The 55,381-nt window shown below is 73.7% G+C and carries 57 protein-coding genes (2 of these 57 only partly in view); 26 read left to right on the top strand and 31 right to left on the bottom strand.

Annotation, left to right across the window (positions count from 1 at the left end):
- The 5 genes in view from ACFV8H_RS03100 to ACFV8H_RS03120 are tightly spaced (at most 47 nt apart) and all read left to right on the top strand, a layout consistent with a single transcriptional unit that may run on beyond the window.
- On the top strand, positions 1-890 hold the 3' portion of the coding sequence (locus ACFV8H_RS03100) for a lipid II flippase MurJ (RefSeq protein WP_380396288.1). Its footprint begins 877 nt before the window's first position; the window shows 890 of its 1,767 coding nt (coding positions 878-1,767); the start codon falls outside the window, past its left edge; its stop codon occupies positions 888-890.
- On the top strand, positions 880-1,731 hold the full coding sequence (locus ACFV8H_RS03105; protein WP_380396289.1) for a polysaccharide deacetylase family protein: 852 nt from the start codon (positions 880-882) through the stop codon (positions 1,729-1,731). The genes ACFV8H_RS03100 and ACFV8H_RS03105 overlap by 11 nt, the downstream gene beginning before the upstream one ends.
- Positions 1,728-2,843 carry a glycosyltransferase gene (locus ACFV8H_RS03110; RefSeq protein ID WP_380396290.1) on the top strand — a complete coding sequence of 372 codons (1,116 nt, stop codon included), beginning with the start codon at positions 1,728-1,730 and terminating at the stop codon, positions 2,841-2,843. Before ACFV8H_RS03105 ends, ACFV8H_RS03110 begins: the two co-directional genes overlap by 4 nt.
- 47 nt (positions 2,844-2,890) lie before the next feature.
- Complete coding sequence (locus ACFV8H_RS03115; protein WP_380396291.1) at positions 2,891-3,751, top strand: Wzz/FepE/Etk N-terminal domain-containing protein; 861 nt, start codon at positions 2,891-2,893, stop codon at positions 3,749-3,751.
- Positions 3,748-4,908: a GNAT family N-acetyltransferase gene (locus ACFV8H_RS03120; RefSeq protein ID WP_380396292.1), complete on the top strand. Its 1,161-nt coding sequence runs from the start codon at positions 3,748-3,750 to the stop codon at positions 4,906-4,908. The genes ACFV8H_RS03115 and ACFV8H_RS03120 overlap by 4 nt, the downstream gene beginning before the upstream one ends.
- A gap of 7 nt (positions 4,909-4,915) precedes the next feature.
- Here ACFV8H_RS03120 and ACFV8H_RS03125 read toward each other — a convergent pair whose 3' ends face one another.
- The gene (locus ACFV8H_RS03125) at positions 4,916-6,187 is read right to left on the bottom strand and encodes a glycoside hydrolase family 26 protein (protein ID WP_380396293.1); all 1,272 of its coding nucleotides are present in this window, start codon (positions 6,185-6,187) and stop codon (positions 4,916-4,918) included.
- Positions 6,188-6,557: 370 nt separating this feature from the next.
- Between ACFV8H_RS03125 and ACFV8H_RS03130 the strand changes: the two genes are divergently transcribed.
- From ACFV8H_RS03130 to ACFV8H_RS03170, 9 genes are all read left to right on the top strand, one after another.
- A complete protein-coding gene (locus tag ACFV8H_RS03130; protein ID WP_380396294.1) occupies positions 6,558-7,538 on the top strand; it encodes a hypothetical protein in 981 nt (326 codons plus the stop codon).
- 206 nt (positions 7,539-7,744) lie between these two features.
- Positions 7,745-9,343 (top strand): ABC-F family ATP-binding cassette domain-containing protein, encoded by a 1,599-nt coding sequence (locus tag ACFV8H_RS03135; RefSeq protein ID WP_375893952.1) that lies wholly within the window; start codon positions 7,745-7,747, stop codon positions 9,341-9,343.
- Positions 9,344-9,670: 327 nt separating this feature from the next.
- Positions 9,671-9,904 (top strand): helix-turn-helix domain-containing protein, encoded by a 234-nt coding sequence (locus ACFV8H_RS03140; RefSeq protein WP_030059940.1) that lies wholly within the window; start codon positions 9,671-9,673, stop codon positions 9,902-9,904.
- A gap of 231 nt (positions 9,905-10,135) precedes the next feature.
- A complete protein-coding gene (locus ACFV8H_RS03145; RefSeq protein WP_375893948.1) occupies positions 10,136-10,942 on the top strand; it encodes an enoyl-CoA hydratase/isomerase family protein in 807 nt (268 codons plus the stop codon).
- Positions 10,943-11,101: 159 nt separating this feature from the next.
- Positions 11,102-11,635 carry an Asp23/Gls24 family envelope stress response protein gene (locus ACFV8H_RS03150; protein WP_380396295.1) on the top strand — a complete coding sequence of 178 codons (534 nt, stop codon included), beginning with the start codon at positions 11,102-11,104 and terminating at the stop codon, positions 11,633-11,635.
- Positions 11,636-11,700: 65 nt separating this feature from the next.
- Positions 11,701-11,892 carry a hypothetical protein gene (locus ACFV8H_RS03155; RefSeq protein ID WP_063349611.1) on the top strand — a complete coding sequence of 64 codons (192 nt, stop codon included), beginning with the start codon at positions 11,701-11,703 and terminating at the stop codon, positions 11,890-11,892.
- Between the two features lie 116 nt (positions 11,893-12,008).
- Positions 12,009-12,305, top strand: coding sequence for an Asp23/Gls24 family envelope stress response protein (locus ACFV8H_RS03160; RefSeq protein ID WP_380396296.1), 297 nt, complete (start codon positions 12,009-12,011; stop codon positions 12,303-12,305).
- Between the two features lie 68 nt (positions 12,306-12,373).
- Positions 12,374-12,994 carry a DUF6286 domain-containing protein gene (locus tag ACFV8H_RS03165; protein WP_380396297.1) on the top strand — a complete coding sequence of 207 codons (621 nt, stop codon included), beginning with the start codon at positions 12,374-12,376 and terminating at the stop codon, positions 12,992-12,994.
- The gene (locus ACFV8H_RS03170) at positions 12,991-13,650 is read left to right on the top strand and encodes an alkaline shock response membrane anchor protein AmaP (RefSeq protein ID WP_380396298.1); all 660 of its coding nucleotides are present in this window, start codon (positions 12,991-12,993) and stop codon (positions 13,648-13,650) included. Before ACFV8H_RS03165 ends, ACFV8H_RS03170 begins: the two co-directional genes overlap by 4 nt.
- 45 nt (positions 13,651-13,695) lie before the next feature.
- On the opposite strand, the gene ACFV8H_RS03175 is transcribed toward ACFV8H_RS03170, so the two are convergent.
- Positions 13,696-14,457 (bottom strand): SDR family oxidoreductase, encoded by a 762-nt coding sequence (locus ACFV8H_RS03175; protein ID WP_380396299.1) that lies wholly within the window; start codon positions 14,455-14,457, stop codon positions 13,696-13,698.
- 434 nt (positions 14,458-14,891) lie between these two features.
- Between ACFV8H_RS03175 and ACFV8H_RS03180 the strand changes: the two genes are divergently transcribed.
- Together ACFV8H_RS03180 and trxA are read left to right on the top strand one after the other, a co-directional pair.
- The gene (locus ACFV8H_RS03180; RefSeq protein ID WP_375894023.1) at positions 14,892-15,308 is read left to right on the top strand and encodes a MerR family transcriptional regulator; all 417 of its coding nucleotides are present in this window, start codon (positions 14,892-14,894) and stop codon (positions 15,306-15,308) included.
- Positions 15,309-15,311: 3 nt separating this feature from the next.
- Entirely contained in the window at positions 15,312-15,644 is a 333-nt protein-coding gene (gene trxA, locus ACFV8H_RS03185) for a thioredoxin (protein WP_380396300.1), read from the top strand.
- Here trxA and ACFV8H_RS03190 read toward each other — a convergent pair.
- Positions 15,641-16,444, bottom strand: coding sequence for an SURF1 family protein (locus ACFV8H_RS03190; RefSeq protein ID WP_380396301.1), 804 nt, complete (start codon positions 16,442-16,444; stop codon positions 15,641-15,643). The two genes, trxA and ACFV8H_RS03190, sit on opposite strands and share 4 nt — an antisense overlap.
- Before the next feature lie 31 nt (positions 16,445-16,475).
- Entirely contained in the window at positions 16,476-17,471 is a 996-nt protein-coding gene (locus ACFV8H_RS03195) for a DEDDh family exonuclease (RefSeq protein WP_380396302.1), read from the bottom strand.
- A gap of 145 nt (positions 17,472-17,616) precedes the next feature.
- Here ACFV8H_RS03195 and ACFV8H_RS03200 point away from each other — a divergent pair, with 145 nt between their 5' ends.
- The 4 genes from ACFV8H_RS03200 to moaA all read left to right on the top strand — a co-directional run bounded on the left by ACFV8H_RS03200 (position 17,617) and on the right by moaA (position 21,965).
- The gene (locus ACFV8H_RS03200; RefSeq protein ID WP_375893927.1) at positions 17,617-18,660 is read left to right on the top strand and encodes a zinc-dependent alcohol dehydrogenase family protein; all 1,044 of its coding nucleotides are present in this window, start codon (positions 17,617-17,619) and stop codon (positions 18,658-18,660) included.
- 266 nt (positions 18,661-18,926) lie between these two features.
- Positions 18,927-19,283 (top strand): DUF485 domain-containing protein, encoded by a 357-nt coding sequence (locus ACFV8H_RS03205; protein ID WP_380396303.1) that lies wholly within the window; start codon positions 18,927-18,929, stop codon positions 19,281-19,283.
- Positions 19,280-20,899 (top strand): cation acetate symporter, encoded by a 1,620-nt coding sequence (locus ACFV8H_RS03210; RefSeq protein WP_380396304.1) that lies wholly within the window; start codon positions 19,280-19,282, stop codon positions 20,897-20,899. The genes ACFV8H_RS03205 and ACFV8H_RS03210 overlap by 4 nt, the downstream gene beginning before the upstream one ends.
- Positions 20,900-20,975: 76 nt before the next feature.
- On the top strand, positions 20,976-21,965 hold the full coding sequence (moaA, locus tag ACFV8H_RS03215) for a GTP 3',8-cyclase MoaA (protein ID WP_380396343.1): 990 nt from the start codon (positions 20,976-20,978) through the stop codon (positions 21,963-21,965).
- A 12-nt stretch (positions 21,966-21,977) separates the two neighbouring features.
- Here the strand turns inward: moaA and ACFV8H_RS03220 are convergent, their stop codons facing one another.
- The 6 genes from ACFV8H_RS03220 to ACFV8H_RS03245 form a co-directional block, all read right to left on the bottom strand.
- Positions 21,978-22,196 carry a hypothetical protein gene (locus ACFV8H_RS03220; protein ID WP_375893920.1) on the bottom strand — a complete coding sequence of 73 codons (219 nt, stop codon included), beginning with the start codon at positions 22,194-22,196 and terminating at the stop codon, positions 21,978-21,980.
- 267 nt (positions 22,197-22,463) lie between these two features.
- Positions 22,464-22,847, bottom strand: a complete 384-nt coding sequence (locus tag ACFV8H_RS03225) for a DUF3099 domain-containing protein (protein ID WP_380396305.1) — start codon at positions 22,845-22,847, stop codon at positions 22,464-22,466.
- Positions 22,848-22,992: 145 nt separating this feature from the next.
- On the bottom strand, positions 22,993-23,541 hold the full coding sequence (locus ACFV8H_RS03230; RefSeq protein ID WP_380396344.1) for an RNA 2'-phosphotransferase: 549 nt from the start codon (positions 23,539-23,541) through the stop codon (positions 22,993-22,995).
- A gap of 32 nt (positions 23,542-23,573) precedes the next feature.
- Positions 23,574-24,971, bottom strand: coding sequence for a metallopeptidase TldD-related protein (locus ACFV8H_RS03235; RefSeq protein ID WP_380396306.1), 1,398 nt, complete (start codon positions 24,969-24,971; stop codon positions 23,574-23,576).
- Positions 24,971-26,524: a TldD/PmbA family protein gene (locus ACFV8H_RS03240; RefSeq protein WP_380396345.1), complete on the bottom strand. Its 1,554-nt coding sequence runs from the start codon at positions 26,522-26,524 to the stop codon at positions 24,971-24,973. The genes ACFV8H_RS03235 and ACFV8H_RS03240 overlap by 1 nt, the downstream gene beginning before the upstream one ends.
- A 156-nt stretch (positions 26,525-26,680) precedes the next feature.
- On the bottom strand, positions 26,681-27,826 hold the full coding sequence (locus ACFV8H_RS03245) for an MBL fold metallo-hydrolase (RefSeq protein ID WP_375893912.1): 1,146 nt from the start codon (positions 27,824-27,826) through the stop codon (positions 26,681-26,683).
- Positions 27,827-28,156: 330 nt separating this feature from the next.
- On the opposite strand from ACFV8H_RS03245, the gene fabG reads away from it, so the two are divergent.
- Positions 28,157-28,876: a 3-oxoacyl-[acyl-carrier-protein] reductase gene (gene fabG / locus ACFV8H_RS03250; RefSeq protein WP_375893910.1), complete on the top strand. Its 720-nt coding sequence runs from the start codon at positions 28,157-28,159 to the stop codon at positions 28,874-28,876.
- A gap of 2 nt (positions 28,877-28,878) precedes the next feature.
- Complete coding sequence (gene fabI, locus ACFV8H_RS03255) at positions 28,879-29,646, top strand: enoyl-ACP reductase FabI (protein ID WP_375893907.1); 768 nt, start codon at positions 28,879-28,881, stop codon at positions 29,644-29,646.
- A gap of 89 nt (positions 29,647-29,735) precedes the next feature.
- Here fabI and ACFV8H_RS03260 read toward each other — a convergent pair whose 3' ends face one another.
- A complete protein-coding gene (locus ACFV8H_RS03260) occupies positions 29,736-30,410 on the bottom strand; it encodes a FadR/GntR family transcriptional regulator (RefSeq protein ID WP_375893905.1) in 675 nt (224 codons plus the stop codon).
- A 126-nt stretch (positions 30,411-30,536) separates the two neighbouring features.
- Here ACFV8H_RS03260 and ACFV8H_RS03265 point away from each other — a divergent pair, with 126 nt between their 5' ends.
- From ACFV8H_RS03265 to ACFV8H_RS03275, 3 genes are all read left to right on the top strand, one after another.
- Entirely contained in the window at positions 30,537-31,826 is a 1,290-nt protein-coding gene (locus tag ACFV8H_RS03265; RefSeq protein ID WP_380396307.1) for a CynX/NimT family MFS transporter, read from the top strand.
- Positions 31,827-31,901: 75 nt separating this feature from the next.
- Positions 31,902-32,024, top strand: a complete 123-nt coding sequence (locus ACFV8H_RS03270; protein ID WP_375893902.1) for an SGM_5486 family transporter-associated protein — start codon at positions 31,902-31,904, stop codon at positions 32,022-32,024.
- 133 nt (positions 32,025-32,157) lie between these two features.
- Positions 32,158-32,685: a histidine phosphatase family protein gene (locus tag ACFV8H_RS03275; protein ID WP_375893899.1), complete on the top strand. Its 528-nt coding sequence runs from the start codon at positions 32,158-32,160 to the stop codon at positions 32,683-32,685.
- A 376-nt stretch (positions 32,686-33,061) separates the two neighbouring features.
- On the opposite strand, the gene dprA is transcribed toward ACFV8H_RS03275, so the two are convergent.
- The 16 genes from dprA to proS form a co-directional block, all read right to left on the bottom strand.
- On the bottom strand, positions 33,062-34,246 hold the full coding sequence (dprA, locus tag ACFV8H_RS03280) for a DNA-processing protein DprA (RefSeq protein WP_380396308.1): 1,185 nt from the start codon (positions 34,244-34,246) through the stop codon (positions 33,062-33,064).
- Complete coding sequence (locus ACFV8H_RS03285) at positions 34,243-35,958, bottom strand: YifB family Mg chelatase-like AAA ATPase (RefSeq protein ID WP_380396309.1); 1,716 nt, start codon at positions 35,956-35,958, stop codon at positions 34,243-34,245. The genes dprA and ACFV8H_RS03285 overlap by 4 nt, the downstream gene beginning before the upstream one ends.
- Before the next feature lies 1 nt (position 35,959).
- On the bottom strand, positions 35,960-36,487 hold the full coding sequence (locus ACFV8H_RS03290) for a YraN family protein (protein WP_380396310.1): 528 nt from the start codon (positions 36,485-36,487) through the stop codon (positions 35,960-35,962).
- Positions 36,488-36,655: 168 nt separating this feature from the next.
- On the bottom strand, positions 36,656-36,982 hold the full coding sequence (locus ACFV8H_RS03295) for a DUF2469 domain-containing protein (RefSeq protein ID WP_030056781.1): 327 nt from the start codon (positions 36,980-36,982) through the stop codon (positions 36,656-36,658).
- Positions 36,983-37,037: 55 nt separating this feature from the next.
- Positions 37,038-37,511: an NUDIX hydrolase gene (locus tag ACFV8H_RS03300; RefSeq protein ID WP_375891786.1), complete on the bottom strand. Its 474-nt coding sequence runs from the start codon at positions 37,509-37,511 to the stop codon at positions 37,038-37,040.
- Positions 37,512-37,623: 112 nt separating this feature from the next.
- The gene (lepB, locus tag ACFV8H_RS03305; protein WP_380396311.1) at positions 37,624-38,379 is read right to left on the bottom strand and encodes a signal peptidase I; all 756 of its coding nucleotides are present in this window, start codon (positions 38,377-38,379) and stop codon (positions 37,624-37,626) included.
- A 145-nt stretch (positions 38,380-38,524) separates the two neighbouring features.
- Positions 38,525-39,529 carry a signal peptidase I gene (gene lepB / locus ACFV8H_RS03310; protein ID WP_380396312.1) on the bottom strand — a complete coding sequence of 335 codons (1,005 nt, stop codon included), beginning with the start codon at positions 39,527-39,529 and terminating at the stop codon, positions 38,525-38,527.
- Positions 39,530-39,771: 242 nt separating this feature from the next.
- On the bottom strand, positions 39,772-40,578 hold the full coding sequence (lepB, locus tag ACFV8H_RS03315) for a signal peptidase I (RefSeq protein WP_380396313.1): 807 nt from the start codon (positions 40,576-40,578) through the stop codon (positions 39,772-39,774).
- 136 nt (positions 40,579-40,714) lie between these two features.
- On the bottom strand, positions 40,715-41,428 hold the full coding sequence (gene lepB, locus ACFV8H_RS03320; RefSeq protein WP_380396314.1) for a signal peptidase I: 714 nt from the start codon (positions 41,426-41,428) through the stop codon (positions 40,715-40,717).
- A 236-nt stretch (positions 41,429-41,664) separates the two neighbouring features.
- The gene (rplS, locus tag ACFV8H_RS03325) at positions 41,665-42,015 is read right to left on the bottom strand and encodes a 50S ribosomal protein L19 (protein WP_030243502.1); all 351 of its coding nucleotides are present in this window, start codon (positions 42,013-42,015) and stop codon (positions 41,665-41,667) included.
- 154 nt (positions 42,016-42,169) lie between these two features.
- Positions 42,170-42,988: a tRNA (guanosine(37)-N1)-methyltransferase TrmD gene (gene trmD, locus ACFV8H_RS03330; protein ID WP_380396346.1), complete on the bottom strand. Its 819-nt coding sequence runs from the start codon at positions 42,986-42,988 to the stop codon at positions 42,170-42,172.
- A 161-nt stretch (positions 42,989-43,149) separates the two neighbouring features.
- The gene (rimM, locus tag ACFV8H_RS03335) at positions 43,150-43,710 is read right to left on the bottom strand and encodes a ribosome maturation factor RimM (RefSeq protein ID WP_380396315.1); all 561 of its coding nucleotides are present in this window, start codon (positions 43,708-43,710) and stop codon (positions 43,150-43,152) included.
- Between the two features lie 188 nt (positions 43,711-43,898).
- Positions 43,899-44,138 (bottom strand): RNA-binding protein, encoded by a 240-nt coding sequence (locus ACFV8H_RS03340; protein ID WP_030056773.1) that lies wholly within the window; start codon positions 44,136-44,138, stop codon positions 43,899-43,901.
- A gap of 2 nt (positions 44,139-44,140) precedes the next feature.
- Complete coding sequence (gene rpsP, locus ACFV8H_RS03345; RefSeq protein ID WP_375891773.1) at positions 44,141-44,569, bottom strand: 30S ribosomal protein S16; 429 nt, start codon at positions 44,567-44,569, stop codon at positions 44,141-44,143.
- 359 nt (positions 44,570-44,928) lie between these two features.
- Positions 44,929-45,507 (bottom strand): hypothetical protein, encoded by a 579-nt coding sequence (locus tag ACFV8H_RS03350; protein WP_375891771.1) that lies wholly within the window; start codon positions 45,505-45,507, stop codon positions 44,929-44,931.
- Positions 45,508-45,951: 444 nt separating this feature from the next.
- Positions 45,952-47,364 carry a proline--tRNA ligase gene (gene proS, locus ACFV8H_RS03355; RefSeq protein WP_375891770.1) on the bottom strand — a complete coding sequence of 471 codons (1,413 nt, stop codon included), beginning with the start codon at positions 47,362-47,364 and terminating at the stop codon, positions 45,952-45,954.
- 392 nt (positions 47,365-47,756) lie between these two features.
- Here proS and ACFV8H_RS03360 point away from each other — a divergent pair, with 392 nt between their 5' ends.
- Positions 47,757-48,461, top strand: a complete 705-nt coding sequence (locus tag ACFV8H_RS03360; RefSeq protein ID WP_375891768.1) for a class I SAM-dependent methyltransferase — start codon at positions 47,757-47,759, stop codon at positions 48,459-48,461.
- A gap of 64 nt (positions 48,462-48,525) precedes the next feature.
- On the opposite strand, the gene ftsH is transcribed toward ACFV8H_RS03360, so the two are convergent.
- From ftsH to ACFV8H_RS03380, 4 genes are all read right to left on the bottom strand, one after another.
- Positions 48,526-50,445 (bottom strand): ATP-dependent zinc metalloprotease FtsH, encoded by a 1,920-nt coding sequence (gene ftsH / locus ACFV8H_RS03365; RefSeq protein ID WP_375891766.1) that lies wholly within the window; start codon positions 50,443-50,445, stop codon positions 48,526-48,528.
- 113 nt (positions 50,446-50,558) lie between these two features.
- On the bottom strand, positions 50,559-51,101 hold the full coding sequence (locus ACFV8H_RS03370; RefSeq protein WP_375891764.1) for a GNAT family N-acetyltransferase: 543 nt from the start codon (positions 51,099-51,101) through the stop codon (positions 50,559-50,561).
- 136 nt (positions 51,102-51,237) lie between these two features.
- Entirely contained in the window at positions 51,238-52,806 is a 1,569-nt protein-coding gene (gene ffh, locus ACFV8H_RS03375) for a signal recognition particle protein (RefSeq protein ID WP_375891826.1), read from the bottom strand.
- Between the two features lie 145 nt (positions 52,807-52,951).
- Positions 52,952-55,381, bottom strand: the 3' portion of a protein-coding gene (locus ACFV8H_RS03380; RefSeq protein WP_380396316.1) for a [protein-PII] uridylyltransferase. The gene runs 6 nt beyond the window's last position; the window shows 2,430 of its 2,436 coding nt (coding positions 7-2,436); its start codon lies off the right edge, out of view — the gene reads right to left on this strand; its stop codon occupies positions 52,952-52,954.

The following is a 55,381-nucleotide window of genomic DNA, read 5'->3' on the forward strand; positions in this document are numbered from 1 at the left end:
TCGGCTCGGCGCTGCCGCCCGGCACCATCTCGCACCTCAACTACGCCGCCAAGGTCTCCCAACTCGCCATGACGGCGGGCATCCTGATCTGCACCGTCACCTTCCCCCTGGTCGCCCGGGCACTCGCGGCGGGGGACCTCACCGCGGCCCGCGACCGGGTCGAGAAGGACCTCGGGCAGGCCGCCGCGGTCGTGCTGCTCGGCACCGCCTTCCTGATGGCCTGCGCCCCCTCGGCGGTCTCGCTGCTGTTCGAGCGCGGCGCCTTCGGCCCGGGGGACACCGCCGCCACCGCCGCCGTCATCCGGGTGTACAGCTTCGGCCTGCCCGCCCAGGCGCTGATCGGCGTGATGATCCGCCCGTACTTCTCGCTCCGCCCGGTGGTCCGCCGGGCCGACGACCCGCGCAGCGAGGACGGCGGGCGCCGGCTGCTGGACTGGTACCCGGTCGCCGCGATGCTGCTCGGCCTCGGGGTGACCGTCACCGTCGGCCTGCTCGCCACACCCCGGTTCGGGGCGCTCGGCCTGGCCGCCGGCAACGCGAGCGGGATCACCGCCACCGCCGCGCTGCTGCTGCGCGGGCTGGTGCTGCGCGGCATCCCGCTGCGGCTGCGCCGGGTGCTCGGCGACCACGGTCGGCTGGTGCTGGCCGCCGCCGGGGGCGCCGTCGCGGGCGCCGCCGCCGCGAGCCTGTCGGCCGACCCGCTGCTCTCGACCCTCTCCGGTGGCCTGACCGTGGTGCTGGCCTTCGCCGCCCTCGGCACCGGGCTCCGGGCCCGCGAGGTGCGCGGCCCGGTGCTGGCCGCCGCCCGGGCCGTGGGGCTCGGGCCCGACCGGCGGGCCCTGAACCTGCCGACCGTCCCCGACGAAGGGAAGTCTCCCCATGGACGATGAGCGGGGATCCGTCCGTTCGGCCCGGGCGGGCGTCACCGACGCCCCGCCCGACCGGGCGCGACTGCCCAGAAGCCGCCGCCAGGCCGGCGGACCCGCCCTGCCCGGCTCCTCCTCGCCGTGGATCCTGATGTACCACTCGGTGGCGGTCGAGGAGGAGGACCCGTACCAACTCACCGTCAGCCCCGAGCGGTTCGCCGAGCAGATCGCCTGGCTGCACCGGCGCGGCCGGCGCGGCGTCTCGGTCCGCGAGCTGATGCGGGCCCGCGCCCAGGGGCAGGACGACAAGCTGGTCGGCCTGACCTTCGACGACGGCTACGCGGACTTCGCCCGGTACGCCGTCCCGATCCTCCAGGCGTACGGCTTCACCGCCACCGCGTACGTGGTCGCCGACCTGCTCGGCCAGGACAACGGCTGGGACACCGAGGGCCCGCGCAAGAAGCTGCTCACCGTCCAGGAGGTCACCGAACTCGCGTCCGCGGGCTGGGAGATCGGCTCGCACGGCCTCGGCCACCAGGCGCTGCCCGGGCTGCCCGCCGAGGTCCTCGGGGTGCAGACCCGGGAGAGCCGGCGCCTGCTGGAGGAGGTCGTCGGCGGCCCGGTCACCGGCTTCTGCTACCCGTACGGCGCCGTCGACCGGCCCGCCGCCGAGGCGGTGCGCGAGGCCGGCTACGACTACGCCTGCGCGATCGCCCACTCCCCGCTCACCGGCCGCTTCGCGCTGCCCCGCTGCTACGTCGGCGACCGGGACGGCGCCTGGCGGCTGCGCGCCAAGAAGGGCCGGCACCGGCTGCGCGACGCCATCACCTCGCTCAAGCGCGGGCGGCGGGAGCGTCGGCCGTGAAGGTGCTGCACATCGTCACCGGGCTCGCCTCCGGCGGTGCCGAGCGCCAACTGCACCTGCTGCTGCGGCACCTGCCGCCGCACCAGCGCTGCGAGGTGCTCGCGCTGACCAACCCGGGCACGGTCGCGGACGCGCTGCGCGCCGACGGCGTGACCGTCCACCACCTCGGCATGCGCGGCAACCGGGACCTCGGGGCGCTGCCCCGGCTGGTGCGGGTGGTCCGGGCCGGCCGCTACGACCTGGTGCACACCCACCTCTACCGCGCCCAGCTGTACGGCCGGCTGGCCGCGCGGCTCGCCGGGGTGCGGGCGGTGGTGTCCACCGAGCACTCGCTGCACGCCGGGGTGATCGAGGGCCGCCCGGTCACCCGGGGCGTCAAGGGCCTCTACCTGGCCGCCGAACGGCTCGGCAGCACCACCGTGGCGGTGTCCCGGCAGGTCGCCCAGACCCTGCGCTCCTGGGGCGTCCCGCCGGCCCGGATCGAGCTGATCCCCAACGGCATCGACACCGCCGGCTACCGCCGGCCGCCCGCCGAGCGGGCCGCTGCCCGCCGCCGGATCCGGGCCGAACTCGGCCTGCCGGAGGGCGGTTGGGTGGTCGGCGGGGTCGGCCGGCTGGTGCCGGGCAAGCGCTTCGAGGTGCTGCTGGCGGCGCTCGCCGAGCTCGACCCGGGGACCAGGCTGCTGCTGGTCGGCGAGGGCCCCGAGCGGGCCGGGCTGGAGCGCCGGGCGGCCGAACTCGGCGTCGGGGAGCGGCTGGTGCTCACCGGCGAGCGGGACGACGTGCCCGACCTGCTGGCCGCGATGGACGTGCTGGCCGCCCCCTCCACCGCGGAGACCTTCGGCCTCGGCGTACTGGAGGGCCTCGCGGCCGGGCTCCCGGTGCGGCACAGCGCCTGCCCGGCGCTGGACGAACTGCCGCCCAGCGCCGCCCCGCAGGCCCGCCGGATCCCCTCCGAGCCCGCCGCGTACGCCGCCGCCCTGCGCGACCTGCGGCAGCTGAGCGGCCACATCGCCGACCCGCTGCCGCACCCCCCGGCCGTCGGCCACTACGACATCGCCCGGGTCGCCACCGACCTGGGCGCCCTCTACGACCGGCTGGCCCGCGCCTGAGCCGCCCGCCGCCGGACCCGCCGTACCAGACCCAAGGAGCCACACCCATGACCACACCGCGCCGAAGCGCCCGCCACCTGGTCCGCCGCTGGTGGCCGGTGGCGCTCGCGGTGCCGCTCGGCGCCGCGGCCGGCGCCGGGTACGCCGTCGTCTCGCCCCCCTCGTACGCCGCCAGCGCCTACGTCCTCGTGGTGCCGCAGAACCCGGGGGAGGCGTCGACCGCCACCAACTTCGCCCAGGCGTACGGCCGGCTCGCGGGCCAGCCGCAGGTGCTCACGGTCGCGGCCGCCGAGACCGGCCACACCCGGTCCGAGCTGGAGTCCCTGGTGTCCGGGACGACCTCCCCGGACGCCCCGATGATCGAGATCACCGGCACCGGGAGGAGGGCCCAGGAGGCCGCCCGGACCGCCGACGCGGTGGCCCGCTCGCTGGTCGCCTTCGCCAACACCAGCAGCAGGGACACCAACGTCCGGCTGGTCACGCTGGCCCCGGCCGCCGAGCCGGACAAGCCGACCACGCCCTCCGGCAAGCTGGACGTCGCGGTCGGCGCCGCGGCCGGGCTGCTGCTCGGGTCTCTGGTGCTGATGACCCGCCGGCGCGGCGGCCCGGACGGCCCCGGGGCTGCGCAGGCCCCGACGGCTCCCGCGCCGACCGGGACCGCCGAGTCGCCCGGGACTCCCGAGGCCACCGCCCCGGCCCCGGACCCGGCCCCCGCCGCGCCCCGCCCGCGGGCCGAGGAGCCGGCCGGCAAGGCCCGCCCGAAGACCGGGCCGACGCCGGAGCCGGCGGGCGAGCCGAAGGACGGTGCGAAGGACGGGGCGAAGGACGGGGCGAAGCCCGAGCCCGAGTCCGCCGCCGCGCCCGAGCGCCCGGCCAAGGAGAAGGCTGCGGCCCGGAGCGGACGATGAGCACCGAGACCCGCGCAGCCGGCCTCCCGGCCCAGTCCGCCGCGCCCGTCTGGACCACCGAGCTGCACCGCGAGGACGACGCGCTGGACACCGTCGCCGAGGAGTGGGACGACCTGGCGGCCCGCTGCCGCACCGCCACCTTCTTCCAGGCCGCCGCTTGGCAGCGCTCCTGGTGGCGCCACTACGGCCGCCCCGGCGCGCTGCTGGTGGTGCTGGTCCGGCGGGACGGCCGACTGGTCGGCGCCGGTGCCTTCCTGCGCCGCGGCGGCCCGTTCGGGGGCCTCACCGGCCTCGGCGCCGGGCTGGTCGACTACGGCGACGTCCTGCTGGACGACGACTGCGCCGACCGGGCCGCCGCCGAGTTCGCCGCCGCCCTTCCGCTCACCCGCCCCTGGCACTGGCTGGAGCTGCGCGAGGTGCACCCCGAGGCCGCGGTGCAGCGGGTCTACGAGCACTGGCGCGGCACCCGCCGCAGCCACCAGGACTCGCTCTGCCAGTACCTGCCGGCCGTCCCGATGGAGCGGCTGCTCAAGCGGGTGCCCGGCAAGACGGCCCAGCGCAGCCGGGTGAAGCTGCGCAAGATCGCCGAGGCCGGGGTGCAGGTCCGGTCCACGCCGGTCGAGGAGGTCCCGGCCGCGCTGGAGGGGCTGCTGCGGCTGCACTTCCTCCAGTGGCAGCAGCGCGGCGTCACCGCCGAGCACCGCACCGAGCGCTTCGCCCGGCACCTGACCGAGTCCACCACCGGCCTGGTCGCCACCGGCCGGGCGGCCGTCCACCAGTTCCACCTGGACGGCGAGCTGGTCGCGGTCAACCTGCTGCTGCTCTGCCCGTCCTTCGGCGGGCTGTACATGTACGGCGCCCACCCGGCGTTGCGCGAGCGGCTGGACATCGCCGGGCTGCTGTTCAGCGCGGCCCTGGACGAGACGGTCGGCGCGGGCATCCCGGTGCTCGGCCTGCTGCGTGGCCAGGAACCGTACAAGCAGCGCTGGCGGCCGGACCGGATGCCCAACCGGCGGCTGCTGCTGGGCCCGGCCGGAGCGGCCCCGGCGGCCGTCGCCCGGTCCGCGGCGGTGCTGGCCCGGCAGGCGGCGGCGCACCAGCTGCGCACCCGCTTCCCCCGGCTCAAGGAGGCGCTGCTGGCCCGCCGCCGGGCCTGACCGCCGCTCAGCGCCGGGACGGCGTCCGGGCCGGGGACGGGCTCGGCGAGGCCCCGGCCGACGGGCTCGCCGTGGCGGCGGGCGCGGTGGCGGCGGGCGCGGTGGCCGGTGCGGTGGCCGGTGCGGTGGTGGCCGGTGCGGTGGCGCCCGGCGTGGCGGCCCCCGACGGGGTGGGCACGCCGGGCGGCCTCGGGACGACCGGCACGATCGGAGCGGGGGGCACCGTCGGCACGACCGGCGGCGACCCCTGCGAACCCGCCATCAGCTGCTTGAACGCCGCCGTCGAGCGCGGATTGCTCCGGCACTGGAAGAAGCCGTGCGGGCAGTAGTCGGTGACGGTCTGGTAGGCGGTGTCGTGGGTGCGCATCCAGTCGACCATCCGCCGGACGAACTCGGGGTTGTCGCCGTTGCGGAACAGCCCCCACTCCGGGTACGAGACCGGCTTGCCGTGCTTGGCCGCGAACTCCACCTGGTCCTGGAGGCCGTACGGCTCGCGCACGTAGTCGTCGAAGGTGCTCCCGGCCGGCTGGTCGTAGCTGTCCGTGCCGACGATGTCGACCACGTCGTCGCCGGGGTAGCACTTGGTCCACGGGATGGCGTCCAGGCCCCGGTTGGGGGTGAAGTCGAAGCGGAACCGCTGCCCGGGCACCGAGCGCATCACCCCGACGATCCGGCGCCAGTAGGCCTTCCAGGCGGCCGGGTCGGGCTTGCAGCGGTGGGTGTAGGTGACGCCGTTCATCTCCCAGCCGAGGGTGAGCACGGTGTCCGCGCCGCCGAGCGCCACCAGCCGGCGGGCGAGCCGCAGGAAGTGGCTGTCGAAGTCCCCGCGGGCGCCCTGGCCCAGCAGCCTGGCGACCTCGCCGTCCGGCACGTGCGCCTCGTTGGGCACCAGCATCGGCACGCCGAGCACCAGCAGCCGGGACGGGTCGGCCAGCCGCCACTGCGACCACAGGCCGAGCACCACCGGCTCGCCCTCGATGTCCGCCCAGCTGTTGCCCGCCAGGTAGGTGTGGCCGACCTGCATGTTCGCGTTGCCCAGCCACTGGGCGTACTTGCCGATCTGCGGGATGTAGTCGTCCCAGGAGCCGACGAAGGCGCCGAACGGCGGCTCGTGCCGGGGCCGCTGGACCGGCGGGCGGGGGGCCGCGCCGCGCGGCTCGAAGGCGTCCGAGGAGAGGCTGTGCCGTTCGGTACGGCTGAGCGGTGTCCCGGCCGGGACACTGGCCGTGGCCATCAGCAGCAGAGCGGCGGCGGCCAGCGTCAGGCGGCCCATGCGCATGGTCTCTCCTCCGGACGTCGCGGGAGCGGGGCGGGCGGGGGACGACACCGACGGACCGTCGCGCCACGCTCGCCGACAGTAGGCCCGACGGAGGACGGAAAAGCCGAATGTCACCCTAAAGTGGGCGATATTCGAACGCCGTCTGCCGCAACACCCGTCCGGCCCGGCCCCGTGTATCAGCTCTGTAACGGTCCGGCGGGGTCCGCGGGGCCCGCCGCGCGGGGCCCCGCCGACCGGCCGGGGAGCCGACGGCGCAGGTGGGCGGGCGGGCGCACCGGGCGGGCGCGCACGGTCCGCCGCGCGGTCGCCGGTGGACCCGGGCGGCGATTCCAGGCTGACTCGCGCACCCGCCGAAAGGTACGCTCCGGCCGTGTCCTGGAAGCCGCCGCGTGTCCTCACCCCCCGCTCGATCCTGCCTGCCCTGGCGGTGATGCTGGTCCTTGCGGCCGGTGCTGCGGCGCACGCGAACAAGCCGGTGCCGTTCGGCGACCGGGTGGCGGGGCCGGGTGACGCGGAGGCGACCCCGGTCAACTCGCAGTCGGTCAGCTCGGCCGACCTGGACCTGCGGGTGGTCGGCCCCGGCCTGGAGGCGTACCACAAGCAGACCGGCGAGCGGGCCTGGACGTACCGCCGCGAGGGCGCCGAGGCGCTCTACCTGGCGATGGCCGGGGACAACGCGATCGTGGTCTGGGACGACGGCCTGGTCACCTCCGTCCGCCCCGGCGACCACGAGGTGCGCTGGCACCGCGCCGTGCCCGGCCTGGCCGACTACCTGCGCGCCGACGGCGAGCCGGGCGCCGACAAGCGCACCGACGCCCAGCGCAAGGACACCGCCAGGCAGCGGGCCGCGGCCGCGCTGCACACCGTGCAGCGGGACGGCTCGCCCTGGCTGGCCGTGGTGACGCCGACCCTGACCATGGGCCTGCGCGACGCCGACGGCGACCTGCGCTACAACGACCGGCCGTCCAACGGCTGCCTCTACGACCCGCTGCGCACCGTGCACACCGACTACGCCGTGCTCATCCCGCGGGCCTGCACCAACAGCAGCGGGGTGGCCGTCTCCGGCGGCATCACCGGCTACCGGCTGGACAGCAACGGCTGGTCGATGATCACCGGCCCGGCCGCGACGGTGAAGGCGCTGGACGCCGGCCGGGTGGAGATCACCGACGGCCCGATCGTGCCGCCCAAGGTCTTCGACACCAAGGCGGCCGCCCCCGAGACCGGCTGCGCCAACCCGGACGCCCCGTTCGCGGCGGTCCGCCCCCAGGGCGGCTGCGCCGACCCCTCGGCGAGCCCGGCCGCCCCCGCCCCGACCACCCCGGCGGACCCGGCGGCCACGCCGCGGCAGTAGCCGCGGGAGGGCCGGCGGGTACCCCGGGGCGGTACGCCCCCGGGGCGTTTCGCGCGGCCCGGTAGACTGGCCGTCATGGCTATCTTCTCCGGGCAATAGCGGGTGGCGGCGCCCGGTCCCGGCGCGCCGACCGCCGATGAAGCCCCCTTCCCGCCTCCCGGGTCCGCACCCGGCCGCCCGCCCACGTCCCAGGAGCAGTCCCAGCCATGATTTCCGCCAACGCCCTCGAGCTGCGCGCCGGTGCCCGGATCCTGATCGAGTCCGCGAACTTCAAGGTCGCCGCCGGCGACCGGATCGGCCTGGTCGGGCGCAACGGCGCCGGCAAGACCACGCTCACCAAGGTGCTGGCCGGTGAGGGCCTGCCCGCCGCCGGTACCGTCACCCGCTCGGGCGAGGTCGGCTACCTCCCGCAGGACCCGCGCACCGGCGACCTGGACGTCCTCGCCAAGGACCGCATCCTCTCCGCCCGCGGCCTCGACACCGTGCTGAAGAAGATGCGCGAGAACGAGGACCGGATGGCCAACGGCCAGGGCGCCACCCGGGACAACGCGATGAAGAAGTACGCGCGCCTGGAGACCGAGTTCCTCACCAAGGGCGGGTACGCCGCCGAGGCCGAGGCCGCCACCATCGCCGCGGCGCTGGGCCTGCCGGACCGCATCCTCGCCCAGCCGCTGCACACCCTCTCCGGTGGTCAGCGCCGCCGCGTCGAGCTCGCCCGGATCCTCTTCTCGGACTCCGACGTGCTGCTGCTCGACGAGCCCACCAACCACCTGGACGCGGACTCGATCGTCTGGCTGCGGGACTTCCTCAAGACGTACAAGGGCGGCTTCATCGTCATCTCGCACGACGTCGACCTGGTCGAGACGGTCGTCAACAAGGTCTTCTACCTGGACGCCAACCGCTCCGCCATCGACGTCTACAACATGGGCTGGAGGCAGTACCAGCAGCAGCGCGAGGACGACGAGAAGCGCCGCAAGCGCGAGCGGGCCAACGCGGAGAAGAAGGCCGCGACCCTGAACGCCCAGGCCGACAAGATGCGGGCCAAGGCGACCAAGACGGTGGCCGCGCAGAACATGGCCCGCCGCGCCGACAAGCTGCTCGCCGGCCTGGACCAGGTCCGGGTGAGCGACAAGGTCGCCAAGCTGCGCTTCCCGGACCCGGCGCCCTGCGGCAAGACCCCGCTGACCGCCAGCGGCCTGTCCAAGTCCTACGGCTCGCTGGAGATCTTCACCGACGTCGACCTGGCGATCGACCGGGGCTCCCGGGTCGTCGTGCTGGGCTTCAACGGCGCGGGCAAGACCACCCTGCTGCGGATGCTGGCCGGGGTGGAGCAGCCGGACACCGGCGAGGTGATCCCGGGCCACGGCCTCAAGATCGGCTACTACGCCCAGGAGCACGAGACGCTCGACCCCGAGCGCAGCGTGCTGGAGAACATGCGCTCGGCCGCGCCGGACACCGACCTGGTGCAGATCCGCAAGATCCTCGGGTCCTTCCTGTTCTCCGGCGACGACGTGGACAAGCCGGCCGGGGTGCTCTCCGGCGGTGAGAAGACCCGTCTGGCCCTGGCCACCCTGGTGGTCTCCTCGGCCAACGTGCTGCTGCTGGACGAGCCCACCAACAACCTCGACCCGGCCAGCCGCGAGGAGATCCTGGGCGCGCTGCGCGAGTTCTCCGGCGCGGTCGTGCTGGTCACCCACGACGAGGGCGCGGTCGAGGCGCTCGACCCGGAGCGGATCATCCTGCTGCCCGACGGGGTCGAAGACCTGTGGAACCCGTCGTACGCCGATCTGGTCTCGCTGGCCTGACCGGAAGTAGACGCCGGATCCGCTTTTCGGCCCAGAATATCTAGTCCTTTCGGCGTGTCCGGGAATGAAGAAGACCCGGATTCCGTTTAAGCACTTCCCGTCGGCCCGCCACTCGAACGTGGTCGGGCCGACGCTGCTGATCAGCTATTTCTCGGCATTCGGCGGTAGCTGCCCGGGGGCGTGCACTCTGCGTGAGCGCCCTGGTGCGCTCGGATCACCACCGCAGGACCACGCATTTGCGACATCGACCTTGTCGAATGGGTGGCCAGGACGCGGTGGATGGGTGATCATGGGAATCTGACCGAGCAACGCTACGAGGAGGCACGGGTGGCCGAGACTCTGAAAAAGGGCAGCCGGGTGACCGGTGCCGCGCGTGAGAAGCTCGCGGCCGATCTCAAGAAGAAGTACGACTCCGGGGCGAGCATTCGCGCTCTCGCGGAGGAGACCGGTCGTTCGTACGGCTTCGTGCACCGGATGCTGAGCGAGTCCGGAGTGATCCTCCGGGGCCGCGGCGGTGCCACGCGGGGCAAGAACAAGGCGACTGCCGGGGCCGGTTCCTGACGGTCAATCAGCTCTGAGCTGGATGGCGCGGCGGCCTGACGCCCGCCGAGGAGACGACGGCCGACCACGGCCGGGCGTCCGCCCTCGGGTCGAGTGGACCGGCCGCCGATCGTCATGTCCGCCCCCGGATGCCGGGGGCCGTTCCGATCTTTGCGGGCCCGGGCCCTGCCCGTCCGCGCCCAGGTTTGTTACTCTCCGGTAGCCACGTCCCCCGCCACCGGAGGTTCCCGCATGACCGCCCCCGCCACCGACCCGCAGGCCCCGAGCTGGGAGCGGGACGGCGTCCGGCTGGAGATCGACGGCGAGCTCGCCGTCGTCACCCTCTGTCAGCCCAAGCGGCGCAACGCCCAGTCGCCCGCACTTTGGCGCGCCCTCGCCCAGGCCGGTCGCGAACTGCCCGGCAGTGTGCGGGTGGTGCTGCTGCGCGCCGAGGGCGTCTCCTTCTCCGCCGGACTGGACCGGGCGATGTTCACCCCCGAGGGCATCCCCGGCGAGCCCACCTTCCTGCAGCTGGCCGGCTCCGCCGACCAGGAGCTGGACGACGCCATCGCCGCCTACCAGGAGGCCTTCACCTGGTGGCGCCGCGCCGACCTGGTCTCCATCGCCGTCGTCCAGGGCCACGCCGTGGGGGCCGGCTTCCAGCTCGCGCTCGGCTGCGACCTGCGGGTGGTCGCCGACGACGTGCAGTTCGCCATGAAGGAGACCTCACTCGGGCTCGTCCCCGACCTGGCCGGCACCAAGCCGCTGGTCGACCTCGTCGGCTACGCCCGGGCGCTGGAGATCTGCGCGACCGGCCGCTGGGTCGGCGCCGAGGAGGCCACCGCGACCGGGCTGGCCAACCTGTCGGTGCCCGGCGCCGAACTCGACGCCGCCGCCCGGGACCTCGCCGCCGCCCTGCTGGCCGCCCCGCGCGGGGCCGTGACCGAGACCAAGGCCCTGCTCCAGGGGGCCTCCGGACGGTCGTACGAGGAGCAGCGTTCGGCCGAACGGGCGGCCCAGGCCCGCCGGCTGCGGGAACTCGCCGGGATCGGCGACTGACCCACCCGCCATTGCGCGCAGGCCCGGCCCCGGGGGAGCACCCCGGGGCCGGGCCTGCGGCGTTCCCGGGGCGTGCTCGGCGGGCGGGGGTCGTGGCGGAATGCCAGAGTTGGGGAGGTTTGCGATATAGCTGGAGCCGCTACGAGGGAGATGCGCCCCATGCCTGACACTCCGACGCCCGCGACCCTGCACAAGAACCCCGGTGGCGGGCCCACCCCCGGCCCGCCCGCCGGTGCCCGGTCCGCGCCCGGCGCGGGCGGGGACGGCGGCCGGCCGTCGGCCGAGCGCGGCCGCACGGCGCTGGCGGTCGGCGTGGTGGAGAAGATCGCCGGGATGGCCGCCCGGGAGGTCTCCGGCATCCACGCGCTGGGCTCCGGACTGGCCCGCACCTTCGGCGCGATGCGGGACCGGGTCCCCGGCGGCAGGTCGAGCATCGGGCGCGGGATCAAGGCCGAGGTCGGCGAGAAGCAGACCGCGATCGACATCGCCCTGGTGGTCGAGTACGGCGTGGTGATCCCCGAACTCGCCCGCCAGGTGCGGGAGAACATCATCGACGCGGTGGAGCGGATGACCGGCCTGGAGGTCGTCGAGGTCAACATCGCGGTCAACGACGTCCACCTCCCGGACGAACCGGAGTTCGAGGAGGAAGAGGAGCCGGTGGCGTCGTCGGGGCAGCGGCCCAAGCTCAAGTAGCGCCCGGCCGCGGGACCGCCCGGGGTGTTGGTGTCGGCGTTCGGTGGAGGACGAGGGAGTAGCGGATGAACCTGGCCATCGTCGGCCTGGTGGTGGGCATGGCCCTCGGCTTCGCCGGGTACTTCGGCGGGTTCGCGGCGTTCCTGCTGGTGGCGGCGCTCGGGCTGGTCGGCTTCGTGGCCGGGCGGCTGTTGGAGGGCGACATCGAACTCGGCGACCTCGGGGACCTGCTCCGCGGTCGCGACCGGCGGCGCTGATGGGGGCCGCCGTACCGGCGCCTGGTCCCGGGCCTGCTCCCGGCCCTGGTCCCGGGCCTGGTCCCGTCCCTGGTCCCGTCCCCGGTCCCGCCTCCGGTGCGGTGCGCCGGGGGCGGTTGCGGGTCGCCGACCGGGTGTACGAACGGATCGCCGGGCAGGCGGCGCGGGAGGTGGTCGCCGAGGCCTGGGTCGGGCGGTCGGTGAAGGGGGAGCCACCGAAGGTCTCGGTGGCGCGGCCGGGCAGCACGGTGACCGTCCGGGTGGCGGTCGAGCTGCCCTTCCCGGCGGACCTCGCCGGACTCGCCCGGCGGGTGCGGGACCGGGTGGCGGCGCAGGTGAGCGGGCTGACGGGGACGAAGGTGTCCGAAGTGGTCGTGGTGGTCGAGAAGTTGGTCGCCGGGGGAGCGTGGTGAAGGGGGACGCGGTGGCGGCGTCGGGGCCGGAGGGGTCGGGTTCGGAGGCGGTGGGGAAGGTGCCCCGGTTGCGGTCGGGGCGGGCGGCCGTCGCGGCGCCGGTCGCCACGGCGGTGCTGGTGGTGGCGGGGGCGCTGCTGTACGACGCGGTCGCGGTCCGGTCCGGGCAGCCGGCCCGGCGGTGGCGGGCGCAGATCGCGGACGAGCTGGCCACGCGGCACCTGGACGACCTGTGGGTGCTGGTCGGCGCCGGTGCGGCGGCCCTGGTCGGGCTGTGGCTGCTGTGGCTGGCGTTCGCACCCGGGCTGCGGCGGTGGCTGGTGCTGCGGCCGTACGGCGGGACGGGGGCGGCGATCGACCGGGCCGGGGTCGGGCACCTGCTGGCGGACCGGGCCGCCGGGCTGGCGGGCATCGAGCACCTGAGGGTCAAGGTCGGGCGGCGGCGGGTGCGGGTGTCGGTGAGCGGGCTGGTGGACCCAGCGGGGGTGCAGCGGCAGTTGCGGGAGGAGCTGGCGCGGGTGGGGTTGGCGCGGCCGTTGCGGCTGGACGTGCGGTCCTGGCGGGGGCCGGCGGGTGGGGGCGTGGCCGGGGAGGCGGCGGACGGGGTGGGTGATGCCGGGGGCGGTGGTGGCGTGGCCGGGGAGGCGGCGGACGGGGTGGGGGAGCGGACCGGGGAGGCGGCGCGGTGAAGCGGACGGTCGTCAACCGGGTGCTGCTGGCGGTGGTCGGGGCGGTGCTGGTGGGAGTCGGGGTGCTGGTGCTGGCGGGCGGGCTCGACCTGTACCGGCGGCTGGGGGTCGATCCGCCGAGCTGGTGGCCGTTGACCTCGCCGGACCAGCCGGTGGTCAGCGCACGCTCCCGGGTGCGGTGGGTCGGCTCCTCGTGGTGGTGGCCGACGGTGATCGGCGGGCTGTCGCTGCTGGTGCTGGGGACGGCCTGGTGGCTGGTGGCGCAGCTGCGGCGGACCGGACTCGCCCACATCACGGTGCCGACGCCAGGGGCGCGGGGGCTGCGGATGCGGGTCAACTCGCGGGCGCTGGAGGAGGCGCTGGAGCACGGCACGGCGGTGCTGCCGGAGGTGGAGCGGGCGGGGGTCCGGCTGGTGCGGGCCCCCGGGCACCCGAGGCTGCGGGGCGCCGTACGGCTGACCCCGGGCGGGGACCCGGTCGGGCTGGTGGAGCACTTCGAGGACGGGCCGCGGACGGACGCGGTACGGAGCCTGGGGCTGGCGGAGCTGCCGGCCGACCTGCGGATCCGGGTGTTGCAGGAGGCTCCCGCCGGGGAGCGGCGATCCGGGCGGCGTGGGCGGCGTGGGCGGCGGCGGGAGCGTCGGCAGCTGGAGTAGTGCGGGGGTCGGGGGACGGATGCGGAGGGGCGGAGGGCTAGAGGGTTAGAGGGAGCGGAGGGCGCCGCCGTCGACCGGGACCATCAGGCCGGTCAGGTAGGAGGCGGCGGGGGAGAGCAGGAAGGCGGCGACCTTGCCGAACTCCTCCGGGGTGCCGTAGCGGCCCAGCGGGATGTTGGCGCTGTGCTGGGCGCGGGCGGCCTCCGGGTCGGGGGCGAGGGCGTCCAGCTCGCGGACCCGGTCCGTGTCGATCCGGGCCGGGAGCAGGCCGAGCACCCGGATGCCGCGCGGGCCGAGCTCGTCGGCGAGGCTCTTGGCGGCCATCGCCAGACCGGGGCGCAGACCGTTGGAGATGCCGAGGCCGGGGATCGGCTGGCGGACCGAGCTGGAGAGCACGAAGCCGATCACCCCGCCGGAGGGGAGGGCGGCGGCCGCGGTGCGGGCGAGGCGGAGGGCGCCGAGGAAGACGGACTCGAAGGCGTCGCGCCAAGCGGACTCGGGGGTCGTCTCCACCGGGCCGGCCTGCGGGCCGCCGACGCTGATCAGGATGCCGTCGAAGCGGCCGAAACGGGAGTTGGCCTCGGCGATCAGGCGGTCGGCGGTGTCGGGGGCGGCGTTGTCGGCGACCAGGCCGTGGGCGGAGCCGAGCGTTTCGAGCTCGGCGACGGCGGCATCGACGGCCTGCGGGGTGCGGCCGCTGATCAGTACGTGGGCACCGTCGGCGGCGAGTTCGCGGGCGGCGGCGAGGCCGAGGCCTCGGGTGGCGCCGGTGACGATGTAGGCCTTGTTCTTGAGTCCTAGGTCCATGGGGGACATTTTGCCGCCGTGGGGGCCGCTGCGCGGGGCTGGGGTGTGGGGGTGGGCTTTCGGGAGGGTGGGGCCCCGCCGCCGCCGGCGCCCGCGCGGCGGGGTGGGGGGGGGCGGCCGGGGGGGGGGGGGGCGCCCCCCCGGGGGGGGGTCCGGGGGGGGGGTGCTCCGGCGGCTGGGTGATTTTCGGACCGCCGACCCTGATGGTGGGGTGTTGGGCGCCGTTGGCGGTCTGAAAATCACCCGTTACGCCGCTCTCCGCACCCACCCCCTCCACCGCCCCCTCCCGCAGCGCGTCCCTCTCGCCTTGGGCGGGTGAGGGGGTGGGGAGGGGGTGCGGGGTGCTGGGGGTGGGGTGCTGGGGTTGGGGCTGGCGTTGACGTTGGGGGGAAGGTTTAGCGTCGGTGGTGGTTGTTCGGGAGGAGTGGGGCGGTATGCGGATCGGGGAGTTGGCGGAGCGGGCGGGGACGACGACGCGGGCGTTGCGGTACTACGAGCAGTTGGGGCTGTTGCCGGCCCGGCGGGCTGGGAACGGGTACCGGGCGTACGGGGAGGAGGACGTGCGGCTGCTGCGGGAGATCCGGATGCTGCAGGACTTCGGGTTCGGGTTGGAGGAGACCCGGCCGTTCGTGGAGTGTCTGCGGGCGGGGCACCCGGAGGGGGATTCGTGTCCGGCCTCGTTGGAGGTCTACCGGCGGAAGTTGGCCGAGTTGGACGAGTGCATCGCGCGCTTGCGGGACGTCCGGGTGCAGGTGGCCGGGCAGTTCGAGCGGGCGGTGCGGGCGCGGGACGAGCTCGCGGCCTCCGAGCAGCCGCCTGAGTGTGAACTGGCCAGGGAGCAGAGGGAGTAGACGATGGTGGAGATCGCGGGTGTGCCGGCGGTGACGGACGAGACGTTCGCCGTGGAGGTGCTGGCGGCGGAGGGGCCGGTGCTGGTCGACTTCACGGCGGACTGGTGCCCGCCGTGCCGGATGATGGTGCCGGTGCTGGCGGACGTCGCGCGGGAGGAGGCGCACCGGTTCCGGGTGGTGAGCGTCGACGTGGACCGCAACCCCCGGACCCAGGCGGCGTACGGGGTGCTGTCGATGCCGACGTTGATGCTGTTCCGGGACGGGCAGCCGGTGCGGTCGGTGGTGGGGGCGCGGGCGAAGGCGCGGTTGTTGCGGGAGTTGGAGGATGTGCTCTAGGCGGGGAGGGCGTCGAGGGGGACTTCGGCTTCGGCGGCCTGCTTGGCGCGGTCCTTGGCCTCGCGGCGGACGAGGACCCAGACACCGACCGGGATCATCGCGGTGAACAGCCACCACTGGATGGCGTAGGCCATGTGCGGGCCGATGTCGGAGTGGTTGGGCTCGGGGATCAGCTGCGGCTGGTCGGCCGGGGGCGGGGTGGTGGCGGTGAGTTCCAGGTAGCCGCCGAGGAGGGGGCTGCCGGTCTCCTTGGACTGCTGTTCGGTGTTGATCAGGTTGAACTGGCGGTCGGGGAGGCCGGCCCGGTCCTTGACCCAGCCGCCGCTGCTGCCGGTGGTCTCGTCGGCGCGCATCCGGCCGGTGAGGGTGACCTCGCCGGTCGGGGCGGCCGGGACGGGCGGGTACTGGGTGGCGCCGTCGCCGGAGGGGACCCAGCCGCGGTTGATCAGGACGGTGCCCTTGCCGTCGGAGAGCTTGAGCGGGGTGAGGACGAAGTAGCCGAGGGTGCCGTTGGCGTCGGTCCGCTTGCGGACGACGAACTCGTGTGCCGGGTCGTACTGTCCGGTGGCCGTCACCGCGCGCCAGGTGAGGGCGGACGGTACGGCGGTGCCGGGGGCGGCGGAGAGGCTGTCGAAGGGCACCGGCGAGGCCGTGAGGGCCTTGCCGATCAGCTCGTTCCGGGCCACCCGCGCCTCGTGGCGGTGCAGCTGCCAGAAGCCCAGCTTGATCGTCGCGGGGATCAGCAGCAGCGCGATCAGCATGGTGATCAGCCACTGGCGGGTCAGCAGAAAACGGTACACATGGGAACGGTACGCCGACCTCACAACGGGCTCACGCACCGGGGTGCGGGGCGACCTCGCGCAGCAGCTGGAGGAAGGCGTCCTCGGTGACGATCGGGGTGCCGACGTCGCGGGCCTTGCGGGCCTTGCCGCTCCAGCTGGTCGGCTCGTTGGTGACCAGCAGGCTGGTGAGCCGGCTGACGGAGGTGGCGATGTGCAGGCCGGCCTCGACGGCGCGGTCCTCCAGGACCTCGCGGTCGGTGGCGGTGTCCCCGGTGAAGGCCACCCGCATGCCCTGGACCAGCGGCTTGCCGTCCTCCCAGCGCCCCGGGTTGGGGTACGGGCAGGCCGGGCGCTTCTTGGCCTGGCGGTACTGGGCGCCGGTCCAGTTGCCGCGGCCGGGGGCGGCGGGCTCGTCCTCGCCGAGGTCGGTGACCGCGACGCAGGTCTGGAAGGGCAGTGGGATGCCGTGGGTGCGGGCCAGGCGGAGGCTGGGGCGGAAGGCCTCGGCGAGCACCCGGGCGTCGTCCAGGGCGTTGTGGGCCTGGCGCTGCTGGACGCCGAAGTGGGCGGCGAGGGAGGAGAGCTTGCCGTTGGGCAGCGGGAGGCGCAGGTCGCGGGAGAGGACCATGGTGCACAGCCGCTGCTCGACCGGGGCGCTGCGGCCGGCCCGGGAGAACTCGCGGGAGATCATGTTCCAGTCGAACAGCGCGTTGTGCGCGACCAGGACGCGGTTCGCCAGGCGGGTGGCGAACTCCTCGGCGATCTCGGGGAAGGTCGGCGCGCCGGAGAGCAGTTCGGCGGTGAGGCCGTGGATCCAGACCGGGCCCGGGTCCCGCTCGGGGTTGACGAGGGTGTACCAGTGGTCGGTCACCTCGCCGTCGCCGTCCAGCTGGTAGACACCGGCCGAGATGACGCGGTCGGAGCGGCCGAGACCGGTGGTCTCGACGTCGACGACCGCGAAACCCTCGGCGGGGGCGGCGGAACGCTGGGCGGGGACCGGGGCGGTCCGCGGCGCGCCGTACGTCTCGGGCTGGATCGGTTGCATGGTCCAACAGGATAAGGGGCGAGTCGGCCGGGGCCGGTCGACATGTTCCGACCGGGTAGCCGGAATAGAGTGGTCCGCATGGGTGTCGTACACCTGGTCGAGATCGTTTCCGGCCGGTGGGCCGGTTCTGTGTGAGGAAGAACGCATGCGCGCCACGGTGATCCACGGACCGAACGACATCCGGATCGAAGAGGTACCGGACCCGGTGATCCAGCAGCCGACGGACGTCGTGCTCCGGGTGGTCAACGCCTGTATCTGCGGCAGCGACCTGTGGGCCTACCGCGGGGTCGCCCAGCGGGTGCCCGGGCAGCGGATCGGGCACGAGTTCCTGGGCGTGGTCGAGGAGGTCGGCGCCGAGGTCCGGGGCTTCGCCAAGGGTGACTTCGTGGTCGCGCCCTTCGTCTGGTCGGACGGGGTCTGTGAGTTCTGTCTCGAAGGCCTCCAGACGTCCTGCCCGCACGGCGGGTTCTGGGGGTCGGTGGGTTCGGACGGCGGCCAGGGCGAGGCGGTGCGGGTGCCGTTCGCGGACGGGACGCTGGTGAAGCTGCCGAAGGAGGCGGTGGGCGACGAGAAGCTGCTGCCGGGCCTGCTGGCGCTGTCCGACGTGATGGCGACCGGGCACCACGCGGCGGTCTCGGCGGGAGTGCGCCCGGGCGCGACGGTCGCGGTGGTCGGCGACGGCGCGGTGGGCCTGTGCGGCGTGCTGGCGGCGAACCGGCTGGGCGCGGGCCGGATCATCGCCCTGGGCCGGCACACCGCCCGGACGGAGCTGGCCCGGCGCTTCGGGGCGACGGACGTGGTGGCCGAGCGCGGCGACGCGGCGATCGAGGCCGTCAAGGAGCTGACCGGCGGCCTGGGCGCGCACGCGGTGCTGGAGGCGGTCGGCACCGAGGAGTCGATGCGGACGGCGGTCTCGATCACCCGGGACGGCGGCGCGGTCGGCTACGTGGGCGTGCCGCACGGCGGCAGCGCGGGCGTCGACATCGGTCAGATGTTCGGCCGAAACGTTTCGCTCAACGGTGGCGTGGCCCCGGCCCGCGCGTACATCCCCGAGCTGCTGCCGGACGTGCTCTCCGGTGCGATCGAGCCGGGTCTGGTCTTCGACCGGACGGTCGATCTGGACGGCGTTCCGGACGGCTATCGCGCCATGGACGAGCGGTCCGCGCTGAAGGTCCGGATCGCCTTCTGATTCTGACGCTTCGTCAACAGGGGCGGCACCGTTGGACGGTGCCGCCCCTTTCGGTTGTGGTGACCCCGGTCCGGATGTGACGCGAGTGGTGGTTTTCGGCCAATTGGGTGGTTCGGGAGGGTGAACGACTGGCTGATCGCGGTCAACCCCTTCCGGGGTGGGCACGACGCTCCTAGCATTGCGCGGCGCGCACGAGGAATGTGACGTCCCTCACGTTCGAATTGTCCCCCCGTGCGACCGCTACGCCGAAGGAGTGAGGAGACAGAGTGGATTCGCCGCCGATCACCACTACTGCTACGGAAGTCCAACTCATCGATGACAGCGAGGAGTTCCGTACCCTGCGGCGCTCGTTCCGGAGCTTCGCCTTTCCGGTCACCATCGGCTTCGTGCTCTGGTACCTGCTCTACGTCCTGCTCTCCTGCTACGCCCCCGGGCTGATGGGCACCAAGGTCGTCGGGCACGTCAACGTGGCCCTGGTGCTGGGGCTGCTGCAGTTCGTCACCACCTTCGTCATCGCCGCCTGGTACGCCCGCTACGCGGACCGGCGGATCGACCCGCCCGCCGCCGCGATCCGCGAGGCCTACGGAGCCGTCGTCCACGCCCCCCGGGAGTCCGCCGAATGACACCGCTCGCCAGCTCCGCCACGGAGCACCGCGGTCTGATCATGTCCTTGTTCGGGCTCTTCGTGGTGGCCACCCTGGTCATCACCGTCTGGGCCGGGCGGCAGAACCGTAGCGCCGCCGACTTCTACGCCGGCGGCCGCGGCTTCACCGGCTTCCAGAACGGCCTGGCCATCTCCGGCGACTACATGTCCGCCGCGTCCTTCCTCGGCATCGCCGGGATCATCGCGCTCACCGGCTACGACGGCTTCCTGTACTCGATCGGCTTCCTGGTCGCCTGGCTGGTCGCGCTGCTGCTGATCGCCGAGCCGCTGCGCAACTCCGGCCGGTTCACCATGGCGGACGTGCTCGCGTTCCGGATGCGCCAGCGCCCGGTGCGCACCGCGGCCGGGATCTCCACCATCGTGGTCTCGATCTTCTACCTGCTCGCCCAGATGGTCGGTGCCGGCGCCCTGGTGGCGCTGCTGCTGGGGGTCACCGGGGAGGGCGCCAAGCGCTGGACCATCCTCGCGGTCGGCGCGCTGATGATCATCTACGTGGTGATAGGGGGTATGAAGGGCACCACCTGGGTGCAGATCGTCAAGGCCGTGCTGCTGATCGCCGGCGCCGCGCTGATGACCGTCCTGGTGCTCGCCAAGTACCACTTCAACCCCTCCGAACTGCTCGGCGCGGCCGCCTCCGCGAGCGGCAAGGGCTCGGCCTTCCTGGAACCGGGGCTGAAGTACGGGGCCACGAACACCTCCAAGCTCGACTTCATCAGCCTGGGGATCGCCCTGGTGCTCGGCACCGCCGGCCTGCCGCACATCCTGGTCCGCTTCTACACCGTCCCCACCGCCAAGACGGCCCGGAAGTCCGTGCTCTGGGCGATCGGCATCATCGGCGTCTTCTACCTGATGACCCTGGCGCTGGGCTTCGGCGCGGCCGCGCTGGTCGGCCGCAGCGGCATGGTGGCCGTCGAGGGCAAGACGCCCTCCGGCAACACCGCGGCGCCGCTGCTCGCCGAGCAGCTCGGCGGCGGGGCCGGCACCACCGGCGGGGCGATCATGCTCGCGGTGATCTCGGCGGTCGCCTTCGCCACCATCCTCGCCGTGGTCGCCGGGCTCACCCTGGCCTCCTCGGCCTCCTTCGCCCACGACCTCTACGCCAACGTGATCCGGCGCGGCAAGGCGACCGAGAAGGAGGAGGTGCGGTCCGCCAAGTGGGCCGCCGTCGCGATCGGCGCCGTCGCCATCGTGCTCAGCCTCTACGCGGGCAAGCTCAGCACCGCCGCCCTGGTCGCGCTGGCCTTCGCGGTGGCCGCCTCGGCCAACCTGCCGACCCTGCTCTACTCGCTGTTCTGGAAGCGCTTCACCACCACCGGCGCGGTCAGCTCGGTCTACGCGGGCCTGGTCTCCTCGGTGGTGCTGGTGGTGTTCTCCCCGGTGCTCTCCGGGGCCAAGAACTCGCTCTTCCCGGACGCCGACTTCCACTGGTTCCCGCTGGAGAACCCCGGCCTGGTCTCCATCCCGATCGGCTTCCTGGCCGGCTGGCTCGGCACCCTGCTGTCCAAGGAACGTCCGGACCCGGCGAAGTACGCTGAACTGGAGGTCCGCTCGCTCACCGGGCTGGGCGCCCACTGATCGATCAGGCATGACTATGCTGGCCCGGCCCGCCGCGACGGTGGCCGGGCCGGCGGTTTTTCGGGAAGGGATGCACGTGCTGCTCGACACCTTCGGACGACGCGCCGTCGACCTGCGGGTCTCCCTCACCGACCGGTGCAACCTCCGCTGCACGTACTGCATGCCGGAGGAGGGGCTCCAGTGGCTGGCCAAGCCGGACCTGCTCAGCGACGAGGAGATCGTCCGGCTGGTCACCCTCGCCGTGCGCGACCTGGGCGTGCGCGAGGTCCGCTTCACCGGCGGCGAGCCGCTGCTGCGCCCCGGTTTGGTCGCGATCGTCGCCGCCTGCTCCGAGCTGGAGCCGCGCCCCGAGCTGTCGCTGACCACCAACGGCATCGGACTGGCCCGCACCGCGACGGCGCTGCGCGAGGCCGGACTGGACCGGGTCAACGTCTCGCTGGACACCCTCGACCCCGAGGTGTTCCACACCCTCACCCGCCGCCGGCGCCACCAGGACGTGCTGGACGGGCTGGCCGCCGCCGAGGCGGCCGGGCTGGCGCCGGTGAAGCTGAACGCGGTGCTGATGCGCGGGGTCAACGACCACGAGGCGGCCGACCTGCTGGCCTGGTGCCTGGAGCGGGGCTACGAGCTGCGCTTCATCGAGCAGATGCCGCTGGACGCCCAGCACGGCTGGGACCGCTCGTCGATGGTCACCGCGGAGGAGATCCTGGAGCTGCTGCGGACCCGGTTCACGCTCACCCCGGAGCCGTCCGGGCGCCGGGGCGCGGCGCCCGCCGAGCGCTGGGTGGTGGACGGCGGCGCCGGCCGGGTCGGCGTGATCGCCTCCGTCACCCGGCCGTTCTGCCGGGCCTGCGACCGGACCAGGCTGACCGCCGACGGACAGGTGCGCAACTGCCTGTTCGCGACCGGGGAGACCGACCTGCGCACCGCGCTGCGCTCGGGGGCGGACGACGCGGAGCTGGCCGCGCTGTGGCGGGCGGCGATGTGGGGCAAGAAGGCCGGGGCCGGGATCGACGACCCGGAGTTCCACCAGCCCGAGCGGCCGATGTCGGCGATCGGCGGTTAGGCCGGACGGGCCTCAGGCCTCTTCCGGGGTCCAGTCGGCGAAGGCGACGACCTCCTTGAGGAAGCCGCGCACGCCCAGGAACTGGGACAGGTGCTCGCGGTGCTCCTCGCAGGCGAGCCAGGTCTTGCGGCGGTCCGGGGTGTGCAGCTTGGGGTTGTTCCACACCAGCACCCAGTGGGCGTCCGCCCGGCAGCCCTTGGCGGAGCAGATCGGGGTCTGCGGGGTGTCCATCGGGGGCCGTCCTCCGGGGTTCGGCGGGTGCGTGGTCACCGCCAGTCTGTCACGCCGCGCGGGCCCGACCGGATCCGGGCATGGCGACGCCGGGCAGCCACGGGGGGAGCCGCCCGGCGTCGGTCCGTCGCTCCGACGGGGGATGCGGAGCGCGTACGCAGTATGTCACGCCGAAGGCCTCGGATGGGGAGGTCTTGCATGATTAATCTGAGCTTCTTCTGAGCTTTCGCCGACCTGATTCCGGCTCAATCCCCGTAAACCGGGCGGTCAGTTCGCGCTCGGTGACGTTCCGGTGCCGGAGGGCTTTGCCTGTCCTGTACCAGGAGCCGCACCAGCCCCACCCGTACCACCGGGGCCGAGCATCAGCGGGGTGTCGGACGGGAAGTCGAAGGAGCTCGGCAGGCCCGGTGCCCGCTCCCGGCCGGCGTTGGCGATCAGCACCGCGAAGTACGGCAGCAGCACCCCGCCCGCCAGCGCCCCGAAGGCCAGCCAGCGCTCGACGTTCCACAGCACCACCGCGAGCAGTACGCAGACGGTGCGCAGCAGCATCGAGATGACGTAGCGGCGCTGGCGCCCCCGGACGTCCTCGGAGAGGCTGCTGCGCGCCCCCGTGATCCGGTGGATCTGTCCGCCGCCGGCGCTCTTGCCCATGTGTCCAACCGCCCTCGTCCAGGCATCCGCGCGCTGTTCCGCACGGCCTCCTCACGGTACGCCCGGGCGCCCGGGACGACGAGACCGGGTGGGCGAGGCCCACCCGGTCGGGCGTGATACGGGAGCCGTACGGCGTCAGGAGTGTCTACGAGCGCCGGGAGAGGTAGAGCGGGGGGACGGCGTCGGTGAGCCAGACGCCGTTCTCGCTGAGCCGGAACTCGTGGCCGGCCGCCGCCATCGCGGCCGCGTTGACGGTCAGCACGACCGGGCGGCCGTGCCGGGCGCCGACCCGGGTGGCCGTCTCGGTCTCCGCCGAGAGGTGGACGTCCCGGCGGGTCATCGGGCGCAGCCCCTCGCGGAAGATCGACGCCAGGTGGCGGTCGGCGGTGCCGTGGTAGAGCACCGGCGGCGGCACGGTGGCGGTCAGACCGAGGTCGACCGCCACCGTGTGGCCCTGGTTGGCGCGGATCGAGAGGCCGTCCGGGGAGTAGCCGAAGCGGCGCTTGTTGTTGGTGGCCACGACGTGGTCGAGCTCGGGCCTGGTGAGCGGCCTGCCCTTCGCCGTGAGGGCGTCGAGCAGGACGTCGATCCGGACCCAGCCGGAGTCGTCCAGCGTGATCCCCACCAGCTCCGGCTCGTGCCGCAGGATGCGCGACAGCATCTTGCTCGATCTGACCAGCCGCTTCTCGTCCATCATGTTCTTTCCATCCCCCCGTTGGTCAGTGGCTATGAGGCCGGGCTGACCGAACTCATGTTGAAGTCCGCGACACGCACGGGTGGCATCGCGGTGCGGGTGAAGTAGTCGGTCCACTCGCGGGGCAGGCAGGGCTCGGTGCGGCCCGCCTCGGTGATCCGGCCGAGCAGGTCGACCGGGGACTCGTTGAACCGGAAGTTGTTGACCGCGCCGACCACCTCGCCGTTCTCCACCAGGTAGACGCCGTCCCGGGTGAGGCCGGTGAGCAGCAGCGTCGCCGGGTCCACCTCGCGGATGTACCAGAGGCAGGTGAGCAGCAGGCCGCGCTCGGTGCGGGCGATCATCTCGTCCAGGGTCGGCGCGGACTCCTGGTCGGCCGTCTCCAGCACCAGGTTGTCGATGCCCGGGCGCAGCGGCAGGCCGGTGAGGCCGGCCGTCCGGCGGCTGGTGACCAGCTCGGTCAGCACGCCCTCGCGGATCCACTCGGTGGCCTCGATCGGCGCGCCGTTGTCGAAGACCGAGACGTCGCCGCCGGTGCGGTGCGCCAGCACGAACGGGGCGGCCTCCAGGCCGGGCTCGTCCGGATCGGCGCGCAGCGTCAGCGGCAGCGCGGCGAGCTTGTCGCCGACCCTGGTCCCGCCGCCGGGCCGGGAGAAGACCGACCGGCCCTCGACGGCGTCCCGGGCGCCGGCGGCCCAGTGCAGGCAGAGCAGCAGGTCGGCGACGGCCGCGGGCGGCAGCAGCGTCTCGTACCGCCCGGCGGGCAGGTCGATCCGGCGGGCGCCCCAGCCGAGCCGCTTGGTGAGCTCGGCGTGCAGGGCGGGGACGTCGACGTCGGTGAAGTCCCGGGTGCCGGCGCCGACCCAGGCCGAGCCGGTGAGGTCGGCGGTCTTGCCGTTGATCTCGACCATGCCGGTGGGCTGGTCGTGGCGCAGCCGCAGGCCGGTGGAGCTGCCCAGGTAGCTGGTGGTGATCTCGTGCCGGGCGAAGCCGTACAGCAGCTCGCCCTGGGCGGCGGCGCGGGCGAAGGCCTCGCCGAGGGCCGGGCCGAAGGCCTCGAACACCTCGATGGAGGTCTCCGCGGGCGGCGCGGTGAAGTCCGGGGACGACGGCCGGCCGTCGACCAGCGGCTGGGCGTCCTCGGCCGGTCCGGCCGCGCGGGCCGCCGCCTCGGCGGCGCGGACCAGGCCCTCGACGTCCTCGGCGGTGACGGCCTCGCGGGCGACCACGCCGGAGGCGGTGCCCTCGGCGCCGGCCACCGTGGCGATCACGGTGAGGCGGCGGCCGCGGGTGACGCCGTTGGTGGTCAGGGCGTTGCCGGCCCAGCGCAGGTTGGCGGTGGACTCCTCGTCGGCGATCACCACGCAGCCGTCGGCGCGGGACAGGCCGAGGGCCAGCTCGACGAGTTCGTGGGGCTGCATCGCGGTCATCAGTGACCCGCCTCCTGCTGGGTGTTGAGCACGTTGACGTTGCGGAACAGCGCCGACGGGCAGCCGTGGCTGACCGCCGCGATCTGGCCGGGCTGCGCCTTGCCGCAGTTGAAGGCGCCGCCGAGCAGGTAGGTCTGCGGGCCGCCGACGGCCGCCATCGAGCCCCAGAAGTCGGTGGTGGTGGCCTGGTAGGCGAAGTCCTTGACCTGGCCGGCGAGTTCGCCGTTCTTGATGGCGTAGGCGCGCTGGCCGGTGAACTGGAAGTTGTAGCGCTGCATGTCGATCGACCAGGAGCGGTCGCCGACGATGTAGAGGCCGTTCTCCACCCCGGCGAACAGGCCCGCGGTGTCCGGGCCGTCGGCGGCCGGCCGGAGTGAGACGTTGGCCATCCGCTGGACCGGGACGTGCGCGGGGGAGTCCGCGAAGGCGCAGCCGTTGGAGCGCTCGAAGCCCTTCAACTTGGCCATGCCGCGGTCGAGTTGGTAGCCGACCAGGACGCCGTCCTGGATCAGGTCCCAGGACTGGGTGGCGACGCCCTCGTCGTCGTAGCCGATGGTGGACAGGCCGTGCTCGGCGGTGCGGTCGCCGGTGACGTTCATCAGCTCGGAGCCGTAGCGCAGGCTGCCGAGTTGGTCGAAGGTGGCGAAGGAGGTGCCGGCGTAGGCGGCCTCGTAGCCGAGCGCGCGGTCCAGCTCGGTGGCGTGGCCGATCGACTCGTGGATGGTCAGCCAGAGGTTGGACGGGTCGATGACCAGGTCGTAGCGGCCCGGGCGGACGCTCGGGGCCTTCATCTTCTCGGCCAGCAGGACGGGCAGTTCGGCGAGCTCGGCGTCCCAGTCCCACTCGGTGCCGGTCAGGTACTCGTAGCCGCGGCCGACCGGTGGGGCCAGGGTCTGCATCGAGTCGAAGGCGCCGGTGCGCTCGTCGACCGAGGTGGCCTCCAGGTCGGAGTGGAGTCGGATCCGCTGCTGGGTCGTCACGGTGCCCGCGGTGTCGGCGTAGAACTTGTTCTCCTGCACCGTCAGCAGCGCCGCCTGGACGTGCGAGACGCCCGGGGCGGCGAGCAGCCGGGAGCTGCGCTCGGCGAGCAGCGCGGTCTTGTCGGCGTCCGGCACCTCGAAGGGGTTGACCTCGTACGAGGAGACCCAGGTGACGTCCGCGTGGACGGGTTCGTCGGCCAGCTCGACCCGCTCGGTGGAGCCGGCCGCCCGGCTGATCCCGCCGGAGAGCCGGGCCACCGCGACGGCCTGGGCGGCGACCTCCGCCGCGGCCCCCGGGGTGAGGTCGACCCCGGCGGCGAAGCCCCAGGCGCCGTCCAGCAGCACCCGGACGGCGAAGCCCAGCTGGACGCTGTCGGAGGTGCCGGCCGGACGGGCGTCGCGCAGCCGCCAGGAGGCGCTGCGGACCCGCTCCAGGCGGAAGTCGGCGTGGGAGGCGCCGAGTTCGCGGGCCCGGGTGAGGGCGGCGTCGGCGAGGGTGTGCAGCGGCAGGGCGAGGAACAGCGGGTCGACGGCGCGTCCGTGCGCGGCGCCGGCGCTGTCGGCCGGAGGGATCGGAGGCAATCGGGCTCCCAGGTCGCGGAGGGTGGCGGTGCGGCGCCACAGGGGCGTCCGCACCGCATCATTTCCCTTCCACCGGGTTCCCGGCCAGCGCATTTGGCCCGGTGCGTTGCGGTTTCGGCCAGGGGGGTGCGGGGCCGGGCGCCGCCGTCAGGAGACGGACTCCCACCAGCCGTCCAGCTCCGGCGGGTTGTCCACGTCGATCCGCTCGCCGGGGCGCGGGACGGCCAGCGGGACGGCCTGGGCCTTGGCCTCCTTGAGCAGCCGTTCGATCGGCTCGGCCCAGGGGTGCAGGCCCAGGTTGAAGGTGCACCAGTGGACCGGCACCAGCAGCCCGGCGGTGAGGTCCCGGTGGGCGAGGACGGCGTCCTCGGGGGTCATGTGGATGTCCGGCCAGGCCGCGTCGTAGGCGCCGATCTGCACCAGGGCGGCGTCGAACGGGCCGTGCTGCGCGCCGATCCGGGCGTAGCCCTCGAAGTAGCCGGAGTCGCCGGTGTAGAAGACCTTGCGGGTGGGCCCGGCGATCACCCAGGAGCCCCACAGGGTGGTGTTGCGGGTCAGGCCGCGGCCGGAGAAGTGGTGCGCGGAGGTGAGGGTGAGGACCAGCTCGCCCAGGGTGCAGGTCTCGTCCCAGTCCAGCTCGATGATCCGGTGCTCGGGGACGCCCCAGCGGCGCAGGTGGCCGCCGATGCCGAGCGGCACCGCGAAGGGCGCGGACTGGCTGCGCACCAGGCGCTTGACGGTCGCCATGTCGAGGTGGTCGTAGTGGTCGTGGGAGATCAGCACCGCGTCGACCGGCGGCAGCTCCTCCAGCTCGACCGGGACGGGGTGCAGCCGCTTGGGGCCGACGTGGGCGGAGGGGGAGCAGCGGTCGCTCCAGATCGGGTCGAGCAGCACCCGCGAGCCCTCGATCTCGACCAGCGCGGAGGCGTGCCCGTACCAGGTGATCTCCACGCCCTCGGCGGCCGGGCCGGGGGCGGCGGCGGGGCGGACGGTGGGCACCGGGTGGGCCGGGACGCGGCCCTCGCGCTGGAACAGCATCCGGCGGACGGTGTCGCGGTCGACGCTGGGGGCGCTCCCGGCCCGGGCGAGGGTCGAGGGCGCGTTGTGGAAGACGCCGTCGCGGTACTGGGCGGAGTCCCGCACCCGCTCCTCGCGCCCGCCGTCGGGCCGGCGCCCGAACGCCGCTGGCAGGTCGCGCAGCGCCCAGGCGGTCGCGCCCAGGCCCGCGGCCAGGGCGGTGAGGGCGAGCAGTCGTCCGCGTCCGGTGGTGCTCCCGGGCCGTGCCTTGGTCATGCGCCCTGCCTTCGTTTCCTCGCCGGGACTCTTCGGGGGAAGGGTACGTCCGGCCCCGGGGTCGGCCCGCACCACGGGGGCAACGGGCACGCCCGCCCCCGTTGTTCCCACACGGCGTTCCCGTACGGTCCGTCCTTTCGCGGCGGTGCCCCGGCCTGCGGCGGACGGCCGGCGGGCGCCGGGCGCCGCGGGCGTGGATTGTCGGATTGCGACAGTTCCTCCGCTGCGGCGCTGTGGGAGCTCGATTCGCCGCCGCCGCCGACCGCCCGATAGCGTCACACTGCGTACGCGTTCGGACGTACCCGCTCAGACACGGAGAGAGGTGGATCGTTGAGCCGCTCGGTTCTCGTCACCGGAGGAAACCGGGGCATCGGCCTCGCGATCGCCCAGGCCTTCGCCGAGGCGGGCGACAAGGTCGCCATCACCAGCCGTTCGGGCGAGGTGCCCGAGGCCCTCGCGAAGTTCGACGTCCTCGCGGTGCGCTGTGACATCACGGACGCCGCGCAGGTCGACGCCGCCTTCACCGAGATCGAGGAGAAGCACGGCGCGGTCCAGGTGCTGGTCGCCAACGCGGGCATCACCAACGACACCCTGCTGCTGCGGATGTCCGAGGAGGACTTCACCTCCGTCGTGGACACCAACCTGACCGGCACCTTCCGGGTGGTCAAGCGCGCGTCGAAGCTGATGATGCGCGCCAAGAAGGGCCGCGTGGTGCTGATCTCCTCCGTGGTGGGCCTCTCCGGCTCGCCGGGCCAGGCCAACTACGCCGCCTCCAAGGCCGGCCTGGTCGGCTTCGCCCGCTCGCTGGCGCGCGAGCTCGGCCCGCGCAACATCACCGTCAACGTGGTCGCCCCCGGCTTCGTCGACACCGACATGACCGCCGTGCTCAGCGACGAGCGCCGCGCGGAGATCGTCTCGGGCGTGCCGCTGGGCCGCTACGCGGCGCCCGCCGAGGTCGCGTCCACCGTGCGGTTCCTCGGTTCGGACGAGGCCGCGTACATCACCGGAGCCGTCATTCCCGTCGACGGCGGATTGGGCATGGGTCACTGATCATGAGTGGAATCCTCGAGGGCAAGCGGATCCTGATCACCGGTGTGCTGATGGAGTCCTCCATCGCCTTCCACACCGCTCGGCTGGCCCAGGAGCAGGGCGCCGAGATCATCCTCACCGCCTTCCCCCGCCCGAGCCTGACCGAGCGCATCGCCAGGAAGCTGCCGAAGCCGGTCAAGGTGCTGTCGCTGGACGTCTCCAGCCCGGAGGACCTGGCCGGCATCGCCGAGCAGGTCCGCGAGACCCTGCCGACCCTGGACGGCATCGTCCACTCGATCGGTTTCGCCCCGCAGGACGCCCTGGGCGGCAACTTCCTGGACACCCCGTGGGAGTCCGTGGCGACCGCGATGCACGTCTCGGCGTACTCGCTCAAGTCCCTCACCACGGCGCTGCTGCCGCTGATGCAGGACGGCGGCTCGGTCGTCGGCCTGACCTTCGACGCCCAGTACGCGTGGCCGCAGTACGACTGGATGGGCCCGGCCAAGGCCGCCCTGGAGTCGACCAACCGCTACCTGGCCCGCTACCTGGGCGAGCGGGACATCCGCTGCAACCTGATCTCGGCGGGCCCGATCGGCTCGATGGCCGCCAAGTCCATCCCGGGCTTCGGCGACCTGGCCGACACCTGGAACCACCGCTCCCCGCTCAAGTGGGACCTGAGCGACCCGGAGCCGGCCGGCCGCGGCGTCGTCGCCCTGCTGTCGGACTGGTTCCCGAAGACCACCGGCGAGATCATCCACGTCGACGGCGGTCTGCACGCGATCGGCGCCTGACCGACCGCTTTCCGCCACTGCCCGGCACCCCCGCGACGGGGGCGCCGGGCAGTGGCGTTTCCGGCCCCGTCCGGGGCCGGGGCGCGCGCCTACGCGTCGGCGGTCGCGCAGGCGCCGATGGCGCGGCCGGCCTCGACCGAGGCGCGCTGGGGGTCGCCGTCCCGGATGGCGTCCCGGATGGTGTGGTGGCCGATGTAGCGCTCGGCGATCAGCTCGGGGCCGACGTCGTTGCGCAGGTGCTCGCGGGTGACCTCGCCGAGGTCGGAGTAGACGGCCAGCAGCACGTCGTTGTGGGCGGCGGCCACCACGGCGTGGTGGAAGGCGGCGTCGGCCTGGACGAAGTCCTCGGCGTCGCCGGAGTGCCAGGCGGCCTCGCGCCGTTCGAGCGCGGCGTCCAGCAGGCCGAGGTCGCGCTCGGTGCGGCGGGCGGCGGCCAGGCCGGCGGCGGAGGTCTCCAGCGCCGCCCGCAGCTCGGCGACCTGCCCCTGGTCGGCGTCGGCGAAGCGGCGGTGCATCACCCCGGCCAGCTCACTTGTGGCCAGGACGTACGTGCCGGAGCCCTGGCGGATGTCGAGCAGCCCGTTGTGGGCGAGGGCCCGGACGGCCTCCCGGACGGTGTTGCGGGCCACCCCCAGCTGCTCGACCAGGGCGGCCTCGGTGGGGATGCGCGAGCCGACGGGCCACTCCCCGGAGGTGATCTGGGCGCGCAGCTGCGCGATCACCTGGTCGGACAACGGGGTGCGCCTCGGCGAGGACAGCGCCACGGGGACTCCTAGCGACTACGGGGTTGGGTGGGCCGTGGGGGGAAAGTGGCTGATGGACGAACGGGTCGGGACATCATGCCAATTCCGAGGTGCATCAATTCATCCCATCATTCTATGATGGCGCCCATGCCTCCCGCAGCAGACACCACCACCACCTCCTCCCCACGGAGCGGAGAGCGGCCGCAGACCGAGCGGCCGTCCGTCCCCGGCAAGTACCTCGGCGTGCTGTTCGCCGTCGCGATCGCCGCCGCCGCCTTCAACCTGCGCCCCGTGGTCACCAGCCTCGGGCCGCTGCTCGACCAGGTCCGCGACGGCCTCGGGATGAACCCGACGCTCGCCGGGCTGCTGACCGCCGTCCCCTCGCTGTGCTTCGCGCTGTTCGGCCTCGCCGCTCCGACCGCGGCCCGCCGGATCGGCCCGATCGCCGTGATCACGGCCGGCATGGCCGCCATCACGGCGGGTGTGCTGGCCCGCTCCTTCGCCGGCGGTACGGCGGTGTTCCTGCTGTTCACCGCGCTCGCCCTGGCCGGGGTGGCGGTCTCCAACGTGCTGCTGCCGGTGGTCATCAAGCGGTACTTCCCGGAGAAGGTCGGTCCGATGATCGGCCTGTACTCCATGGCGCTGTCCGCCGGCACCGCGCTGGCCGCCCTGGTCAGCGTGCCGCTGACCAGCTCGCTCGGCGGCGACTGGCGTTACGGCCTGGGCAGCTGGGCCGCCCTGGGGGCGCTCGCCCTGCTGCTCTGGCTGCCGCTGCTGATCGCCAAGCGCGAGCGCGGCGAGCGGGCCGGCGGCGCCGCCGCCCCCGCCAGGTTGCCGATCACCCGCAGCCGCACGGCCTGGGCGATGGCCTGCTTCTTCGGCCTCCAGGCCACCGGCGCCTACGTGGTGATGGGCTGGCTGCCGAAGATCTTCCAGGACTCCGGCATCGACAAGGGCACCTCCGGGGTGCTGCTCGCGGTCACCATGGTGATCGGCGTGCCGGTCTCCTTCGTGCTGCCCAACCTGGCCGCCCGGCGCGGTGACCAGCGGATCTTCGTGGTGCTGCTGGCCTGCTGCGGCATCGCCGGGTACTCCGGGCTGGCGCTCGCCCCGGCCGGGGCGCCGTGGGTGTGGGCCGTGCTGGTGGGCCTGTCCAACTGCGCCTTCCCGCTGGTGCTGACCATGATCGGGCTGCGCGCCCGGACGGCCGGCGGGGTGGCCCAGCTGTCCGTCTTCGCCCAGGGGCTCGGCTACCTGATCTCCGTCCCGGGCCCGATCCTGATCGGCCGGATCTACGACGTCACCGGTGAGTGGTACTGGCCGCTGGGCTTCCTGGCCCTGCTGCTGGTGCCGCAGATGCTGTTCGGCCTGCGCGCCGCCCAGGCCCGGCACATCGAGGACGAGGCCGTCCTGCCCGCCGAGCGGGTCAAGGCCTGACCGGGAAGGTCAAGGCCTGGCCAAGGCGGTGGGGCCCGCCGTGGACGGGCGTGTTCGGGGTGGGAGAATCCCGACATGCCCGTTCTCGACCCGAACCCCACCGACGGCCGCAAGCAGCTCGGCCGCATCGCCCTCCTCTTCGGCGGCATCGTGGTGCTGGTGGCGATCATCGCCACCGTCGCCGCCCAGATCGGTTGACCGCCGCCCGTAGCGCCGCCGTCCTCCCGGTGACACCCGGCCGACGGGGCATGATGGCACCCGCCACCCCGGGGAGTGGCGGCAACCGGGAGCATCGCGCCCCCGGCCCGCTTTTCTGCCAAGCTTGCTGGGTATGAGCGCCGACACGCCCCGCAGGATCATCGTTCTCCGCCACGCCAAGGCCGACTGGCCGAACGGCGTGGACGACCACGAGCGGCCGCTGGCCGACCGGGGCCGTCACCAGGCCCCGGACGCCGGCCGCTGGCTGGTCGACTCCGGCATCAACCCCGACTTCGTGCTCTGCTCCACCGCCCTGCGCACCCGCGAGACCTGGAAGCTGGCGGCGCACGAGCTGCCCAAGCGGGCCCGCCGGACGGTGTACGAGGACCGGATCTACGAGGCCAGCCCGGGCGAGATCATCGCCGTCCTCCAGGAGACCCCGGAGGAGTACGCGGACGTGGTGCTGGTCGGCCACAACCCCGGGGTACTGGGCCTGACCCAGGTGCTCGCCGGGGACGCGGGCGACCCGGACGCGCTGGAGCGGCTGCGCCTGGGCGGCTTCCCGACGGCGGCGGTCGCGGTGCTCAGCTTCGGCGGCTCGTGGAAGGGCGTCGAGCCGGGCGTGGCCGAGCTGGTCTCGTACTACACGCCGCAGGACTGACCTCCGGGCCCGGCCGGGCCGCGGAACACCGAGGGGCGGGGGGGGGGATCAGGGCCCCCCCCGCCGGTGGGCCCGCCCCGCGCGAGCCCACGCCCCCCCCGCGCCCCCCCCGCCACCGGTCACTCTGTGTCCGGGAATGTGTGTGGGCATACGTAGGTCTGCGCCGTTCTGCCGAGTCATGTGCTGATAGGGAAGGCATGTGGAGCGTAGCGTGACCGACTCACTGCAAAGCGCTACCGCCACTCGGTCGTCCCCCGATCCGGTGGCGTTCACCCATCGGATCCGGGCAGACGAGCGGAAGAACCGGATCAGCAGGTCAGCCGGGCCGTCCCGACCCGCCTCCTGCGGGCGCACCCGTGTTCGTGCCCCCGGGCGCTCACCTCCTCCGCACCACGCGCCAGTGCGCGCCGTGCCGCTCCACGAAGCCGAGCGAGGCCAACTCGTAGAGCCGTTGCAGGACTTCGTCCGGCGGGAGGCCGGACTGCCGGGCCAGTCGCTCGACCGGAGCGCCTTCGGCCGTGGCCGGTACGGCCTCCAGCACCCGGGCCACCGGTGGCTCCAGCAAGTCCCGCGGCAGCACCGGTCCACCGCGCTGCGGGGCCAGGTCGTCCCCGATCGCCCCGACCAGCTCGGTGATCTCGGCCGCGTCGGTGACCAGCGTGGCGCCGCCGCTGCGGATCAGCGCGTGCACCCCGGCGGAGAGCTCGGAGGTGACGGGCCCCGCGACGCCCATGGTGTGGCGGTTGAGGTCCCGCGCCCGTCTGGCCGTACTCAGGGCGCCGCTGCGCACGGCCGCCTCGACCACCACCGTGCCCCGGGTCAGCGCCGCGATGACCCGGTTGCGGAGCACGAAGCGGAACCGGTTCGGGTGCTCGCCGGGCGGGAGTTCGCTGACCAGCAGGCCCTGTTCGCCGATCCGCCGGATCAGTTCGGCGTTCCCCTTCGGGTAGGCCACGTCGACCCCGCAGGCGAGCACCGCGACCGTCATCCCGCCGACGGCCAGTGCCCCGCGGTGGGCCGCCGCGTCGATCCCGTACGCGGCCCCGGACACCACCACCCAACCGCGCTCGGCCAGTTGGGCCGCGAGCTCGCCCGCGACGTGGGCGCCGTAGGCCGTGCAGGCCCGGGAGCCCACCACCGCCACCGAGCGCAGGGCGAGCAGCCGCAGTGACCCGGTACCGGTCGTCCACAGCCCGATCGGGCGTCCGTCGCCCAGGTCGTCCAGTTGACTGGGCCATTCCGTGTCCCCCGGAATGATGAAGCGTCCACCGACGTCCCGCACCCGTTTCAGGTCGGCCGCCGGGTCGAGCCCGGGGAGTCGGGCCTGGTAGGCGGCCAGCCGGGCCGGGTCCAGCCCGGGGTGGTCGGGGACGGCGCCCTCCCGGATCGCCCGCACCACGTCCACGGCGGGGAGTCCGTCGAGCCAGCGGCCGACCACGGCGTCGCCCGGTTCGCTGAGCCGGTTGAGCAGCACCCGGGCGAGGCGCTCCGCCTCGGGCGCGGCCGACGGACCGGCTTCGTCCGCGTGGGCTGCCCGGGAGTGCCGCAACAGCTGGTTCATGCCGCCTCCTCGTCCTTCGTCGGGAGCCCCTCGGGCTCCGACCGTGTTTCGGGCCGGTCGTCGGGGCCGCTCCGGCGCTGGGCCGGGATGCCGCCGAGGCGGCCGTGACCGCGCTCGGGCAGCGGCAGCCCCTGCTCGACCCCGGTGCGCAGGACCAGGGCGGTGCGCACGTCCCGCTGGTCCGGCCGGTCGCGGCCGGCCAGGTCCGCGACCGTCCAGGCGACCCGGAGCACCCGGTCCAGGCCACGGGCCGTCAGCAGCCCGCGCTCCAGCTGGCGGGCGACGTCGTTGAGCGCTCCGGCCGAGAGCTGCCAACGGGTGCGCAGTTCGTGGCCCGGCACCTCCGCATTGGTCCGCCACGGGGTGTGCGCCAGCCGCGCGGCGGCCCGCTCCCGCGCCTCCAGCACCCGGGCGGCGACGGTCGCGGTGGTCTCCGCCGTGGCGTCCCGCTCCATCAACTCGATCCTGGTCACCGGGGCGACCTGGACCTGGAGGTCGACCCGGTCCAGCAGCGGCCCGGAGAGCCTCCCCTGGTACCGGCTGACCATCACCGGAGTGCACTCGCAGCCCTCGCCCCGCCGTGAGTACCGGCCGCACGGACAGGGGTTGGCGGCCAGGCAGAGCAGGAACCGCGCCGGGAGCCGCAGCGAACCGGCCGAACGGGCGATCACCACCTCGCCCGACTCCAGCGGCTGGCGCAGCGCGTCGAGCACCCGCACGGGGAACTCGGGCGCCTCGTCCAGGAAGAGCACGCCCCGGTGGGCGAGGGAGACCGCGCCCGGCCTCGGCAGGCCGCTGCCGCCGCCGACGATCGCGGGCATCGTGGTGGAGTGGTGCGGGGCGCAGTAGGGCGCGGTGTCGATCAGCGGGCGCCCGACCGGGAGCAGGCCCGCCACCGAGTGGACGGCCGTGACCTCCAGAGACTCCTTCTGGGTCAACGGCGGGAGCAGCGCGGGCAGCCGCTCCGCCAGCATCGTCTTGCCCGCGCCCGGCGGCCCCTTGAGGTAGAGGTGGTGGCCTCCGGCGGCGGCGATCTCCAGAGCGCGCCGGGCCTCGTACTGGCCGGCCACGTCCGCCATGTCGAGGCGCAGGGTCCGCTCGTCGGGCAGGCCCCGGACGCCCGCACTGGGCAGCATCAGCCCGGCCATCAGCGGATCCGGCCGGCCGCCGAGCAGGTCCGGCGGCTCCTCCGGCGCCTCCGCCCCGGTCAGGACGGCGACCAGCTGGCGCAGACTGCGCACCCCGATCACCGTCACGCCCGGCACGAGCGAGGCCTCGGGCGCCGTCTGCTCGGCGACCACGACCCGTTCGTACCCGGCGTCGGCCGCGGCCAGCACCGAGGGCAGCACCCCGCGGACCGGCCGCACCCGGCCGTCCAGCCCCAGCTCACCGATCAACAGAAGGTCGGCGATGGCTGACGGGTCCAGCCGTTCGGCGGCGGCCAGCACGGCGCAGGCCACCGCGAGGTCGAAGCCGCTGCCGCTCTTGGGCACCGAGGCGGGGCTGAGCCCGACGGTCAGCTTGCGCTGCGGCCAGGCCTCCCCGCTGTTGCAGACCGCGGCGCGGACCCTGTCGCGGGCCTCGGTGAGTGCCTTGTCGGGCAGGCCGACCAGGGTGAACGCGGCCACCCCGGGCTCCAGATCGGCCTGGACCTCGACGATCACTCCGTCGACCCCGACCAGCGCGACGGAACAGGTACGGGCGAAGGCCATCTCAGACCACCCCCCGCAGGTGGTCGACCAGGGCCGCACCCCGCGCCCGGTTGACCACGGCCACCAGGTCGATCCGCACCCCGCCCGGTGGGGCGGGCGGCCACTGCGGATCGGACGGCCCGGGGTCGTACCCGGGCCCGGCCAGCCGGGCGAAGTGCTCGGGCCAGCGTTCGACCAGCCAGCGCTCGGCGAGCCGCCGCAGCCGGGCGGCCTTGGCCCGGCCGATGGCCTCGCTGGGTTGTTGGAAGCCCCGCTCGGAGCGGGTCTTCACCTCGCAGACCGCGACGGTGTCGCCGTCGAGGGCGACGATGTCCAGCTCGCCCTCGACGCAGCGCCAGTTGCGGTCGAGGATCCGGAGCCCGGCGTCCGTGAGGTGCCGGGCGGCGACCCGCTCGCCGTAGCGGCCGAGCCCGTTCCTGGTGCTGCGGTCCCCCCCGGCCTCCCCGGCCCCGCCGTCCGCTCCGGTCGCGGCCGCGTTCGGTACGGCCCGGTCCTGCACGGTCTGGTCCTGCACGATGGTGTTCTGCACGGTGACCACCTCCGCCGAGGAGGCTGCACCACTGTGCACACCGATGCCGGGAAATTCCGTTCCCCTGTGGATAACCCGGGCCTGTGGACAACTCTTGTCACCCGCAGGAGTGAGAAGCCCCCGTCACGCGAAATTCGGCTGGACAACGCGGGACGGAGTCGTCCAACGTCAGTTCCCGAAGCCGGACTCGTCCGAGGGCAGCTCCAGATCGCTCTTCGCGAGTTCCTCGATGTTCACGTCCTTGAAGGTCAGCACCCGGACCTTACGGACGAACCGGGCCGGCCGGTACATGTCCCAGACCCACGCATCCGCCATCGACACCTCGAAGAACACCTCGCCCTGGACCGAGTGCACCTGCAGCTCGTAGTCGTTGGTGAGGTAGAACCGTCGCTCGGTCTCGATCACGTACTTGAACAGGCCGACGACGTCCCGGTACTCCCGGTAGAGCTTGAGCTCCATCTCGGTCTCGTACTTCTCGAGATCTTCGGCACTCATCCAGGCGTCCCCTCAACTTGTCACGTCCACCCATTGTGGACCACCGCACCCACGCTCAGAGCCGTACCGGATCGACCGGTGGGCCCTCTGCGAGCAGTCGCTCCAGGAAGTCCGCCAGTCCGGCCGGATGGACCGTCTCGGCGGTCCCCCGCAGTTCCTCGACCGTCCACCAGCGCGCCGCGAGCAGCTGGGCGTGCTCGTCCTCGCCCATGCCCGAGTGGTCCAGGCCCGTCTCCGTGGTCCGGGCCAGGTGGAACCACTGCTCCTGCTCGTAACGCTGTCCCCGAAAGGAGAACGACACCGTGCCGTACGCCACCAAGGGCCCCAGGGCCACACCCCGCAAGCCGGTCTCCTCCGCGAGCTCCCGCTCGGCGGCCGCCCGCACGTCCTCCCCCGGCTCCAAGCCGCCCCCGGGCGTGAACCACCACGTCTCGTCGGGCACCGCGGGATCGACGCCCAGGAACAGGAGGATGCGGTCCAGCCCGTCCAGCAGCAGGATCCGCGCCGCCCGGCGACGCTGTGCAGTCATCGCGGCGCTCCACGCTCCTTCGGTTCGCATCGGTGGTGCTACCGATCCTGCCACCCGGCGCGGCCGTCCGGGGCGATGTTCGGCAGAGCGGCCCGGCCCGCGACGGCCGTACTCAGGAGCTGCGCCCCCGGCCGAGCCGGCGCACCAGGCCGGCCACCCCGCCCACCGCCGAGGTCAGCACGATCAGCGCCGCGCCCGCGACGCTGGCGTAGGCGGCGGGCTCCAGCGGGCCCGGCTCCGCGGCCCGGGGGCCCGCGAAACCGTCGAAGGCCGAGGTCCGCTCCAGCAGGGCGGTCCGGCCGAGGGGCAGCAGGGTGGCCTCGACCCTCGCCTCGACGGCGGTGGCCGGGACGGTCCCGCCGTCGACCTCCAGGTGGGTGCGGGAGTCCAGCGAGCCGACCCGGTTGTCACCGAGCAGGAACAGCCGGCCCTGCGGCACCGTCACGCTGAACGCATCTCCCTGGCGGCCCTGGGTCGCGAGGTACGGCTCGTCCACGGGCTGCCCGTCGACCGTCAGCCGGTGGTCCGCGGCGGTGGTGGCGACGGTGTCGCCGCCGACCGCGACGACCCGCTTGACCATGAGCTCCCCGCCCCAGGCCTGGTCGCGGAAGACCACCACGTCGCCCCGGCCGACGGCGCCGCCGTCGACCTTGCGGGCGAGCACGGTGTCGCCGATCCGGAGCGTCGGGTGCATCGAGGCGGTGGGGATCTTGTACGGCCGGTAGTCGACCGCGATGAGGACGAATCCGCCGATCATCAACACCAGCCCGAGCGCGATCGCGACACCCTGCAGCACCGCGGCGGGCCGGCGGCCGGACCGGGCGGGCGCGGCCGAGTGGTCGGCCGACTGTTCCACGACACTGCTCATCGACACCGTCCACCTTTGGCCGACCGGAGAACACCACTGGCACGCCGGTGGCTCGGGCGCGAACGCCGACGGGCCGTGGCACGTCCGAGCAGATTACTCGTCGGTACCACGGCCCGCGCAAGGGTCGGGGAGGAGCAGGTGGAGCTCAGGACTCCTTCCGGCGCTCCGTCCGGGCCCGCGCCCGACGCACCAGCGGAAGCAGGGCGACGGCACCCACCGCACCGGCCACGGGAGGCGCGGCCGGCAAGGCCGCCGCCAGGCCCTTCTGGTCGAAGGTGTCCGGCACCGGGAGCGTGGACCAGTGGCCGACCGGCCAGGCCACCACGAAGGCACGCCCGATCACGTTGTCCACCGGCACGCTCCCGCCGCCCGGCTGGTCCATGTGGAAGCGGGAGTCCAACGAGTCCGCGCGGTGGTCGCCCATCACCCAGATCCGGCCGTTCGGCACCTTGATCGGGCCGAAGGGCTGAGTCCCGCAGGGGGTGTTGCCCGGGTAGATGTACGGCTCGTTGAGCGCGACGCCGTTGACCTTGACCGGACCGTCGTCCTTGCACTCGACGGTGTCGCCGCCGACCGCGATGACCCGCTTGATCAGGTCCTTCTCGTTGGCGGAGGGCATCAGCCCGACGAAGCTGAGCACGTCCTGGACACCGCGGACGAAGGAGTTGCTGCTCTGCTGGGTCGGCTCGTCGCCCAACCAGCCGCCCGGGTCGTGGAACACCACGACGTCCCCGCGCTCGGGCTCGGCACCGAACCACGGGGTCAGCTTGTCCACCAGCACCCGGTCGCCGACCTGCAGCGTGTTCTGCATCGACTCGGACGGAATGGAGAACGCCTGGACGAAGAAGGTCTTGATCACCAACGCCAGGATCAGTGCGATGCCGACCAGGATCGGCAACTCCTTCAGGAAGGAGCGCTGCTTGCGCGACTTGGCCGGAGCCTCCGACTCAGACTCGTCGGTCGGCCCGCTCTCCGGCCGCCCGGGCTCCGCCGGGCCGTCGGCCCCGCTCCCGTGCTCGTCGGCGGTCTGGGCGGCCGCGTCCTCGACCGCGGCGGACGGCGCCGAGGACTCGGCGGACCGGGTCACCCGACCGCCCGGGCCCTCGGGTTCCCCGGCGCCTGAGCGGGCGCCGATCACCAAATCCCCCACAACGTCTCCTCCCTGCTGTGCGGACGCCTGCGCGCCCGCGCTCAGAGTGCCGCACAGCGGGCACCACGCTCACCACGACCGTGAACGCATCAGGATTGCCCACAGCAGGCTCTCCTGACACCAACCCGGCCCCGGCTCACGACCGGGACCGCTCCCGGCCGCACCTGCACTTCTCTATCACTCCAGGGCATCCGGCTCGCGGTTCCACACGCGCCGTCCGGCCGTCCGACGACCGGAGCGGCTCACCGCGGAGGCCGCCCCGACCGGCGAACGACGAACGGAAGGATGCCCAACACACCCATAACGAGCGGTGGTTCCAATGGAACCGGCCCAATGCCCATCGATTCCGGCGCAGTTCCGCCGGGCCGCGAGGTCGCGGCGAGAGAGGAGAGTGAACCGGGCTCGGCGAGTTGATGGAGCCGGCCCAGCGGCCACCCGATCATGAAGGCGCGACCGACCACGTCGCTCAGCGGGACGGTGCCCTGACCGGGGTTGCCCATGTGGAAGCGGGAGTCGGCGGAGACGTCGCGGTGGTCCCCCATCACCCACAGCCGCCCCTTCGGCACCGTCACCTTGAACGGCTGGCGGGACGGCGGGTTGCCCGCCGCGAGGTACGGCTCGTCCACCGCACGGCCGTTGACGCTGAGCCGCCCCTGCGGGTCGCAGCACTCGACGGTGTCCCCGCCGACGCCGATCACGCGCTTGATCAGGTCCTGCTCGTTGTCGGACGGCAGCAGCCCGACGAAGGTCAGCACGTGCTTCGCCGGGGCCAGGACCGGACCGTCGTCGGCGGCCTTGTGGTCGCTCTCCAGCCAGCCGCCCGGGTCCTTGAACACCACCACGTCGCCGCGCTGCGGCTCACTGCCGAACCAGGGGGTCAACTTGTCCACCAGCACCCGGTCCCCGACCTGGATGGTCTGCTCCATCGAGCCCGAGGGGATCACGAACACCTGGATCATGAAGGTCTTCATCACCAGTGCCACCAGCAGGGCCACCAGGATGATCAGCGGGAACTCGCGCAGCAGCGAGCGCTTGCGCCGCCGGGCCACGCGGCGGGCACTGCGCCGACGATCGGCGCGACCGCGGACCGGCGCGACCGGTCCCGCCCCGGACTCCGCTGCTTCGCCCCCGCTCCCGCCCCCGTCCCCGCCCGGTTCGGGAGCCAGCCGGTCGGCGACCCGGCCCCTACCCCTGGTCCCCACGGCCACCCGTCCCCGGGATCGCGGTGAAGGCCGCGGGCCGGTCCAGTCCGGTCAGGCGCGAGAACGGGTAGACCACCCAGTCCGCCCGGCCGATCACCTTGTCCTCGGGCACGAAGCCGCCACCGGGCTCCCCGAGGTGGTCCCGGGAGTCCCGGGAGGCGCTCCGGTGGTCGCCCAGCACGAACAGCTTGCCGTCCGGCACCAGGACGTCGAAGGCCACGGCGGACGGCTGGTCGCCCGGGGCCAGGTAGCCGCTCTCGTCCACCGGCACGCCGTTGACGGTGAGCGGCGCCCCCGGGCCGGTGCTCCGCACCCGGTCCCCGGCGACGCCGATCACGCGCTTGACGTAGACCGCGTCGCCGGCCGGGACCAGCCCCAGGTCCCGGCCGACCGAGCGGAGGTCGTCCCAGACCCCCGGCGGCTCGGCCGAATCGCGGAGGAAGGAGCCCGTCCCGTCGAAGACCACCACGTCACCGCGCTGGGGGTGCCCGCCGAAGGCGTAGGCGAGCTGGTTGGCGAGCAACCGGTCGCCCGGCCGCAGGGTGTCCTCCATCGAGCCCGAGGGCACCGTGAACGGACGGGCCACGAAGGCGTTCACCAGGAGCAGGGCCGCCAGACAGATCCCGGCCAACAGCAGCAGGTCCCGCGAGCGCGACCGCCCGGGCTCCTCGGCCTCGTCCTCGGCCTCCGGCTCCACCCCTGAGGCCCCCGGCCCTTCGAGCCGCTCAGGACGTTCGAGCCGCTCCGGCCGCGCAGCCCGATCCGGCTCGGAAACGACCGCGGACCGCGACAGCGAGTCCGCACCGGTGGGTGCGGGACTGCCGTCGCGGTCCGCGGGTGGTTCGTGCGTGCTCATCGGGCGCAGAGCTTACCTTGCGGTGGCCCGGTCCCTCGGAGCGCTCCGGTCCCCCGGCGCGGCCGGGGGGCGGTGGATCAGCGGTCGCGCTTCTCCTTGATCTTCGCGGCCTTGCCGCGGAGGTCACGCAGGTAGTACAGCTTGGCGCGGCGAACCGCACCGCGGGTCACGACCTCGATCTTCTCGACGACCGGGGTGTGCACCGGGAAGGTGCGCTCCACGCCGACGTTGAAGCTGACCTTGCGGACGGTGAAGGTCTCACCGACGCCGGCGCCGTGGCGGCGGATGACGACGCCCTGGAAGACCTGGACACGGGAGCGGTTGCCCTCGATGACCCGGACGTGAACCTTCAGGGTGTCACCGGCGCGGAAGGCCGGAATGTCGGTGCGCAGCGAGGCCGCGTCGACAGCAGCGAGCTTGTTGCTCATGTTGCTCTCCATCGCAGGCGCCACGGGCCGCCCACGGAAGTTCGTCACAATGGGGTGAGCTGCGGGCCGCATCGGCTGACGGCGATCCCCCCGTGGCGAGGGCGCCGGTCCACGTGCCCCCTACGGAAGGGGGCCAGCGACAGACAGCAGCGGCCTATTCTTCCACATCGACGGCCGTGGACCGAAATCGGCCGAGCTCCTCGTCCCAGGCCAGGCCCAGGACGTCGAGCGCCGCCCGGTCCTTCTTGTCGAAGGCCCCGTGCTGCCAGCGCCCGACCAGGTCGGGCCGGTTGGCCAGGGTGCGGGCGAAGGCCTGCTCCCGCCGCCAGCGGGCGATCTTGCCGTGGTTGCCGCTGAGCAGGACGTCCGGGACGGTCCGGCCGCGCCACTCGGCGGGCTTGGTGTAGACCGGGCCCTCCAGCAGGTCGGCCATCGCGCCGGGCGCGAAGGAGTCGTCCCGGTGCGACTCGGCGTTGCCGAGCACGCCGGGCAGCAGTCGGGCGATCGCCTCGACCATCACCAGCACCGCGACCTCGCCGCCGGCCAGCACGTAGTCGCCGATCGAGGCCTCGACCACCGGCATCCGGGTGGCCGCCTCCTCGATGACCCGGCGGTCGATGCCCTCGTACCGCGCGGGGGTGAACGCCAGCCAGGGGCGCCCGGCGAGCTCCTGGGCGAGCTCCTGGGTGAACGGCCGCCCGCTGGGCGTGGGAACGACCAGGGTGGGCAGCTCGCCCTCGGGGCCGCCGGCCACCACCGCGTCCAGCGCCTCGCCCCACGGCTCGGGCTTCATCACCATGCCGGGCCCGCCGCCGTACGGGCTGTCGTCCACCGTGCGGTGCACGTCGTGGGTCCATCCGCGCAGGTCGTGGACGTGCACGTCCAGCTGGCCGCGGGCCCGGGCCTTGCCGACCAGCGAGATGTTCAGCGGCTCCAGGTACTCCGGGAAGATCGAGACGACGTCGATCCGCATCCCCGACTGCACGGTCCCCGGCTGCACCATCCCCGCCTGCGCGGTCCCCGGCTGCACCATCCCCGCCTGCGCGGTCCCCGGCTGCCCACCGCGGGCAGCCGCCGAGGCACTCTCCGGGGCGGGCTCGGGAGCGGCCGTCGGGGCGAGGTCCTGCTCGGCGCTCACTCCGACTCCTCCGGCTCCTCCGAGGCGCTGCCGACGACCTCGGCCTCGTCGAGGTCGATCAGCCCGGGCGGCGGGGTGATCACGGCCCGCTGGTTCTCCAGGTCGATGGTCGGCACGATCTGGGTGACGAAGGGCACCAGCACCTCCGTGCCGTCGGCCTTCTCCACCGTGAGCAGGTCCTGGTACGGCAGGTGGACGACCGCGGTCAGCTCGCCGACCGGGGTGCCATCGAGCAGCACCACGTCGAGGCCGACCAGCTGGTGGTCGTAGTACTCCTCCGGATCGTCCGGACGCTCCTCCGGGTCGACCTCGGAGATCAGCACGGTGCCCCGCAGCGCCTCCGCCGCGTTGCGGTCCTTGACGCCGGCGAAGCGCAGCAGCAGCCGGCCGCTGTGCACCCGGCCGGACTCGACGGTCAGGGGCCCGGTCGAGGCCGGGTCGGTGAGCAGGACGGCACCGGGGCCGAGCCGGAGTTCCGGCTCGTCGGTGCGGACCTCGACACTGACGTCCCCCCGGATGCCGTGGGCACGGCCGATCCTGCCGACGACGAGCTGCACGGTGATCGTTCTCCTGGAGTTGCTGGGCGAGAAGGCAGAGACAAAGGCAGAGACAGAAGCGGTGACGCAGCCCGGTCACGAAGACCGGTGACGAGAGCCGAGGACAGCGGCCGGAGACAGAAAAAGGCCGACCGGGACGACATGCGTCCCGGTCGGCCTCAAGCCCGACGGCTGAACGAGCAGCTGCGTCAGCGAATGTTGTCCACGTCGACCAGGTCGACCCGGACGTTGCGACCGCCGAGGGCGCCGACCACGGTGCGCAGTGCGCGCGCCGTGCGGCCACCCCGGCCGATCACCTTGCCGAGGTCATCGGGGTGCACTCGCACCTCGATGGTGTTCCCCCGACGCAGGTTGCGCGAGCGCACCTGCACCTCGTCGGGGTGCTCGACGATGCCCTTCACCAAATGGTCGAGGGCGTCCTCGATCACGATCAGGCCTCGGCGCCGGCGTCGGCCTCAGCCTCGGCCTTGTCCGACTTCTTGGCCTTCGGGGTGATGGCGACACCGGTGGTGGCGTCCTCGAAGCCGGCGACGGCCTTCGCGAACAGGTGCGAGAAGTCCTCGACCTTGGGCTCGGCGACCAGCAGCGGCGCCGGGGCCGGCAGGCCCTTGAACTTCTGCCAGTCACCGGTCAGCTTGAGGATGGCGAGCACCGGCTCGGTCGGCTGGGCGCCGACGGACAGCCAGTACTGGGCGCGGTCGGTGTCGACCTCGATCTTCGAGGGGTTGTAGGTCGGCTGGTAGATGCCGATCTCCTCGATCGCGCGGCCGTCACGCTTGGTGCGCGAGTCGGCGACGACGATGCGGTAGTGCGGGGCGCGAATCTTGCCGAGACGCTTGAGCTTGATCTTGACTGCCACGGGAGTGGATTCTCCTGGTGTTGACGTGGGTGAGCGGTCTCGCCGTCCGCGTGGGGTTGCGGGGCGGTCCGCTCAAGGGACACGCCAGCCGTAGGAGAGAGGGGTCCTGCTCGGCTGCCGAGTACTCAGCTGTCCATTCTGCCATATCGGCGGCAGGGCTCTTCACCCGGCCTTCGCAGACGGAGCCGGGGAGCACCTGTGCCGCGGCCGGGGCGACCGGGCCGGAGCAGGGGGACGGTTCAGGGCTCGACCGGGAGCCCCCGCTCCCGGTCAGCCCACAGACTCACCGATGCCACCGGTGTCGATCATCCCGGCCGGGCCGACTGCCCGCACAGTCGCCGACCGGTCCCGACCCCGGATTACGCGATCTTGAACGGCTGCTGGCACGCGCCGCAGACGATGGACGCCTGGGCGAGCACCGACGGCACGACGCGGACGTTGCGCCCGCAGCCGCACACCGCCTTGACCCGGACGCCGCCCCCGGAGGAGCCGTGCCGGGCGGCCGGGCCGCGGAACGCGCGGTTGGCGCCGTCGCCGGCCACCGCCTCCTGGTGCGCGCCGAGGGCGCGGTCCAGTCGCTCGATGGTGTCGGCGTAGCGCTCCTGCGTCTCCTTGAGCATGGTCACCTGGGAGAAGCCGCTGCTGGCGTGCGGCTCGACCGGGTGCGCCAGGCCCAGCTCGGAGGCGAGCATCAGGAAGCGCCGGTTGTGGTAGCGGCCGGCCCGCGAGGTGTCCCGGATGTCCCGGGCCGCGGCCAGACCGTGGGCAGCCTCGTGGAGGAGCCGCTCGAAACCGAGCCGCGTGCCACAGGCCGAGGAGGACTCGCCGATCAGTGCCTCGGGCGAGGCCAGGTCGGGGAGGTCCTGGTGGTAGGCCTGGATGTCGCTCCAGGCGGCGGCCAGTTCGGCCGCGAGGACGAGGGGCTGTGTCGTGCTCACGCTAGACCAACGATGCAGAGTGCGCCGATGTTCCGCATGTTCCCGTTCTCCGGGAATTCCCAGGGAACTCCCAGGAATGCACGACTGCGCGCGAATTGCGCGTTCCGGATCTGAGGCAAGACCAACCCCCTGCGGGTTTCGGCCCGTCGCAACGTCGGCGGGCCTCGTGAATTCCGTCCGGGGAGCGGGCTGTCGCCCCCTGGACGTACGGCCCGTGGACCCGTCGAAGTTGACAGGGCCACGGGCCGTACACCGTACCGCTATTCCGTTAATACCGGCAGTTGACCGGCCAGTAGGGATGTCACCTACTCGGCCCCCTCCGGCAGAGTTACCGGATTCTTACCCGCCCGCATTTCGGGCAAATGTCGCCGCCACCGGTCATTACCCGACGACCGCCGACATCGGTGGGCGGCACGCGATCAGTACGCGCACGCCGCGATGACGTCAGTACGAACGCGCGACGATCGCGATATTGCCGTCCTGGTCGTCCGCCTGCGGCACCGAACCGTCGGCCGCGACGATGCAGCGCACCGTGACGCCCTGCTCGGCCAGCTTGGCCTCGCCCTCCGGGCCGAGGTCGGCCCAGGAGATCCGGGCCCAGCCGGTCGCGGCGGCCTCCACGGCCTCGTCGAGGGTCTTGACGTCGACGGTGCGGGACTCGCGGCGCTCGCGGGACTGGCGCAGCAGCAGCGCCTGGTCCTCCTCCAGGAGGCCCGGCAGCAGGGCGGCCAGCGCGTCGATGGAGACCGGCTCCTTGCCGCCCGGGATGCGGCGGGCCAGCATCGCGGTGCCGTTCTCCAGGTCGCGCGGGCCGACCTCGATGCGCACCGGAACGCCCTTGAGCTCCCAGTCGACGGCGCGACGGCCGAACGGGGTGTCGGTGCGGTCGTCGACCACGACCCGGATGCCGACGGCCTCCAGCTGGGCGCCGATCTCACGGACCTTGGCGATGACGGCGTCGTCGCCCTTGATGGCCAGCACCACGGCCTGGACCGCGGCCAGGCGCGGGGGCACCCGCAGGCCGTTGTCGTCGCCGTGGGACATGATCAGGCCGCCGACCATGCGGGTCGAGACGCCCCAGGAGGTCTGCCAGACGTGCTCGCGCTCGGCGCCCTGCAGCTGGTAGGTGGTGTTGAACGCCTTGGCGAAGTTCTGGCCCAGCTCGTGGCTGGTGCCCATCTGCAGCGCCTTGCCGTCACCCATCATGCCTTCGAGGGTGAGGGTGTTGATGGCGCCGGCGAAGCGCTCCTTGGCGGTCTTGCGGCCGAGCACGACGTCGATGCCGAGCACGTTGGTCATGAAGTCGCCGTAGACCTGGGTGTGGATCATCGACGCGTACGCGCGGGCGTCCTCGTAGGTGGCGTGGGCGGTGTGGCCCTCCTGCCAGAGGAACTCGGTGGTGCGCAGGAAGACGCGCGGGCGGAGCTCCCAACGGACCACGTTGGCCCACTGGTTGATCAGCAGGGGCAGGTCGCGGTGGCTCTGCACCCACTTCGAGAAGTACTCGTTGATGATGGTCTCGGAGGTCGGCCGGACGACGACCGGCTCCTCCAGCTGCTTGCCGCCGCCGTGGGTGACCACCGCGAGCTCGGGTGCGAAGCCCTCGACGTGCTCGGCTTCCTTCGTCAGGTAGGACTGCGGGATGAACATCGGGAAGTAGGCGTTCTGGGCGCCCGCCTTCTTGATGCGCGCGTCCATCTCCTGCTGCATCCGCTCCCACAGCCCGTAGCCGTACGGTCGGATGACCATGGTGCCGCGCACCGGACCGTTGTCGGCCAGCTCGGCCTTGTTGATGAGGTCCTGGTACCAGCGCGGGAAGTCTTCCGCCTGAGGGGTGAGAACGGGTGCCTTAGCCATGGGCGGAATGGTACGGGGAGCGGCCCCCTCACTTCGAATCGGTATCACACCGACGAGGGGGTGAGGACACCCTCAGTCGTGGCACACCGACCGCGGTCCGTCCGCAGGGGGCGCACGACCGCGACACGCGCGCACCACCCTGCACCCCTCTGGACGCCGGGCCCGACCCGCTGTTCGCTGGAGTGGGGCGGGACTTTGGGGGAGCCGTAGCTGCACACCGAAGGACCGGATGGGAGGCCGCGATGGCTTCAGCTCGGACGACCGGCACGACCGCACGACCAGGGACCGCACGACCAACCGGCGCACGACCGACCGGCGCACGACCGCACCACCCCCCGCAGGAGGCCGCGGGGCCCGCGCGGGCGCGCGACTGGGCGGAGATCCAGGAGCGCATGCTGGTGCCGCTCTACGAGGCGGTGCACGACCGCCTGGAGGTCGGCCCGGCGAGCAGCGTGCTGGGACTGGGCTGCCGGTCCGGACTGGCCCTGCTGCTGGCCGCCGGACGGGGCGCCCAGGTCGCCGGGCAGGAGCCGCGGGACGAGCTGCGCGAGCTGGCCCGGGGGCGTCGGCTGCGGGTGTGCGCGGGGGCCCGGCCGGCCGCCGCCGTCCCCCGCTCGGCCCATTCGCTGGTGACGGTCTTCGACCAGTTGCCCGGCTCCGCCGAGCCCGGGCCGGTGGTCGCCGAGGCGGCCCGGCACACCCTCCCGGGCGGGCACGTGGTGCTCGCCGCCTGGGGACCGCCGGAGCGCTGCGAGAGCGCCCCGGTGCTGGACGCGGCCCGCCGGATGGCCGGGCGGACCACCGCGCGCGACCCGTTCGAACTGAGCGCGCCGGGAACGCTGGAGGACCTGCTGGCCCCGGCCGGCCTGCGCCCGGCCGGCAGCGGCCGGGTGAGCTGCCCGTTCGCCTACCCGGACCTCGACAGCGCGGTGCGCGGCCTGCTCTCCACCGGACTGTTCGAGGCGGCCGAGGAGTTCTCCGGTGCCCCGCTGGTGGCCAAGGAGCTGGAGGAGGCGCTGCAGCCGTACCTGCGCCCGGACGGCTCGGTCCGGATGGAGAACGTCTTCCGCTACCTGATCGCCGAGCGGCCGCGCTGAAAGCCCCCGACCAACGGAAACCGGGGGCGCCCGCCACCACGGCGGGCGCCCCCGGTTCCCCGGCTCACGCCTCCTCGGAAGCCTTCCGCGGCACCCCGGCGGCCCGGTAGGCCGCCTCCTCGTCGAGGGTCTCCGCCTCCAGCAGCGCCGCCGCCAGCGCGTCCAGCCGCTGCCGCTCCTCGTTCAGGATCCGCACCGCGTCCTCGTAGCACTCGGCGACGATCCGCCGGGCCTCCTCGTCCACCGCGTCCAGCGTGGTCGGCGCCGCCGAGAGCCCGTACGCGCCCTGGGCGTCCGCGGGCACGGCGGTGAGCCGCCCGACCCGCTCGCTCATCCCCCAGCGCCCGGCCATCCCGCGGGCGATGTTGGTGACCTGCTCCAGGTCGCTCTCCGCGCCGGTGGTGATCACCCCGTAGACCACCTGCTCGGCGGCCATCCCGCCGAGCGCGCCGATGATCCGGCCGCGCAGATAGGGCTCGGTGTACGAGTAGCGGTCGTTCTCCGGGGTGGAGAGGGTGACGCCGAGGGCCCGGCCGCGCGGCACGATGGTGATCTTGCGGACCGGGTCCGCCCCCGGCTGGAGCATGCCCAGCAGCGCGTGGCCGCTCTCGTGGTACGCCGTCCGCTCGCGCTCCTCCTGCGGCATCACCAGCGGTCGCACGGCGCCGAGTTGGACCTTCTCCAGGGCGTCCGAGAGGTCCCGCTCGTTGACCGCGTCCTGCTCCCGCTTGACGGCCAGCAGGGCGGCCTCGTTGACCAGGTTGGCGAGTTCGGCGCCGGTCATCCCGGGGGTGACCTTGGCCAGCTGGGTGAGGTCGGTGTCGCCGGCCAGCGGGACGGTCCGGGTGTGGATGCGCAGGATCGCGGCGCGCCCCTCCCGGTCGGGCGGGCTGACGGTGATCCGGCGGTCGAAGCGGCCGGGGCGCAGCAGCGCCGGGTCGAGCACGTCGGCCCGGTTGGTCGCGGCGATCACGATGACGCCCTCGGAGCCGGTGAAGCCGTCCATCTCGGTGAGGATCTGGTTGAGCGTCTGCTCGCGCTCGTCGTGCCCGCCCATGCCGCCGCCGGCGCCGCGCTGGCGGCCGATGGTGTCGATCTCGTCGATGAAGATGATCGCCGGGGCGACCTTGCGGGCCTCGGCGAACAGTTCGCGGACCCGGCTGGCGCCGACACCGACGATCATCTCGATGAACTCGGAGGCGGAGGCGGAGAAGAACGGCACGTCCGCCTCGCCGGCCACGGCCCGGGCCAGCAGGGTCTTGCCGGTGCCGGGCGGGCCACTGAGCAGCACCCCGCGCGGCATCTTGGCACCGAGCTTGCGGTAGCGCTCGGGGTGCTTCAAGTAGTCGACCACTTCGGTGAGTTCGGCCTCGACCTCGTCGATGCCGGCCACGTCGGCGAAGGTGGTGCGCTTGCCCTGGTCGGCGGTGACCGGCTTGGGCGGGGCCTTGCGGCCGAGCGGTCCGCCGCCGAGCCCGCCGGCCATCCGACGGGCCAGCAGCACCCAGATGAAGACCAGCAGCAGCATCGGGGCGAGCGAGAGCAGCAGGTTGGTCAGGAAGCTGCGCTGCTGGACCGGGGAGGTGGCGGTGACCTCGACGCCCTGCTGCTGCAGGGTGGTCCACAGGTTGTCGCCCGCGAAGGAGGGGCGCTGGGTGTCGAAGTCGGTGTAGTCGCCCTTGCCGCCGTCGGGTTTGGGCTGGGCGCTCTTGAGGGTGCCCTCGATCGCGTCGCCCTTGGAGTAGATCTTGGTGATGTTGCCCTTGTTCAGCTGGTTGTTGAACTCGGTGTAGGAGATCGTGGTGGCGCCCTCGTTGCCGAAGAACGACAGCAGCAGGTCGGAGATCAGGAACACCACGAGTGCGGTCAGGACGAGGCCCGCCCAGCCGCCGGGCATCCGGCGGCGGGGCGGCGGCGGGGGCGGGGCGCCCTCGGACCGCCAGGGCTGGTCGGGGGTCTGGCGCGGCGGCACGGGTTCGGTCACCCACCGGACGATACGGACAGCCACTGGGGCGGGCCAACCGCAACGCCGCGCCGGACCGCCCGTACGGCCGCACCGACGCCTCCGACCAGCGGATATGACCTCCCGTCGGCGGGCTAGGCCGCGCCTCCCGGCCACTCCTCCGCGGTCAGCGCGAACCGCTCGTGGTCGCGCCAGTCCCCCTGGAGGAACAGCATCCGCGGGGTGTAGCCCTCGTGCCGGAAGCCCAGCCGCTTGGCCAGCGCGATCGAGCGCTCGTTCTCCGGCTGCACGTTGATCTCCAGCCGGTGCAGGCCCAGCCCGTCGGCCGACTGCGGGGCGAAGCAGCGGTCCAGGATCAGCCGCAGGCCCTCGGTCATCCGCCCGGTGCCGGCGTACGGCAGGTACGAGTCGTAGCCCAGCGAGGCGTTGCAGAACCGGCCCATCACGATGTTGGCGACGTTCACCTTGCCGACCAGCCCGCCGCTCTCCCGGTCGAGGATCAGGAACGTGCGCAGGCCGGCGCCCTGGCGTCCCAGCAGCTCGGGCAGCCCGTCCGGCTCGACCGGGTTCCACCGTCCGATGTGCTCGGCGGACCGTCGGACCGCCTCCGCGTACACAACCTCGTCCTCGGCCCTCGGGGCCCTGATCATCACTCGCACGGCGACATCATCTGACATGCCGACATCATCCGGCACTGCGAAGCCCGTCGGACACGACCGCACCCACCGTCCCACCGGCGTCGCCCCGGACACGCGTGCGGCCCGCCGCCCGGAGGATTCCGGACGACGGGCCGCAACAGCGGGAAACCGAGGACTACAGCAGGTCCTTGAACTCCTTGGGCAGTTCGAAGTCGGCCGGGCCCTTGCCCGCGCCGAGACCGAACGCGCCGCCGCCGTCGGCCGGGCCCTGCTCGGCGCCCGGGCCGAGCGCGCGGCGCTCGGCGGCCGCAGCCTCCTCCTGGGCCCGCTTCAGCGGGTTGCCGCTCTTGCGCTTGCCCTTGGCCTGCGGGGCCTTCTTGCCGGACTTCTTGGCGCCGCCGCCCATGCCCGGGATCCCCGGCATGCCGGGCATGCCCTTGCCGGAGGCCATCGCGGACATCATCTTGCGGGCGTCGAAGAACCGCTCGACCAGGTTCTTGACCTCGCCGACCTGGACGCCCGCGCCCTTGGCGATGCGGGCCCGGCGGGAGCCGTTGATCAGCTCCGGCTCGGCGCGCTCGGTCGGGGTCATCGACTTGATGATCGCGCCGACCCGGTTGACGTCCTTGTCGTCGATGTTGTTGATCTGCTCGCGGATCTGGCCCATGCCGGGCAGCATGCCGAGCAGCTTGGAGATCGAGCCCATCTTCTGGACCTGCTCCAGCTGGGACAGGAAGTCGTCCAGCGTGAAGGCCTTCGGGCCGCCGCGCAGCTTGGCGGCGATCTTCTCGGCCTCGGCCTGCGAGAAGGTCTGCTCGGCCTTCTCGATCAGCGAGAGGACGTCGCCCATGCCCAGGATGCGCGAGGCCATCCGGTCCGGGTGGAAGGCGTCGAAGTCGTCGACCTTCTCGCCGTTGGAGGCGAACATGATCTGGCGGCCGGTGACGTGCGCGACCGACAGGGCGGCACCACCGCGGGCGTCGCCGTCGAGCTTGGAGAGCACGACACCGGTGAAGTCGACGCCTTCGAGGAAGGCCTGCGCGGTGGTGACCGCGTCCTGGCCGATCATCGCGTCGACGACGAACAGGACCTCGTCCGGGTTCACCGCGGCGCGGATGTCGGCGGCCTGCTGCATCAGCTCGGCGTCGATGCCCAGGCGGCCGGCGGTGTCGACGACGACGACGTCGTACTGCTTCTGCTTGGCGTACTCGATCGAGTCCCGGGCGACCTGCACCGGGTCACCGACGCCGTTGCCCGGCTGCGGGCCGTAGAAGGCCACGCCGGCGCGGTCGGCGACCACCTGGAGCTGGTTGACCGCGTTGGGGCGCTGGAGGTCGCAGGCGACCAGCAGCGGGGTGTGCTTCTGCTGCTTCAGCCAGTGGCCGAGCTTGCCCGCCAGGGTGGTCTTACCGGCACCCTGCAGACCGGCGAGCATGATGACCGTCGGGCCGTTCTTGGCGAACCGCACCCGGCGGGTCTCGCCACCGAGGATGGCGATGAGCTCCTCGTTGACGATCTTGATGATCTGCTGTGCTGGGTTCAGCGCACCGGAGACCTCGACGCCGGCCGCACGCTCCTTGACCTGCTTGATGAAGGCCCGGACGACCGGCAGCGCGACGTCCGCCTCCAGCAGCGCGATGCGGATCTCGCGGGCGGTGGCGTCGATGTCCGCCTCGCTCAGGCGGCCCTTGCCCCGGAGGTTCTTGAACGTCGCTGCGAGGCGATCGGAAAGGGTGTCGAACACGTCGTCGCGGGTCCTCTGCGGCATCGGTATCGGTACGGTCGTCGTCCCCAGGGTATCCGGCCGCCCCGGGTACGGTCTCCACCCCCGTGCGAGCGGCCCTCCACCTCCCGTGCGAGCGGCCCTCGGCCACCCGTGCGGGAGGCCCTCAGCCCAGCGCCGACCGGACCGCCGCCGCCACCTCCCGGGCCCGCTCGGCGGCCAGCGGCAGGCCGGCCGGATCGGTCAGGTAGAAGGAGTCGACCGCCTCCGCCCCCAGCGTGGAGACGTGCGCGGTGCGCACCCGCACCCCCGCCCCGTCCAGCGCCCGGCCGATCCGGTGCAGCAGCCCGGGGGCGTCGTGCGCCCGGACCTCCAGCACGGTCGCGGTCGCCGAGGCCACCGCGGGCGCCACCGTGACCAGCGGCGGCGGGGTCGGGATGCCCTTGCGGCGCGGGGCGGCGGCGTCCCGCTCGGCGAGCCGGCGGGAGACGTCCAGCGAGCCGTCCAACGCCCGGCGCAGGTCCGCGCGCAGCCGGGCCGCCTCCGGCAGCTCGCCGAACTCGGCCGCCACCCGCCAGGACAGCAGCAGCACCGGGCCGGCGCCGATCGGGTCCAGCTCGCGCAGGCCCGCCGAGCGGACGGTCAGCCGGTGCAGCGCCAGCACCCCGGCGACCGTGCCGAGCAGCCCGGGCCGGTCCGGGACGGCCAGGTTCAGCTCGACGCCCATCGGCTCGGTGCCCGGGTCCGCCCCCTCGGCCTGGGCCAGCAGCGACAGCGCGGGGGCGCCGGTGCGGGCGGCCTCGACCGCCAGCCGCTCCTGCTCCGCGCCGGGCTCCGCCTCCACCGGGGCGGCCCCGCCGCCGGCCAGCTGCGCGGCGACCCGGGCCACCAGGCCGTCCACCAGGGAGGCCCGCCAGCTGCTCCACGCGGCCGGGCCGGTGGCCAGCGCGTCGGCCTCGGTGAGGGCGTGCAGCAGTTCCAGCTCCGGCAGGGTGCCGACCGCCTTGGTGATCGTCTCGACGGTGGCCGGGTCGTCCGGGTCGCGCCGGGTGGCGGTGTCCACCAGCGTCAGGTGGTGGCGGACCAGCACCGCCAGGGTCTCGGTGTCCTCGGCGGGGAAGCCCATCCGCACGGCCAGGTCGCGGACGATCACCTCGCCGGCCTCGCTGTGGTCGCCGGGCCAGCCCTTGCCGAGGTCGTGCAGCAGCGCGGCCACCAGCAGCAGGTCCGGTCGGGCCACCCGGCGGGTCATCGCGGCGGCCCGGACCGCGGTCTCGACCAGGTGCCGGTCCACCGTCCAGCGGTGCACCGCGTTGCGCTGCGGACGGCAGCGGACCCGCTCCCAGTCCGGCAGCAGCCTGGTCACCAGCCCCTCCGCCTCCAGCGCCTCCCACACCGGGACGGCCGCCTCCCCCGCCCCCAGCAGGGTCACCAGCTGCTCGCGCGCCTCGTCCGGCCAGGGCACCGGCAGCGGGCGGCACTCGGCGGCCAGCCGGCGCACCGTCGCGTACGAGACGGTCAGCCCGTTCTGCGCGGCGGCGGCCGCGGCGCGCAGCGGCAGCACCGGGTCGGCGGCCGGGCGGGCGGCCTGGGCGAGCACCGCCTCGCCGTCCTGCTCGACCACGCCCTCGGCGAGCGGGCGGCGGGCGACGGCGCCCCGGGCCACCGCGCCGGCGCCCCGCCCGGCGCCGGTGAACGGGAAGCCCAGCCGGACCGCCCGGCGGCCGCGGCCGGACCGGGCGGCGAGCACCCGGTCCACCGCCCGCCAGGTGACGTCGCTCGCGTAGGCGATGGTCCGGGCGGCCTCGTAGACCTGGCGCAGCAGGGTGTCGGCGTCCAGCACGCCGAGCCGCTCGGCGACCTGGTCCTGGTCCTGGAGGCCGAGCCGCTCGGTGGCCCGGCCGGTGACCAGGTGCAGCGCGTCGCGGACGTCGGCGAGGCGCAGGGCGGCGGTGTCCAGGCCGTCCCGGGGCGCGTCGGCCAGCCAGGTGGCGGCGACGGCGTCCAGCGCGACCAGGTCGCGCAGACCGCCCCGGGCCTCCTTGAGGTCGGGCTCCAGCAGGAAGGACAGTTCGCCGTGCCGCTCGGCCCGCTCCCGGCCCAGCTCGCGCAGTTCGGGCAGCCGCACGGGGGCGCTCGCGCGCCAGTCGGTGAACACCGCGGAACGCAGCGCGGCGGTGAGTTCCCGATCCCCGGCCAGGTGCCGGGCGTCCAGCAGGCCGAGCTGGGCCTTGAGGTCGGCGGCGGCCACCGCCCGGGCCTCGGCGACGGTGCGCACCGAGTGGTCGAGCTTGGCGCCCGTGTCCCAGACCGGGTACCAGATCCGCTCCGGCAGCTCGCGCGGGACGGGGCCGGAGTGCAGCAGCAGGACGTCCAGGTCGCTGCGCGGGGACAGCTCGCCCCGGCCGTAGCCGCCGACGGCGACCAGCGCGACACCGGACGCCGGGGCCCCGGCGTCGGCGAGCAGCGCGGCCAGCCAGTCGTCGGTGAGCCGGGCGAGCGCGGCCCGGCGCGGGCGGCCGGTCAGCCCGGGCCGCTCCAGCAGCGCGGTCCTGGCCGCCGCGTGGCCGAGGGGGTCGGAGGAGCTGGTCTCGGT

The organism is Kitasatospora sp. NPDC059827 (genome assembly GCF_042731675.1).
Lineage (GTDB): Bacteria > Actinomycetota > Actinomycetes > Streptomycetales > Streptomycetaceae > Kitasatospora.

Excerpts from the sequence above, each read along its gene's own strand:
- ACFV8H_RS03105 (WP_380396289.1), top strand. The coding sequence starts at position 880 with ATGGACGATGAGCGGGGATCCGTCCGTTCGGCCCGGGCGGGCGTCACC.
- ACFV8H_RS03115 (WP_380396291.1), top strand. The coding sequence starts at position 2,891 with ATGACCACACCGCGCCGAAGCGCCCGCCACCTGGTCCGCCGCTGGTGG.
- ACFV8H_RS03120 (WP_380396292.1), top strand. The coding sequence starts at position 3,748 with ATGAGCACCGAGACCCGCGCAGCCGGCCTCCCGGCCCAGTCCGCCGCG.
- ACFV8H_RS03125 (WP_380396293.1), bottom strand. The coding sequence starts at position 6,187 with ATGCGCATGGGCCGCCTGACGCTGGCCGCCGCCGCTCTGCTGCTGATG.
- ACFV8H_RS03135 (WP_375893952.1), top strand. The coding sequence starts at position 7,745 with ATGATTTCCGCCAACGCCCTCGAGCTGCGCGCCGGTGCCCGGATCCTG.
- ACFV8H_RS03145 (WP_375893948.1), top strand. The coding sequence starts at position 10,136 with ATGACCGCCCCCGCCACCGACCCGCAGGCCCCGAGCTGGGAGCGGGAC.
- ACFV8H_RS03150 (WP_380396295.1), top strand. The coding sequence starts at position 11,102 with ATGCCTGACACTCCGACGCCCGCGACCCTGCACAAGAACCCCGGTGGC.
- ACFV8H_RS03155 (WP_063349611.1), top strand. The coding sequence starts at position 11,701 with ATGAACCTGGCCATCGTCGGCCTGGTGGTGGGCATGGCCCTCGGCTTC.
- ACFV8H_RS03175 (WP_380396299.1), bottom strand. The coding sequence starts at position 14,457 with ATGGACCTAGGACTCAAGAACAAGGCCTACATCGTCACCGGCGCCACC.
- ACFV8H_RS03180 (WP_375894023.1), top strand. The coding sequence starts at position 14,892 with ATGCGGATCGGGGAGTTGGCGGAGCGGGCGGGGACGACGACGCGGGCG.
- trxA (WP_380396300.1), top strand. The coding sequence starts at position 15,312 with ATGGTGGAGATCGCGGGTGTGCCGGCGGTGACGGACGAGACGTTCGCC.
- ACFV8H_RS03195 (WP_380396302.1), bottom strand. The coding sequence starts at position 17,471 with ATGCAACCGATCCAGCCCGAGACGTACGGCGCGCCGCGGACCGCCCCG.
- ACFV8H_RS03200 (WP_375893927.1), top strand. The coding sequence starts at position 17,617 with ATGCGCGCCACGGTGATCCACGGACCGAACGACATCCGGATCGAAGAG.
- ACFV8H_RS03210 (WP_380396304.1), top strand. The coding sequence starts at position 19,280 with ATGACACCGCTCGCCAGCTCCGCCACGGAGCACCGCGGTCTGATCATG.
- ACFV8H_RS03220 (WP_375893920.1), bottom strand. The coding sequence starts at position 22,196 with ATGGACACCCCGCAGACCCCGATCTGCTCCGCCAAGGGCTGCCGGGCG.
- ACFV8H_RS03225 (WP_380396305.1), bottom strand. The coding sequence starts at position 22,847 with ATGGGCAAGAGCGCCGGCGGCGGACAGATCCACCGGATCACGGGGGCG.
- ACFV8H_RS03230 (WP_380396344.1), bottom strand. The coding sequence starts at position 23,541 with ATGGACGAGAAGCGGCTGGTCAGATCGAGCAAGATGCTGTCGCGCATC.
- ACFV8H_RS03235 (WP_380396306.1), bottom strand. The coding sequence starts at position 24,971 with ATGACCGCGATGCAGCCCCACGAACTCGTCGAGCTGGCCCTCGGCCTG.
- ACFV8H_RS03245 (WP_375893912.1), bottom strand. The coding sequence starts at position 27,826 with ATGACCAAGGCACGGCCCGGGAGCACCACCGGACGCGGACGACTGCTC.
- fabI (WP_375893907.1), top strand. The coding sequence starts at position 28,879 with ATGAGTGGAATCCTCGAGGGCAAGCGGATCCTGATCACCGGTGTGCTG.
- ACFV8H_RS03265 (WP_380396307.1), top strand. The coding sequence starts at position 30,537 with ATGCCTCCCGCAGCAGACACCACCACCACCTCCTCCCCACGGAGCGGA.
- ACFV8H_RS03270 (WP_375893902.1), top strand. The coding sequence starts at position 31,902 with ATGCCCGTTCTCGACCCGAACCCCACCGACGGCCGCAAGCAGCTCGGC.
- ACFV8H_RS03275 (WP_375893899.1), top strand. The coding sequence starts at position 32,158 with ATGAGCGCCGACACGCCCCGCAGGATCATCGTTCTCCGCCACGCCAAG.
- dprA (WP_380396308.1), bottom strand. The coding sequence starts at position 34,246 with ATGAACCAGCTGTTGCGGCACTCCCGGGCAGCCCACGCGGACGAAGCC.
- ACFV8H_RS03285 (WP_380396309.1), bottom strand. The coding sequence starts at position 35,958 with ATGGCCTTCGCCCGTACCTGTTCCGTCGCGCTGGTCGGGGTCGACGGA.
- ACFV8H_RS03295 (WP_030056781.1), bottom strand. The coding sequence starts at position 36,982 with ATGAGTGCCGAAGATCTCGAGAAGTACGAGACCGAGATGGAGCTCAAG.
- ACFV8H_RS03300 (WP_375891786.1), bottom strand. The coding sequence starts at position 37,511 with ATGACTGCACAGCGTCGCCGGGCGGCGCGGATCCTGCTGCTGGACGGG.
- lepB (WP_380396311.1), bottom strand. The coding sequence starts at position 38,379 with ATGAGCAGTGTCGTGGAACAGTCGGCCGACCACTCGGCCGCGCCCGCC.
- rplS (WP_030243502.1), bottom strand. The coding sequence starts at position 42,015 with ATGAGCAACAAGCTCGCTGCTGTCGACGCGGCCTCGCTGCGCACCGAC.
- trmD (WP_380396346.1), bottom strand. The coding sequence starts at position 42,988 with ATGCGGATCGACGTCGTCTCGATCTTCCCGGAGTACCTGGAGCCGCTG.
- proS (WP_375891770.1), bottom strand. The coding sequence starts at position 47,364 with ATGGCTAAGGCACCCGTTCTCACCCCTCAGGCGGAAGACTTCCCGCGC.
- ACFV8H_RS03360 (WP_375891768.1), top strand. The coding sequence starts at position 47,757 with ATGCTGGTGCCGCTCTACGAGGCGGTGCACGACCGCCTGGAGGTCGGC.
- ACFV8H_RS03370 (WP_375891764.1), bottom strand. The coding sequence starts at position 51,101 with ATGTCAGATGATGTCGCCGTGCGAGTGATGATCAGGGCCCCGAGGGCC.